This is a genomic window from Pseudomonas sp. fls2-241-R2A-110, from assembly GCF_030209165.1.
GTDB lineage: Bacteria > Pseudomonadota > Gammaproteobacteria > Pseudomonadales > Pseudomonadaceae > Aquipseudomonas.
This window is the reverse complement of sequence record NZ_JARVSN010000021.1, coordinates 57672-113918: the sequence shown is the minus strand read 5'-3', so window position 1 is coordinate 113918 and position 56247 is coordinate 57672. Positions and strand designations below refer to the sequence as shown.

55 protein-coding genes and 1 tRNA gene (2 of these 56 running past the window's edge) are annotated in these 56247 nt (G+C 59.1%); 23 read left to right on the top strand and 33 right to left on the bottom strand.

Annotated features, from left to right (window positions below; genetic code table 11):
- Both tauC and tauD read left to right on the top strand, forming a co-directional pair.
- On the top strand, nt 1-389 hold the final stretch of the coding sequence (tauC, locus tag QRN31_RS17510; protein WP_259157370.1) for a taurine ABC transporter permease TauC. The gene continues 445 nt to the left of window position 1, outside the view; the window shows 389 of its 834 coding nt (coding positions 446-834); its start codon lies off the left edge, out of view; the stop codon is at nt 387-389.
- 133 nt (nt 390-522) lie between these two features.
- Nucleotides 523-1365, top strand: a complete 843-nt coding sequence (tauD, locus tag QRN31_RS17505; protein WP_285433389.1) for a taurine dioxygenase — start codon at nt 523-525, stop codon at nt 1363-1365.
- 125 nt (nt 1366-1490) lie between these two features.
- Here the strand turns inward: tauD and mgrA are convergent, their stop codons facing one another.
- The 3 genes from mgrA to QRN31_RS17490 form a co-directional block, all read right to left on the bottom strand.
- Nucleotides 1491-2528, bottom strand: coding sequence for an L-glyceraldehyde 3-phosphate reductase (mgrA, locus tag QRN31_RS17500; protein ID WP_285433388.1), 1038 nt, complete (start codon nt 2526-2528; stop codon nt 1491-1493).
- 160 nt (nt 2529-2688) lie between these two features.
- Nucleotides 2689-3090 carry a type II toxin-antitoxin system HicB family antitoxin gene (locus QRN31_RS17495; RefSeq protein ID WP_007903104.1) on the bottom strand — a complete coding sequence of 134 codons (402 nt, stop codon included), beginning with the start codon at nt 3088-3090 and terminating at the stop codon, nt 2689-2691.
- 104 nt (nt 3091-3194) lie between these two features.
- Entirely contained in the window at nt 3195-4085 is an 891-nt protein-coding gene (locus tag QRN31_RS17490; RefSeq protein WP_285433386.1) for a LysR family transcriptional regulator, read from the bottom strand.
- A gap of 129 nt (nt 4086-4214) precedes the next feature.
- Between QRN31_RS17490 and QRN31_RS17485 the strand changes: the two genes are divergently transcribed.
- Entirely contained in the window at nt 4215-4949 is a 735-nt protein-coding gene (locus tag QRN31_RS17485; protein ID WP_285433385.1) for an SDR family oxidoreductase, read from the top strand.
- Nucleotides 4950-5109: 160 nt separating this feature from the next.
- Nucleotides 5110-5370, top strand: coding sequence for a hypothetical protein (locus QRN31_RS17480; protein WP_222589317.1), 261 nt, complete (start codon nt 5110-5112; stop codon nt 5368-5370).
- Nucleotides 5371-5387: 17 nt separating this feature from the next.
- Here the strand turns inward: QRN31_RS17480 and betT are convergent, their stop codons facing one another.
- Both betT and epsC read right to left on the bottom strand, forming a co-directional pair.
- The gene (gene betT, locus QRN31_RS17475) at nt 5388-7343 is read right to left on the bottom strand and encodes a choline transporter BetT (protein WP_285433645.1); all 1956 of its coding nucleotides are present in this window, start codon (nt 7341-7343) and stop codon (nt 5388-5390) included.
- A gap of 398 nt (nt 7344-7741) precedes the next feature.
- Nucleotides 7742-8668 carry a serine O-acetyltransferase EpsC gene (gene epsC / locus QRN31_RS17470; RefSeq protein WP_285433383.1) on the bottom strand — a complete coding sequence of 309 codons (927 nt, stop codon included), beginning with the start codon at nt 8666-8668 and terminating at the stop codon, nt 7742-7744.
- A gap of 190 nt (nt 8669-8858) precedes the next feature.
- Between epsC and QRN31_RS17465 the strand changes: the two genes are divergently transcribed.
- The 13 genes from QRN31_RS17465 to QRN31_RS17405 all read left to right on the top strand — a co-directional run bounded on the left by QRN31_RS17465 (nt 8859) and on the right by QRN31_RS17405 (nt 22036).
- On the top strand, nt 8859-9851 hold the full coding sequence (locus QRN31_RS17465) for a D-cysteine desulfhydrase (RefSeq protein WP_285433381.1): 993 nt from the start codon (nt 8859-8861) through the stop codon (nt 9849-9851).
- A gap of 297 nt (nt 9852-10148) precedes the next feature.
- A complete protein-coding gene (gene tcyJ, locus QRN31_RS17460; protein ID WP_285433380.1) occupies nt 10149-10949 on the top strand; it encodes a cystine ABC transporter substrate-binding protein in 801 nt (266 codons plus the stop codon).
- Nucleotides 10949-11614, top strand: a complete 666-nt coding sequence (gene tcyL, locus QRN31_RS17455; RefSeq protein ID WP_285433378.1) for a cystine ABC transporter permease — start codon at nt 10949-10951, stop codon at nt 11612-11614. The genes tcyJ and tcyL overlap by 1 nt, the downstream gene beginning before the upstream one ends.
- Nucleotides 11615-11617: 3 nt before the next feature.
- The gene (tcyN, locus tag QRN31_RS17450; protein WP_285433377.1) at nt 11618-12373 is read left to right on the top strand and encodes an L-cystine ABC transporter ATP-binding protein TcyN; all 756 of its coding nucleotides are present in this window, start codon (nt 11618-11620) and stop codon (nt 12371-12373) included.
- A 488-nt stretch (nt 12374-12861) separates the two neighbouring features.
- Nucleotides 12862-13626: a hypothetical protein gene (locus QRN31_RS17445; protein ID WP_285433375.1), complete on the top strand. Its 765-nt coding sequence runs from the start codon at nt 12862-12864 to the stop codon at nt 13624-13626.
- A gap of 334 nt (nt 13627-13960) precedes the next feature.
- Nucleotides 13961-15202 carry an SfnB family sulfur acquisition oxidoreductase gene (locus QRN31_RS17440; protein ID WP_285433373.1) on the top strand — a complete coding sequence of 414 codons (1242 nt, stop codon included), beginning with the start codon at nt 13961-13963 and terminating at the stop codon, nt 15200-15202.
- A 23-nt stretch (nt 15203-15225) separates the two neighbouring features.
- The gene (locus QRN31_RS17435) at nt 15226-16431 is read left to right on the top strand and encodes an SfnB family sulfur acquisition oxidoreductase (RefSeq protein ID WP_285433371.1); all 1206 of its coding nucleotides are present in this window, start codon (nt 15226-15228) and stop codon (nt 16429-16431) included.
- A complete protein-coding gene (locus QRN31_RS17430; RefSeq protein ID WP_285433643.1) occupies nt 16428-17786 on the top strand; it encodes an LLM class flavin-dependent oxidoreductase in 1359 nt (452 codons plus the stop codon). The genes QRN31_RS17435 and QRN31_RS17430 overlap by 4 nt, the downstream gene beginning before the upstream one ends.
- A 129-nt stretch (nt 17787-17915) precedes the next feature.
- A complete protein-coding gene (locus QRN31_RS17425) occupies nt 17916-18725 on the top strand; it encodes a MetQ/NlpA family ABC transporter substrate-binding protein (RefSeq protein ID WP_285433370.1) in 810 nt (269 codons plus the stop codon).
- A gap of 2 nt (nt 18726-18727) precedes the next feature.
- A complete protein-coding gene (locus tag QRN31_RS17420) occupies nt 18728-19849 on the top strand; it encodes a methionine ABC transporter ATP-binding protein (RefSeq protein WP_285433368.1) in 1122 nt (373 codons plus the stop codon).
- Nucleotides 19839-20483, top strand: a complete 645-nt coding sequence (locus QRN31_RS17415; RefSeq protein ID WP_222589306.1) for a methionine ABC transporter permease — start codon at nt 19839-19841, stop codon at nt 20481-20483. Before QRN31_RS17420 ends, QRN31_RS17415 begins: the two co-directional genes overlap by 11 nt.
- Nucleotides 20484-20855: 372 nt before the next feature.
- Nucleotides 20856-21212 (top strand): DUF6124 family protein, encoded by a 357-nt coding sequence (locus QRN31_RS17410; protein WP_285433366.1) that lies wholly within the window; start codon nt 20856-20858, stop codon nt 21210-21212.
- 197 nt (nt 21213-21409) lie between these two features.
- A complete protein-coding gene (locus QRN31_RS17405) occupies nt 21410-22036 on the top strand; it encodes a class I SAM-dependent methyltransferase (RefSeq protein WP_285433365.1) in 627 nt (208 codons plus the stop codon).
- A gap of 119 nt (nt 22037-22155) precedes the next feature.
- On the opposite strand, the gene QRN31_RS17400 is transcribed toward QRN31_RS17405, so the two are convergent.
- From QRN31_RS17400 to QRN31_RS17390, 3 genes are read right to left on the bottom strand one after another with little or no spacing between them, the layout of a single operon-like run.
- Nucleotides 22156-25209, bottom strand: coding sequence for an efflux RND transporter permease subunit (locus QRN31_RS17400; protein WP_285433363.1), 3054 nt, complete (start codon nt 25207-25209; stop codon nt 22156-22158).
- Nucleotides 25206-26273, bottom strand: coding sequence for an efflux RND transporter periplasmic adaptor subunit (locus QRN31_RS17395; RefSeq protein ID WP_285433362.1), 1068 nt, complete (start codon nt 26271-26273; stop codon nt 25206-25208). Before QRN31_RS17395 ends, QRN31_RS17400 begins: the two co-directional genes overlap by 4 nt.
- Entirely contained in the window at nt 26270-27373 is a 1104-nt protein-coding gene (locus QRN31_RS17390; RefSeq protein ID WP_285433360.1) for an efflux RND transporter periplasmic adaptor subunit, read from the bottom strand. Before QRN31_RS17390 ends, QRN31_RS17395 begins: the two co-directional genes overlap by 4 nt.
- Nucleotides 27374-27519: 146 nt before the next feature.
- On the opposite strand from QRN31_RS17390, the gene QRN31_RS17385 reads away from it, so the two are divergent.
- On the top strand, nt 27520-28716 hold the full coding sequence (locus QRN31_RS17385; protein ID WP_285433359.1) for an AAA family ATPase: 1197 nt from the start codon (nt 27520-27522) through the stop codon (nt 28714-28716).
- Between the two features lie 135 nt (nt 28717-28851).
- On the opposite strand, the gene QRN31_RS17380 is transcribed toward QRN31_RS17385, so the two are convergent.
- The 8 genes from QRN31_RS17380 to QRN31_RS17345 all read right to left on the bottom strand — a co-directional run bounded on the left by QRN31_RS17380 (nt 28852) and on the right by QRN31_RS17345 (nt 36334).
- A complete protein-coding gene (locus QRN31_RS17380) occupies nt 28852-29718 on the bottom strand; it encodes a transporter substrate-binding domain-containing protein (protein WP_285433358.1) in 867 nt (288 codons plus the stop codon).
- Complete coding sequence (locus QRN31_RS17375) at nt 29715-30497, bottom strand: amino acid ABC transporter ATP-binding protein (RefSeq protein ID WP_285433357.1); 783 nt, start codon at nt 30495-30497, stop codon at nt 29715-29717. Before QRN31_RS17375 ends, QRN31_RS17380 begins: the two co-directional genes overlap by 4 nt.
- On the bottom strand, nt 30494-31153 hold the full coding sequence (locus QRN31_RS17370) for an amino acid ABC transporter permease (RefSeq protein ID WP_223415282.1): 660 nt from the start codon (nt 31151-31153) through the stop codon (nt 30494-30496). Before QRN31_RS17370 ends, QRN31_RS17375 begins: the two co-directional genes overlap by 4 nt.
- Complete coding sequence (locus tag QRN31_RS17365; protein ID WP_259157409.1) at nt 31134-31799, bottom strand: amino acid ABC transporter permease; 666 nt, start codon at nt 31797-31799, stop codon at nt 31134-31136. Before QRN31_RS17365 ends, QRN31_RS17370 begins: the two co-directional genes overlap by 20 nt.
- Nucleotides 31800-32343: 544 nt before the next feature.
- Nucleotides 32344-33126 (bottom strand): MetQ/NlpA family ABC transporter substrate-binding protein, encoded by a 783-nt coding sequence (locus tag QRN31_RS17360; RefSeq protein ID WP_027922262.1) that lies wholly within the window; start codon nt 33124-33126, stop codon nt 32344-32346.
- A gap of 163 nt (nt 33127-33289) precedes the next feature.
- Nucleotides 33290-34222 carry a sigma 54-interacting transcriptional regulator gene (locus tag QRN31_RS17355; protein ID WP_285433352.1) on the bottom strand — a complete coding sequence of 311 codons (933 nt, stop codon included), beginning with the start codon at nt 34220-34222 and terminating at the stop codon, nt 33290-33292.
- A gap of 55 nt (nt 34223-34277) precedes the next feature.
- Nucleotides 34278-34859 (bottom strand): alpha/beta hydrolase, encoded by a 582-nt coding sequence (locus tag QRN31_RS17350; protein WP_285433350.1) that lies wholly within the window; start codon nt 34857-34859, stop codon nt 34278-34280.
- A 401-nt stretch (nt 34860-35260) separates the two neighbouring features.
- A complete protein-coding gene (locus QRN31_RS17345; protein WP_285433349.1) occupies nt 35261-36334 on the bottom strand; it encodes a fatty acid desaturase in 1074 nt (357 codons plus the stop codon).
- A 100-nt stretch (nt 36335-36434) separates the two neighbouring features.
- Between QRN31_RS17345 and QRN31_RS17340 the strand changes: the two genes are divergently transcribed.
- Nucleotides 36435-37439, top strand: a complete 1005-nt coding sequence (locus tag QRN31_RS17340; RefSeq protein ID WP_285433348.1) for an AraC family transcriptional regulator — start codon at nt 36435-36437, stop codon at nt 37437-37439.
- Here the strand turns inward: QRN31_RS17340 and QRN31_RS17335 are convergent, their stop codons facing one another.
- The 4 genes from QRN31_RS17335 to QRN31_RS17320 form a co-directional block, all read right to left on the bottom strand.
- Complete coding sequence (locus QRN31_RS17335) at nt 37440-38669, bottom strand: type II toxin-antitoxin system HipA family toxin (RefSeq protein WP_285433347.1); 1230 nt, start codon at nt 38667-38669, stop codon at nt 37440-37442.
- A complete protein-coding gene (locus QRN31_RS17330) occupies nt 38662-38910 on the bottom strand; it encodes a helix-turn-helix domain-containing protein (protein ID WP_285433345.1) in 249 nt (82 codons plus the stop codon). Before QRN31_RS17330 ends, QRN31_RS17335 begins: the two co-directional genes overlap by 8 nt.
- Before the next feature lie 111 nt (nt 38911-39021).
- Nucleotides 39022-39387, bottom strand: coding sequence for a response regulator (locus QRN31_RS17325; protein ID WP_285433343.1), 366 nt, complete (start codon nt 39385-39387; stop codon nt 39022-39024).
- Nucleotides 39388-39464: 77 nt separating this feature from the next.
- Nucleotides 39465-40151, bottom strand: coding sequence for a Crp/Fnr family transcriptional regulator (locus tag QRN31_RS17320; protein ID WP_285433342.1), 687 nt, complete (start codon nt 40149-40151; stop codon nt 39465-39467).
- 84 nt (nt 40152-40235) lie between these two features.
- Between QRN31_RS17320 and QRN31_RS17315 the strand changes: the two genes are divergently transcribed.
- A complete protein-coding gene (locus QRN31_RS17315) occupies nt 40236-40754 on the top strand; it encodes an Mpo1 family 2-hydroxy fatty acid dioxygenase (RefSeq protein ID WP_285433340.1) in 519 nt (172 codons plus the stop codon).
- Between the two features lie 125 nt (nt 40755-40879).
- Here QRN31_RS17315 and QRN31_RS17310 read toward each other — a convergent pair whose 3' ends face one another.
- The 6 genes from QRN31_RS17310 to dibA all read right to left on the bottom strand — a co-directional run bounded on the left by QRN31_RS17310 (nt 40880) and on the right by dibA (nt 47015).
- A complete protein-coding gene (locus tag QRN31_RS17310; protein WP_285433339.1) occupies nt 40880-41869 on the bottom strand; it encodes a sulfate/molybdate ABC transporter ATP-binding protein in 990 nt (329 codons plus the stop codon).
- A 3-nt stretch (nt 41870-41872) separates the two neighbouring features.
- Nucleotides 41873-42745 (bottom strand): sulfate ABC transporter permease subunit CysW, encoded by an 873-nt coding sequence (gene cysW, locus QRN31_RS17305; RefSeq protein ID WP_046031356.1) that lies wholly within the window; start codon nt 42743-42745, stop codon nt 41873-41875.
- Nucleotides 42746-42758: 13 nt separating this feature from the next.
- Complete coding sequence (cysT, locus tag QRN31_RS17300; protein WP_208670587.1) at nt 42759-43577, bottom strand: sulfate ABC transporter permease subunit CysT; 819 nt, start codon at nt 43575-43577, stop codon at nt 42759-42761.
- Between the two features lie 70 nt (nt 43578-43647).
- Nucleotides 43648-44661: a sulfate ABC transporter substrate-binding protein gene (locus QRN31_RS17295; protein WP_285433338.1), complete on the bottom strand. Its 1014-nt coding sequence runs from the start codon at nt 44659-44661 to the stop codon at nt 43648-43650.
- A gap of 70 nt (nt 44662-44731) precedes the next feature.
- Nucleotides 44732-44914, bottom strand: a complete 183-nt coding sequence (oscA, locus tag QRN31_RS17290) for a sulfur starvation response protein OscA (protein ID WP_007945260.1) — start codon at nt 44912-44914, stop codon at nt 44732-44734.
- Between the two features lie 181 nt (nt 44915-45095).
- The gene (dibA, locus tag QRN31_RS17285; protein ID WP_285433337.1) at nt 45096-47015 is read right to left on the bottom strand and encodes a phosphodiesterase DibA; all 1920 of its coding nucleotides are present in this window, start codon (nt 47013-47015) and stop codon (nt 45096-45098) included.
- A 147-nt stretch (nt 47016-47162) separates the two neighbouring features.
- Between dibA and desA the strand changes: the two genes are divergently transcribed.
- Nucleotides 47163-48347 (top strand): delta-9 fatty acid desaturase DesA, encoded by a 1185-nt coding sequence (gene desA, locus QRN31_RS17280; protein ID WP_285433336.1) that lies wholly within the window; start codon nt 47163-47165, stop codon nt 48345-48347.
- A 150-nt stretch (nt 48348-48497) separates the two neighbouring features.
- Nucleotides 48498-49487 carry a GGDEF domain-containing protein gene (locus QRN31_RS17275; protein ID WP_285433335.1) on the top strand — a complete coding sequence of 330 codons (990 nt, stop codon included), beginning with the start codon at nt 48498-48500 and terminating at the stop codon, nt 49485-49487.
- A gap of 135 nt (nt 49488-49622) precedes the next feature.
- On the opposite strand, the gene QRN31_RS17270 is transcribed toward QRN31_RS17275, so the two are convergent.
- From QRN31_RS17270 to gabD, 3 genes are all read right to left on the bottom strand, one after another.
- Complete coding sequence (locus QRN31_RS17270) at nt 49623-50834, bottom strand: response regulator (RefSeq protein WP_285433334.1); 1212 nt, start codon at nt 50832-50834, stop codon at nt 49623-49625.
- 137 nt (nt 50835-50971) lie between these two features.
- Nucleotides 50972-52249, bottom strand: coding sequence for a 4-aminobutyrate--2-oxoglutarate transaminase (gene gabT, locus QRN31_RS17265; protein ID WP_090177104.1), 1278 nt, complete (start codon nt 52247-52249; stop codon nt 50972-50974).
- Nucleotides 52250-52447: 198 nt separating this feature from the next.
- Complete coding sequence (gene gabD, locus QRN31_RS17260; RefSeq protein ID WP_285433333.1) at nt 52448-53890, bottom strand: NADP-dependent succinate-semialdehyde dehydrogenase; 1443 nt, start codon at nt 53888-53890, stop codon at nt 52448-52450.
- Between the two features lie 349 nt (nt 53891-54239).
- On the opposite strand from gabD, the gene QRN31_RS17255 reads away from it, so the two are divergent.
- Nucleotides 54240-54316: transfer RNA gene (locus QRN31_RS17255), tRNA-Arg, on the top strand.
- Nucleotides 54317-54413: 97 nt separating this feature from the next.
- Here the strand turns inward: QRN31_RS17255 and QRN31_RS17250 are convergent.
- The 4 genes in view from QRN31_RS17250 to QRN31_RS17235 are tightly spaced (at most 20 nt apart) and all read right to left on the bottom strand, a layout consistent with a single transcriptional unit that may run on beyond the window.
- Nucleotides 54414-54680 carry a hypothetical protein gene (locus tag QRN31_RS17250; protein ID WP_285433332.1) on the bottom strand — a complete coding sequence of 89 codons (267 nt, stop codon included), beginning with the start codon at nt 54678-54680 and terminating at the stop codon, nt 54414-54416.
- 20 nt (nt 54681-54700) lie between these two features.
- The gene (locus tag QRN31_RS17245) at nt 54701-55321 is read right to left on the bottom strand and encodes a hypothetical protein (RefSeq protein WP_285433331.1); all 621 of its coding nucleotides are present in this window, start codon (nt 55319-55321) and stop codon (nt 54701-54703) included.
- Complete coding sequence (locus QRN31_RS17240; RefSeq protein WP_285433330.1) at nt 55318-55884, bottom strand: RNA polymerase sigma factor; 567 nt, start codon at nt 55882-55884, stop codon at nt 55318-55320. The genes QRN31_RS17245 and QRN31_RS17240 overlap by 4 nt, the downstream gene beginning before the upstream one ends.
- A gap of 1 nt (nt 55885) precedes the next feature.
- Nucleotides 55886-56247, bottom strand: partial view of a vWA domain-containing protein gene (locus QRN31_RS17235; protein ID WP_285433329.1) — the final stretch only. It continues 1339 nt past the right edge of the window; only the last 362 of its 1701 coding nucleotides appear in the window; its start codon lies beyond the right edge, outside the window; its stop codon occupies nt 55886-55888.

Sequence of the window (56247 nt, the reverse complement as noted above, 5' to 3'; positions counted from 1 at the left end):
TGCTGATCTACCTGGCGATCTTTGCGCCGATTGCCATCGCGACCGCGACCGGCGTACGCACCGTCGACCCGGCGAAACTGCGTGCAGCGCAGTCGCTGGGCGCAACTCGGGCGCAGCTGATTCGTCATGTGATTCTGCCGAGCGCCTTGCCGGACATTTTGACCGGCGTGCGTATTGGTCTGGGCGTAGGTTGGTCGACCTTGGTCGCCGCCGAGCTGATCGCCGCCACCAGCGGTTTGGGCTTCATGGTGCAGTCGGCCGCGCAGTTCCTGGTCACCGATGTGGTGGTGCTGGGGATTCTGGTCATCGCCCTGATCGCCTTCGCCATGGAAATGGGCCTGCGCGCGCTGCAACGCAAACTGGTGCCGTGGCACGGCCAGGCTCACTAAATAACCTGTGGGAGCGGGCTTGCTCGCGAAGAGGTCGTGTCAGTCGACTTAGATGTTGAATGCTTGACCGCCTTCGCGAGCAAGCCCGCTCCCACAATAAACGCTCGGCCCCCCGAATTCGAAGAGAAAGACCATGAGCAACCTGACCATCGTCCCCCTCAGCACGGCTCTCGGCGCGCAAATCAGTGGCGTCGACGTCAGCCAGCCACTGAACCTGGAGCAGCGCGACGCCATCGAGCAGGCCCTGCTCAAACATCAAGTGCTGTTCTTCCGTGACCAGCCGATCAAGCCGCAGCAACAGGCGCGATTCGCTGCCTATTTCGGCGACCTGCACATCCATCCGATCTACCCCAACGTGCCGGAACAGCCCGAAGTGCTGATCCTCGACACCGCCGTCACCGATGTGCGCGACAACGCGATCTGGCACACCGACGTGACCTTCCTGCCCACCCCGGCCATGGGCGCAGTGCTCAGCGCCAAGCTGCTGCCGGAGTTTGGTGGCGACACACTGTGGGCCAGCGGGATTGCGGCGTATGAAGCGTTGTCGGCGCCGATGAAGCGCTTGCTTGAAGGCCTGACCGCGACCCACGATTTCACCCGCTCGTTCCCGCTGGAGCGTTATGGCAATACGCCTGAAGCCTTGGCCCAATGGGAAGAAGCACGCCGCAAGAATCCGCCGCTGTCGCACCCGGTGATTCGCACGCACCCGGTGAGCGGACGTCGGTCATTGTTCGTCAATGAAGGTTTCACAGCGAAGATCAACGAGCTGTCGGAGACCGAAAGCGAGGCGATTTTGAAATTTTTGTTTGCCCACACTACACGTCCAGAATTCACCGTTCGCTGGCGCTGGCAGAAGGACGACATCGCGTTCTGGGATAACCGCGTGACACAGCATTACGCCGTGGATGATTACCGGCCGGCACGGCGGGTGATGCAGCGGGCGACGGTGCTGGGGGATGCGCCGTTTTTCCGATAAGTTGATCACCAGATCGTTCCGACGCTCCGCGTGGGAATGCGGCCATGGACGCTCCGCGTCCACTGTGACGCGGAGCGTCACGGGAGGCATTCCCACGCGGAGCGTCGGAACGATCAGTGAGGGGGTTATTCAGCCGTCGAAGGCTTTTCCCAAAGATTGATCCCGCCTTCTTGGGCAAACCGGTCAATCTCCGCCAGTTCCTCTGCGCTAAAGCTCAAATTCTTCAACGCCCCGACGTTCTCGATAATCTGCTCCGGCCGGCTCGCCCCGATCAGCGCCGAGGTCACGCGCGGATCGCGCAGGGTCCACGCCAACGCCAGTTGCGCCAGGCTCTGACCGCGACGCTTGGCGATTTCATTGAGCCCACGCACATGGGCAATGTTGGCTTCGGACAGATGAGATTCCTGCAGCGAACCACCGCCCGGACGATTGACCCGCGCATCCTTAGGAATGCCATTGAGGTATTTATCGGTCAACAGCCCCTGCGCCAATGGCGTGAAAGCAATCACACCAGCGCCCACTTCGTCGGTGACTTCCAGCAGATCCTTCTCAATCCAGCGATTGAGCAGGTTGTACGCCGGCTGGTGAATCAGCAACGGCACTTTCCACTCTTTCAACAGTGCCGCCATCTCACGGGTTTTCACCCCGGAATACGACGAGATACCGATGTACAGCGCCTTGCCCTGCTGCACCGCAGTCGCCAGTGCGCTGGCGGTTTCTTCCAGCGGAGTGTCCGGGTCGAAACGGTGCGAATAGAAAATATCCACGTAGTCCAGGCCCAGGCGCTGCAGGCTCTGATCCAGGCTGGCCAGCACGTATTTACGTGAGCCGCCGCCCTGCCCGTAAGGACCGGGCCACATGTCCCAACCGGCCTTGCTGGAGATGATCAACTCGTCGCGATACTGCTTGAAATCCTCACGCAGCAAACGACCAAAATTGATCTCGGCGCTGCCGTACGGAGGACCGTAATTGTTGGCCAGGTCAAAATGGTTGATGCCCAGATCGAACGCCGTGCGCAACAGCGAGCGCTGAGTATCGATCGGCGTGCTGTCGCCGAAGTTGTGCCACAAGCCCAGCGACAGCGCCGGCAGCACCAGACCGCTGCGGCCTACGCGGCGGTATGGGATGGAGTCATAGCGGTTTTCGGCAGCGGTGTAAGTCATCGAATCCTCTCTTGTCTGTCTTGAAATAGGTATCGGCTGCTTCGCAAGTTGCCCAGCATACGCCCAGACAAACGCCGATAAACCTCGGACTCGAGAAAATGCTGAAACGTTTCACAGATTTAAATCTGACCCGTTGATAACACTGCCATCCATTGCGCGCTTACGCTGACAACTCACGCAACGCGGCAGCCGCCAAAAAGCCGGACCTTGAGCTGTATCGCTGATCTCGTCTGACCGTCTGGTCGATACGCTCGAGCAACTGCTCAGGAAGCGTGGCATTGAAGCGTACTGACTTGCCGAAATAAGGCGTGATATCAAACTCGACAACACCCCATACTCCTCCGGCGTAATCAGGATTGTCCAGATGAGCATCTATCTCTCGCACTTGGGGCAGCGGATCACCATCGGCGACCAGGCCTTCGTAATGCAAAGCCAACGCTTCTTTTACGTTTTCAAATGCCTGAGCCACAGTAGCGCCCGCAGAGAAGCATCCCGGCACGTCCGGGATAATCACTCCATACTCTGAGTCGGCATCCTTGTGCAGAACGACCGGGAATTTCATTTCAGTGAGCCCTTTCTGTTACTAGGTTCGTGCGCCGCACTATAGGCAAAAACACGACATCAATATCCCCAATACACATCCTGAAACTGATCGAACAACCATGTTTAGCTTGCCCCCACAAACACCTCCCCCAACCAATCCACAAACACCCGAACCCGTGGCGACATGTGTCGGTTGTGGGGGTACAGCACTGATACCGGCATCGTCGGTGGCGGTGTGTCGGTGAGGATTTCCTGCACCAGCCCTTGGGCAATTTGCGTCTCCATTCGGTAATGCGGGCACTGGATCAAGCCAAGCCCGGCAATGGCCGATGCGGCGTAAATTTCCGCGCCGAACACTGAAAGCGCACCTTCGATGGCGACTTCTTTCAGCTGGCCGTCGACCATGAACTCAAACGGAAACTGCTTGGCGGTGGTGCGCGAGACGTAGTTCACGGCGCGGTGATGCTTCAGGTCGTCGAGGCATTTCGGTTCGCCATATTTGCGCAGATAGGCAGGGCTGGCGCAGGTGATTTGGCGCAGGTTGGCGATGCGTTTGCCGATCAGCGCCGAATCACTCAGCGTGCCGGCGCGCAGTACACAATCAACGCCTTCGGCGATCAGGTCGACGAAACGGTCGGTCTCACTGATGGACAGTTCGATGTCCGGGTAACGCGCCATGAACTGCGGTAATGCCGGAATCACGAAATGCCTGGCCAGCGTGCCGTGCAGGTCGACACGTAACCGGCCTTTGGGGGCGCAGCCACGAAACGCCAACTCAGCCTCTTCCAGCTCCGCCAGCAACTGCACGCAACGCAGGTAGTACGCCTCGCCATCCAACGTCGGGCGCACCTTGCGCGTACTACGCTCCAGCAACCGAGTGCCGAGCCAGGCTTCGAATTGATTGAGCGTGTGGGTCAGGGTCGCCCGTGGCAGGTTCAGGTCTTCGGCCGCCAGGGTGAAGCTGCTGCGCTCATAGATCCGCACAAAAACTTTCATCGCTTTGACTTGATCCACGTTCGGCTCCTGGCGCGCGATTGTTGGCGATTATTGAACAGTCAAGGCAACTCTCGTGCATTTATCGGCTTGAGTAAACATGTGAATCTGGCTTCACACCGAACATCTCCCTCATCAGGAATCAACGCCATGACTACTCAGAAAGTTGCCATCGTGACCGGCGCCTCCCGCGGCATCGGCGCGGTGATCGCCAGACAACTGGCCAGCGAAGGCTTCGCCGTCGCCATCAACTATGCAAGCAGCGCCAGCGAAGCCTCCAAGCTCGTGGTGGAGTTGCGGCAGGCCGGGCATCAAGCCATAGCGGTCAAGGCTGACGTGGCCAATGCCGATGACGTGCGCCGGATGTTCGACGAGACCGAAACACAACTGGGCAAGGTCGATGTGCTGATCAACAACGCCGGCATTCTCAAAGTGATGCCCTTGGCGCAGCACACCGATGAACTGTTCGACCAGACCTTCAACATCCACGCTCGGGGTACTTTCAATACCTTGCGTGAAGCGGCGACGCGGTTGAACAGCGGTGGGCGGATCGTCAATTTTTCCAGCAGCACGGTCGGCATGAACCTGCCGGGTTACGCGGTGTACATCGCCAGCAAAGCGGCGGTGGAATCGCTGACCCAGGTGTTCGCCAAGGAAATGCGCGGGCGCAACATCACCGTCAACGCCGTCGCGCCCGGGCCGGTGGCGACCGAGTTGTTTTTGCACGGCAAGAGCGAAGAGCAGATCCAGAATTTCGCCAAGATGCCTCCGCTGGAGCGTCTGGGTCAGCCAGAGGATATTGCTCGCGTGGTGTCCTTTTTGGTTGGGCCGGATTCGGCTTGGGTCAATGGACAGATTCTGCGGGCTAATGGTGGATTGGTTTAAGCTGATTTGCAGTCGGGCCAGACGCCTTCGCGGGCAAGCCCGCTCCCACAGGGGTCGCCGGTGAACACAAACATTATGTTCACTGACGATCACTGTGGGAGCGGGCTTGCCCGCGAAGGCGGTCTTGAGGGCAGCACACATCTAAAGGACGGAATGCATCATGCACACCACGATCATCATCACTTTCGGCCTGATTCTCCTGGCGCTGATGCTGTTCATCGGCGAGAAAATCGGCTTCAGCCGCCAGACCCTGGCCTACAGCTTTGTGGCGCTGTGGCTGGCGCTGACGCTGATCAACGGCGCGGTCGGCATGGTCCATACCGGCCAACCGTTGAGTACGGAACTGGTGGTCGGCAGCGCCGTGTTCGGTGTACCGGTGGCGGCGCTGGTGCTGTTCATGGTCCTCAGCACTGAGGCGTGAGTGCCACCGGCACTCGATCAACGTACCAAGTGCAAGAACTGCAAATGCCGTTCGTACTGGTCAAGGATGTCGTTGATGATCTGCTCCTTGGTGTAGCCCACCAGATCGTAATCCTGACTGCCCTCGCTCAAATGCACTTCAGCCCGGTAATAACGACGGTTGTTGAGCTCCTTGGAGCCCATGCCGGCACGGGCAAACGACGGTGTGAAGTAACCACGCATCTGCGCCTGATAGATAAACGGATGCTCCTCGCCGTGACCGATTTCCAGGCTGACGTTGTCGTTGGCCGCGTCCGGTTGAGTGACCACGTTCAAACCCTTCTCGACGAACACCGCCGAGACTTCTTCAATGGCCGGACGCACCGTCGTATCGAGGAAGCGATAGACCTCATCGCGAGACGGGAAATGCACCGCCTGAGTCAAGCGCTGGCGCCAGCCGCCACGCCGCGAGCCGGACACCGGCGCCAGGGAATGCAGTTGCGCGATCTGCTTCTGCGATTCCAGGTAAAACGCCTTGTGCAGCCCCCACATCATCAGCAGCAAAATCAACGAGAACGGCAACGACGTCAGCACCACCGCTGACTTCAGCGCATCGATGCTGCCGGAAAACAGCAGCGCACTGGTCACCAGCGCGGTCATCACGCCCCAGAACACCCGCAACCATTTCGGCCCGTCTTCGTCAGGATTTCCACCTTTGGCGGACAGCGTCGACAGCACCACTGTGCCGGAGTCGGCGGAGGTGACGAAGAACACGAAGCTGATGAACACCGTGACCGCGATGACGGTTTTGCTCCACGGGTAGGTTTCCAGCAGCAGGTAAAGCGTCATCGACGGGTTATCGATGGCCGACATACCGAGCGCAGTCATGCCGTGGTTGAGCACCTGGTCGATGGCGCTGTTGCCGAAGATCGACATCCACGCCAGGGTGAAACCGAGCGGAATCAACAGCACGCCAAAGACGAATTCGCGGATGGTCCGGCCACGGGAAATCCGTGCGATGAACAGGCCCACGAACGGCGACCACGCAATCCACCAGGCCCAATAAAACACCGTCCAACCGCCGAGCCAATCACTCGGTTTGTCGTAGGCGTAAAGATCGAAACTCTTCATCGGCAAAGCGCCGAGGTAGTCGCCGATGTTCTGGATCAAGGTGTTGAGCAGGTGCTGAGTCGGGCCGGCGAACAACACGAACAGCAGCAGCGCGCAGGCCAGCAGCATGTTGATGTCGGACATCACCCGCACGCCTTTGTCGACGCCGGATACCGCGACGATGATCGCCGCGCCCATCATCAGCGTAATCAGGCCGACCTGAATCCAGTGGGTGTGAGCAATGCCGAACAGGTAGTCCAGCCCTGAGTTGAGGTGCAACACGCCAAAGCCCATGTCGGCACCGAGGCCGAACACAGTGGCGATGATGCCGAAGCCGTCCACCGCGTAACCAATGGGGCCGTTGATGCGTTTGCCAATCAGGGGATAGAGCGCCGAGCGCAGGGCCAGCGGCAAGTTGTGACGGTAGGCGAAGTAGGCCAGCGCCATGCCGACGAAGGCGAACACGCCCCAGCCATGCAGGCCCCAGTGCAGAAACAGAATCTGCATCGCCTGACGCGCCGCATCCGCTGTGCCGGCCTCGCCTTGCGGCGGTTGAGCCAAGTGCGTCAGCGGTTCGGACACACAAAAGAAGAACAGCGTGATGCTGATCCCGGCGGCGAACAGCATGCCGGCCCAGGACAGGTAGCTGAACTCGGGCTCGTCGTGGTCGGCACCGAGCTTGATCTTGCCGTAGCCGGACAAGGCGGTGACCACCACGAAGACCAGATACAGCGTCATCGCGAGCATGTAATACCAGCCGACCGTATTGGCCGCCCAGTTTTGCGCTTGCAGAAGCCAGGCGCCGGCCTGTTCAGGCATGGCGATTACAACGATGCCAAACAGCAGGATGAACGTTGCCGCGAAGTAAAATACCGGCGGATTCATGCGGACCTGGCCGCTGGCGGGGGTGGGCGATGCACTCATGAAAGGTGCACCTCAAGGGGGTGAATCAGGGCAATCAATAACGGACTCGGCAAAAGCAAGCCTCCTGTTGTGAGCGGGCAGCAAACCGGCGGTTTAACTTGAATGAGCGTTCAAGTTAAACATGAATAGGGTGCTAAGGACTAATCGCAAGGCTCGGCGGTACGTTTTGTACGCTAGCCCAAGGAGGGGTTTGAGGCAGGGTTATCGCGATCGTTCCCTCGCTCTGCGTGGGAATGCAGCCCGTGACGCTCTGCGTCACATCGGCGCCTGACAAGGCATCGGCGGCGGCTCTGGAACGCGGAGCGTCCCTTGAGGCGTTCCCACGCGGGAGCGTGGGAACGATCAGTCAGGTGAAAGGCCTACTTCTGCGTCCCGTCATCATGCTGCAGATTCGCCTGCGTCAGGTTGCACCCCGGCGGCACGCTACGGGTCAGCCAGACGTTGCCGCCAATGGTCGAGCCCTTGCCGATGGTGATGCGCCCCAGAATCGTCGCACCGGCATAAATCACCACGTCATCTTCGACAATCGGATGCCGCGGGTGGCCCTTCTGCAACTGCCCGTCTTCATCCGATGGGAAACGCTTGGCGCCCAGCGTCACGGCCTGATAAATCCGCACCCGCTCACCAATGATCGCCGTCTCGCCGATCACCACGCCCGTCCCGTGATCGATGAAGAAGCTGCGGCCGATCTGCGCACCCGGGTGGATGTCGATCCCCGTGGCCGAGTGCGCGATTTCTGCACTGATCCGCGCCAGCAACGGCAACCCCGCGCGGTACAAATGGTGGGCCAGGCGATGGTGAATCACCGCCAGAATCCCGGGATAGCACAGCAGCACTTCATCGACGCTACGAGCTGCCGGGTCGCCGTGATAGGCCGCCAGCACGTCGGTGTCCAGCAAACTGCGCAAGCCAGGAAGCGCGAGGGCGAAGTCCTGAATGATCTGAATGGTCTTGGCCTCGACCTCAGTGTCGACCTGGGCACTGTGGCGCGCCGCGTAACGCAGTTCGAGCCGTGCCTGGGCCAGCAACACATTCAATGCGACGTCCAACGTGTGCCCGACGTAGAAGTCTTCACTCTCCTCACGCAAATCCACCGGACCAAGACGCATCGGAAATAGCGCACCGCACAATGCTTCGAGAATTTCAGCCATGGCCGCTCGGGAAGGCAATTCGCGACCGCCCTGCTCGCCGCTGGCGCGGCCGTTTTGTGCGCGCCACTGGTCGCGCGCTGTGCGCAGTTGGCTGACGATGGTCTGCAATTGCCAATGGCTGGAACGCTCGCTCACGGTTGAAACTCCTCATGGGCGGCCGGACTGTCTGGCCGCGCTGACGGCGATTACTTTACGGCAAGGTCCGGAAGCCGAATTAAGAACCGATTATGCTGTGGTCAGCACTTTTGGATATAAGTGATTGGCAGTTGCCCACGCTTGGGGGCGTGCCTATAGTCCTGAGACCTTTCTCCGCCAGTATGGAACCATGATCAAACAACAGCTCGACCGTTTTGACCGCCTCGATTTGCTCGGCCACCCGACCCCTCTGGAAAAACTCGAACGCCTCTCGACCTGGCTGGGCCGCGACGTGTACGTCAAACGCGACGACCTGACGCCGCTGGCAATGGGCGGCAACAAGCTGCGCAAACTCGAATACCTGGCGGCCGATGCCCTGGCCCAGGGCGCCGACACCTTGATCACCGCCGGCGCGCTGCAGTCCAATCATGTACGCCAGACCGCCGCCATTGCCGCCAAGCTCGGCCTGGGTTGTGTAGCGCTGCTGGAAAACCCGTTGGGCACCGACGACTCCAACTATGTCGGCAACGGCAATCGGCTGTTGCTGGACCTGTTCGATACGAAGGTCGAGCTGGTGGAAAACCTCGACAACGCCGACGAGCAATTGCAGGCCCTGGCCGACCGTCTGCGCAACAACGGCAAGAAGCCGTACCTGGTGCCGATTGGTGGCTCCAACGCATTGGGCGCTTTGGGTTATGTGCGCGCCGGGCTGGAACTGGCCGAACAGATCAAGGACACCGGCCTGTCATTCGCGGCCGTAGTGCTGGCTTCAGGCAGCGCCGGCACACACAGTGGCCTGGCGCTGGCGTTGAGTGAAGCACTGCCGGATTTGCCAGTGATTGGCGTCACGGTTTCTCGTAGCGATGAAGATCAGCGGCCGAAAGTCCAAGGCTTGGCTGAACGCACGGCTGAGCTTTTGGGTGTGAGCTTGCCGACCCGTTTCAAAATTGAATTGTGGGATGAGTATTTCGGCCCGCGCTACGGCGAACCGAATGCCGGGACGTTGTCAGCGGTGAAACTGTTGGCAAGTCAGGAAGGTCTGTTGCTGGACCCGGTGTATACCGGCAAGGCCATGGCTGGGTTGCTCGACGGTATCGGTCGTCAGCGCTTCAACGAAGGCCCGATCATCTTCTTGCACACCGGTGGCGCGCCGGCGTTGTTTGCCTACAAGGATTTTCTATAGTGATCGTTCCCACGCTCTGCGTGGAAATGCCTCTAGGACGCTCCGCGTCCAGTGACGCGGAGCGTCACGGGCTGCATTCCCACGCAGGAGCGTGGGAATGATCGCTTAGCTCCAAAAAGAATAACAAATACAATATTTATTATTTTCCTATCTAAAAGCGCCATCATATAGTCACGCCGCAGACGAATTTGCAGCGAGACGCATACGTTGCTTTAGGGCAGGATATTGCAGTCGTCCAAATCCCGATTTTGCCAACATTCCTAAAAGCGTCTTCATAAGAAAACACAGGGGCTTGTCATGAATTTTTCCGCACTACGTCGAAATCTGCTGGTCGGTTCGCTGGGCCTGGCGCTGAGCGCCGGCCTGCTGGGTCAAGCGGTTGCCGGTGAGCAGCTGCAAAAAATCAAGGACGCAGGCGTGATCAACGTCGGTCTGGAAGGCACTTATCCACCGTTCAGTTTCGTCGACGCCGACGGCAAACTGGCCGGCTTCGAAGTCGAGCTCTCCGAAGCCCTGGCCAAAAAGTTGGGCGTTAAAGCCAAGATTCAGCCAACCAAGTGGGACGGCATCCTCGCCGCTCTGGAATCCAAGCGCCTGGACGTAGTGATCAACCAGGTCACCATCTCCGAAGAGCGCAAGAAGAAGTATGACTTCTCCGAGCCGTACACCATCTCCGGGATTCAGGCGCTGGTGCTGAAGGACAAGGAAGCCGCGCTGAATATCAAGACCGCCGCTGACCTGTCTGGCAAGAAAGTCGGTGTGGGCCTTGGCACCAACTACGAACAGTGGGTTCGAGCCAATGTGCCGGGTGCTGACGTGCGCACCTACGATGATGATCCGACCAAGTTCGCTGACCTGAACAATGGCCGTACCGACGCAATCCTGATCGACCGCCTGGCTGCGCTTGAGTACGCCAAGAAAGCACCGAAAACCGTTGCTGCCGGTCAAGCGTTCTCCCGTCAGGAGTCCGGCATTGCTCTGCGCAAAGGTGAGCCGGAACTACTGGCCGCCGTGAACAAGGCCCTCGACGAGCTGCGTGCCGACGGCACACTGGCCAAGATCTCGGAAAAATACTTCCAAGCTGACGTCACCAAATAATGGAAGCAGCTTTCCAACTCGCACTGGATTCCGCGCCCTTCTTGCTCAAGGGCGCGTACTACACAGTGATCCTCAGCCTCGGCGGGATGTTCTTCGGCCTGGTGATGGGTTTCGGCCTGGCGCTGATGCGCCTGTCGCGCTTCAAGCTCGTGAGCTGGATCGCCCGGATCTACGTGTCGTTCTTTCGCGGCACGCCGTTGCTGGTGCAACTGTTCGTGATCTATTACGGCTTGCCGCAATTGGGTATCGAACTTGATCCGCTGCCGGCGGCCCTGATCGGCTTCTCGCTGAACATGGCTGCCTACGCCTGCGAAATCCTGCGTGCCGCAATCAGCTCCATCGAGCGTGGCCAGTGGGAAGCCGCCGCCAGTATCGGCATGACCCGCGCGCAGACCCTGCGCCGGGCCATCATCCCGCAAGCGATGCGCACGGCATTGCCGCCGCTGGGCAACAGCTTCATTTCGCTGGTCAAGGACACGGCGCTGGCCGCCACCATTCAGGTGCCGGAACTGTTCCGTCAGGCGCAGTTGATTACCGCCCGCACCTTTGAAGTGTTCACCATGTATCTTGCCGCCGCGCTGATCTACTGGATTCTGGCTACAGTGCTGTCGCACTTGCAGAACACCTTGGAAGCGCGGGTCAATCGGCACGACCAGGAGTCCTGACCCATGATTGTCGTGGAAAAACTGACAAAGCAGTTCAAGGGTCAAGTCGTGCTTAACGGCATCGATTTGCAGGTGAAGGAAGGCGAGGTCGTGGCGATCATCGGGCCTAGCGGCTCGGGCAAAACCACCTTCCTGCGCTGCCTGAATTTTCTGGAAGAGCCCACGAGCGGCCGGATCAAGGTCGGTGACATCGAGATCGATGGCAGCCGTCCACTGAATCAGCAGCAGGGCCTGGTGCGACGCTTGCGTCAGCACGTGGGCTTCGTGTTCCAGAACTTCAACCTGTTCCCGCATCGCACCGCCCTGGAAAACGTCATCGAAGGCCCGATCATCGTGAAGAAGATCCCGCACGCCGAAGCCGTTGCCCTCGGTAAAAAGCTCCTGGCCCGAGTGGGTCTGGCGGGCAAGGAAGACGCTTACCCGCGACGCCTTTCCGGTGGCCAGCAACAGCGTGTGGCGATTGCCCGCGCACTGGCGATGGAACCGGAAGTGATTCTGTTCGACGAACCCACTTCTGCGCTCGATCCCGAGCTGGTAGGGGAAGTGCTGTCGACCATTCGCAGTCTGGCCGAAGAGAAACGCACCATGGTCATTGTCACCCACGAAATGGGCTTTGCCCGGGACGTGGCGAACCGTGTGGTGTTTTTCGACAAAGGTGTGATCGTCGAGCAAGGCGAAGCCAAGGCGCTGTTTGCCAATCCGAAAGAAGAGCGCACGAAGCAGTTCCTCAGCAAGTTTCTGAATAACGCTCACTCTTGAACAACTGCCTCACTACTTGTTAACTTCCATGGATGGAAGTGACAACTACCCCCTCCGCCAACTCCCCTCTTTCGTACTCCCCCACTGGCACTTTAAATAACCCTTCAACTCTTTGTGCGGTACATATATATGTCCTGCAACAAAATCACTTCGCCTAAAATCTGCCAGAACCCACGCAATTCAACGGACGACCGTTGGCGAGCAACAGCGCGACAACCCTCACAAACACAAGGTATGTTCGACAGAACGGTGCAGCTTATTAACTTCAACACGTAGGAAACTTCTGAATAACAGTTAATCAACAACTTAACTAGCCAGCTCTATTGACACCTCTTCAAGCGCACTCTTATCTAGTTGCCAGCAGGCGCCAACCTTTGCACTCAATCATTATTTAACTTGAAAATAATGAGCTGTTTTGTTGCTGGGTAATGCTCGCCTTTTGATCTTTCAGAAACGGAACTTCGCTGCAAGGCTTCAAGGAGAAACCCATGACAAGCACCTCGAATACATCCGGACTTGCGGCCCCTACCCTGGCGCAATCACACAAGGCCGGCATCAATGTCACCTCGGCCGCCTATCTGCTGGTCGACGTGGCGCCCTACCCCGGCATGGACGACGGAGACCTGATCGAACTGTTCTGGGACCGCTGCTACGTGGCCTCCCGGGTACTCACCGCCGAGGATGTCGGCAAAGCCATCAGTCTGCGTGTACCGCAGAGCTTCATCGCCAATGGCGTCTCACGCATCCACTACCGCGTCATGCAGGTCGGCCAAGGGCCGGCGGTGTCGCTTGCCGCTCAGGTAGAGATCAAGCTCGATTGCCCGGGCGGTCAGTCGCTCACCCTGTGTGGTCACGAAAACCAGCATTTGGCGCCTGTGGGCCTTCCCGAAACCATTCGCCGCCAGGGGGTCAACCCGAACCAGATCAAGCGCGGCGTTCCACTGACCATCGAGCCTTACCTGAACATGGCCACCGACGACGAAATCACCCTGCGCTGGGGCGATGCGCGCATGGATTTGCCACGGATCAAGGCTGGCGATGTGGGCCAGCCCATTCAGGTCTGGGTGCCGCCGGCGATCATTCTCGAAGCCGGCGAAGACCTTCGGCTGGAAGTGACGTATTGCATCCTCGATCGGGTCGGCAACAACTCCGGTTGGGCGCCGCCGCGCAGGCTGAGGATCGGCTGCGCCAATCCCTATTTGAAGGTTCGGCCCAAGGAAATATTCATGGCCGCCGAACCTCGCAAGAAGTGAAAACACTGCCCACCCTGTGGGAGCGAGCTTGCTCGCGATGAGACCGTGTCAGTCAGCATCAATGTTGCCTGACACACCGCTTTCGCGAGCAAGCTCGCTCCCACAGTGTTCGCGCTCAGCCTATTGAAGCCCCTTCTATACATATTCCAAAAAGTTAGTTTATTTAATTTTTATACACGCCTAGGGTATATACACCGGACCACCGGACATTCTTGTTTTTCGTTCGCCGCACAGAGAGCGGCGACCCCATGAGATGTGAGGTAGGTATGGTCCGGAACACAATCACCCCAGTGCAGATCGCCAGGGCATTGCGTGCAGCCAAGGAGCGGCACTGATGTCCAGTCTGGCAGATGCAATCGTTCAGAGTGATCTGGACATCGCCCCGTTGTTGTTACCAGCGCAGGTTTTGCGCAACGACGCACAAGCCATCAAGGCCGCCCATGAGCTGGCGCAAGTCGCCCGCCTGCAAGCCGCCAAACGTGACCGCCAGCGCAAGTTGCCGTGGTCGGAAATCGAACAATTCACCCGCAGCGGATTAGGCAGCATCGCCATCCCGCGCGAGTACGGTGGCCCGCAGGTTTCATTCGTCACACTGGCCGAAGTCTTCGCGATCATTTCTGCGGCGGACCCGGCGCTGGGACAGATCCCGCAGAACCAGTTCGGCATTCTCAATCTGGTGCTGGGCAGTGCCACCGAGGCGCAGAAAAAACAGCTGTTCAAAAGCGTGCTCGAAGGCTGGCGCATTGGCAATGCCGGGCCGGAACGGGGCACCAAAAACACCCTGGAGCTCAAGGCACGCATCACCGCTGACGGTGATGGATTCGTGATCAACGGCCAGAAGTTTTACTCCACTGGCGCCCTGTTCGCCCACTGGGTGGCGGTCAAGGCACTGAACGATGACGGCAAGCAAGTGCTAGCCTTTGTCCGTCGCGGCACGCCGGGACTGCGCATCGTTGATGACTGGTCGGGCTTCGGTCAGCGCACCACCGCCAGCGGCACGATTCTACTCAACAACGTGCGCGTCGATGCCGAGTTGGTGGTGGATAACTGGAAGATCAACGATCAACCAAACACTCAAGGTGCCGTGTCACAGCTGATCCAAGCGGCCATCGACGCCGGCATCGCCCGCGGCGCCATCGACGACGCCATCGAATTCGTGAAAACCCGCGCCCGGCCGTGGATCGACGCCAATGTCGAACGGGCCAGCGATGACCTGTATGTGATCGCTGATATCGGCAAACTGAAAATCGAACTGCACGCCGCCGAAGCGCTGTTGCGCAAGGCCGGGCAAGTACTCGATCAGATCAACGCAGTGCCTCTCACCGCCGAGTCCGCGGCTCGCGCCTCGATTGCCGTGGCCGAGGCCAAAGTGCTGAGCACCGAGATCTCGCTGCTGGCCAGTGAAAAACTCTTCGAATTGGCCGGCAGCCGCGCCACCCTCGCCGAATTCAACCTCGACCGTCACTGGCGCAACGCCCGCGTGCACACGCTGCACGACCCCGTTCGCTGGAAATATCACGCGGTCGGCACTTACCGCTTGAACGGCACGCTCCCGGCTCGTCATTCCTGGATTTAACGACCAGATCTCTGGAGAAACACATGACTTTTTCTCACCACGTCGCGGTCATAACCAGCGATGAGCAAGCCCTGATTGTCGCCAGCGACCTGGCCGAAGACTTCAAGCGTGACAGCGCTCTGCGTGACCGCGAACGCCGTTTGCCGCACCCGGAGCTCGACGTGTTTTCCCGTTCGGGTCTTTGGGGCATCAGCGTGCCCAAGGCGTACGGCGGTGCCGGAGTATCCAACGTCACGCTGGCCAAAGTGATCGCCCTGATCGCCCAGGCTGACGGCTCGCTTGGGCAAATCCCGCAGAACCATTTCTACGCCCTCGAAGTGCTGCGTGTGAACGGCAGCGAAGAGCAGAAAAAACGGCTCTACGCCGAAGTCTTGGCCGGTCAGCGCTTCGGCAATGCCTTGGCTGAACTGGACACCAAAACCGCCCACGACCGGATCACCCGCCTGACCCCTGATTTGCATGGAGAGAGTGCTGGCTACCGCATCAACGGCCGCAAGTTCTACGCCACCGGCGCGATTTACGCGCAACGCATCCCGACTTCGGTGGTGGATGAAAACGGCGTGCAGCAACTGGCGTTCGTGCCTCGCGACAGCAAAGGCCTGACGGTCATCGACGACTGGAGCGGTTTTGGCCAGCGCACCACCGGCAGCGGTTCGGTGGTGTTCGAAGACGTCTACGTCGCCGCCGAAGACGTGATCCCGTTTCAAACCGCCTTCGAGCGTCCGACCCCGGTCGGCCCGTTGGCGCAGATCCTTCATGCCGCCATCGACACCGGCATCGCCCGCGCCGCTTATGAAGATGCGCTGCATTTCGTGCGCACCAAAACCCGGCCGTGGATCGACGCTACGCACGAAAAAGCCACCGACGACCCGCTGACCCTCAAGAGCTTCGGCCACTTGAGCATTCGCCTGCACGCCGCTGAAGCCTTGCTGGAACGCTCCGGCGAATTCCTCGACAAGGCTCAGGCCGAGACCAACGCCGAGACGGTCGCCGCCGCCTCGATTGCCGTCGCCGAAGCCCGTGCCCTGAGCACCGAAATCTCCCTCGCCGCCGGCAGCACGCTGTTTGAACTGGCCGGCAGCCAGGCAACGTTGATCGAACACGGCCTGGATCGCCACTGGCGCAACGCACGGGTGCACACGCTGCATGACCCGGTGCGCTGGAAGTATCACGCCGTCGGCAATTACTACCTTAACGATGAAAACCCTCCGTTGCGAGGCACCATCTGATGGCCGCGAAAAAGAAGATCCTGCTCAACGCGTTCAACATGAACTGCATCGGGCACATCAACCATGGCCTGTGGACGCATCCAAGGGACACCTCCACTCAATACAAGACAATTGAATACTGGACCGAACTGGCGCAGTTGCTGGAGCGCGGGCTGTTCGACGGTTTGTTTATCGCCGACATCGTCGGCGTGTACGACGTCTACCAGAACTCTGTGGATGTGCCGCTCAAAGAATCGATCCAGCTGCCGGTCAACGATCCACTGCTGCTCGTTTCCGCGATGGCCGCGGTCACCAAAAACCTTGGTTTCGGCTTGACCGCCAACCTGACCTACGAACCGCCGTATCTGTTCGCCCGGCGCATGTCGACGCTCGATCATTTGAGCCGTGGTCGGGTCGGCTGGAACATCGTCACCGGCTACCTCGACAGCGCCGCCAAGGCCATGGGCCTGAGTGAACAAGTCGAGCACGACCGGCGTTACGACCAGGCCGATGAATACCTGGAGGTGCTCTACAAACTCTGGGAAGGCAGTTGGGAAAACGGCGCGGTACTCAATGACCCGCAGCAACGGATCTACGCCCAACCCGAGAAAGTGCACAAGGTCGAACACAAGGGCGAGTTCTATCAGGTCGAGGGTTATCACCTCTGCGAACCGTCGCCGCAACGCACGCCGGTGCTGTTCCAGGCCGGCAGTTCGGATCGCGGTTTACTGTTCGCCGGGCGTCATGCCGAATGCGTGTTCATCAGTGGCCAGAACAAACCATCGACCAAGGTTCAGGTGGACAAGGTTCGCGCCAGCGCCGTCGAGGCCGGGCGCAATCCTGAGGACATCAAGGTCTTCATGGGGCTGAACGTGATTGTCGGCGCCACTGAAGAGCTGGCCTGGGCCAAGCATGCCGAGTACCTGAGCTATGCCAGCGCCGAGGCCGGCGTCGCGCATTTTTCGGCGTCGACCGGTATCGATTTTTCCGAATACGAGATCGACGAACCGATCCAGTACGTGAAGAGCAACGCGATCCAGTCAGCCACCAAGAACCTGCAAAACAACGACTGGACCCGGCGCAAATTGCTTGAGCAACACGCCCTCGGTGGCCGCTACATCACCGTCGTCGGTTCGCCTGAGCAAGTGGCTGACGAACTCGAATCATGGATCGCTGAAACCGGGCTCGATGGCTTCAACCTGACACGGATTGTCACGCCGGAAAGCTATGTGGATTTCATTGAGCTGGTGATTCCGGAGTTGCAGCGTCGTGGCTCGTACAAGACGGCTTATGACACGGGCAGCCTGCGGGAAAAGCTGTTTCATGCAGAGGCGCATTTGCCTGAGCAACATACTGGATCAGCGTTTCGACGCTAAAAGCATCGCGAGCAAGCTCGCTCCCACATTGGATCTCGGGTGTTCACACTTCACCCTGTGGGAGCGAGCTTGCTCGCGATGAGGCCCGACCAAACACCACACAACTATGCACTGACTGGAAGCCTCATCATGACCAAGAACTACTTCTCTCACCCAGTCAAAGCACTGGCCCTGGCCCTCGGCCTCTTCAGCTCCGTCACCTTCGCCGCCGACGCGCCGCTGAAAGTGGGCACCACCGCCGCTTTCGCCATCCCGCTGGAAGCCGCCGTCGAAGAAGCCAAGAAACAAGGCCTGCAAGTTGACCTGGTGGAATTCAGCGACTGGATCGCCCCCAACGTCAGCCTTGCGGCCGGCGACATCGACGTGAATTACTTCCAACACGTCCCGTTCCTGGAAAACGCCAAAGCCGCCGCCGGTTTTGACCTGGTGCCGTTCGCCCCCGGGATCATCAACAACGTCGGCCTCTACTCGAAGAAATACAAAAGCTTCGACGAACTGCCAGAAGGTGCCAGCGTCGCCATCGCCAACGACCCGATCAACAGCGGGCGCGGCCTTCAACTGTTGGCCAAGGCGGGCCTGATCACCCTCAAACCGGGTGTCGGCTACAAAGCCACCGAAGAAGACATCATCGCCAACCCGAAGAAAATCAAAATCCTTCAGGTTGAAGCCGTGCAACTGGTGCGCGCCTATGACGACGCCGATCTGGTCCAGGGTTACCCGGCCTACATTCGTCTATCGAAGACCTTCGATGCCGGTTCTGCCCTGCTGTTCGACGGCCTCGATCACAAGGAATACGTCATCCAGTTCGTGATACAGCCGAAGAGCAAAACCGACCCGCGCCTGATCAAGTTCGTTGATATCTACCAGCACTCGCCTGCCGTTCGTGCAGCGCTGGACAAGGCCCACGGCAAGCTCTACCAAGCCGGTTGGGAAAGCTGAGGATGACGGCAGCCACCCAACGGCGACTGGAGATTCCAGAGCCTCATAAAGCTGCACAGACCGAACTGCACCCGGACCTCAATCGCGCCCACGTGCGCTTTATCGGCCTGGGTAAAACCTACAATGGCCAGCAAGGTCCGGTGGCGGCACTGCACGGCATCGACCTGGCGATCCAGCGCGGTGAAGTGTTCGGCATCATCGGCCGCAGTGGCGCCGGCAAGTCGTCGCTGATCCGCACCATCAACCGCCTCGAACAGCCGAGCACCGGTCGGGTGCTGATCGATCAAGTGGACATCGGCGAGTTCGATGAGGATCGCCTGGTGGCGCTGCGCCGACGGATCGGCATGATCTTCCAGCACTTCAATTTGATGTCGGCCAAGACGGTTTGGCAGAACGTCGAGTTGCCGCTGAAAGTCGCCGGCGTGCCCAAGGAAAAACGCGAGCAAAAGGTCCGTGAATTGCTCGAACTGGTCGGGCTGCAAGGCAAGCACAAGGCCTATCCGGCGCAGCTCTCCGGTGGGCAGAAACAACGTGTCGGCATCGCCCGCGCGTTGGTGCACGACCCGGCGATTCTGTTGTGCGACGAAGCCACTTCCGCGCTGGACCCGGAGACCACGCAATCGATCCTCGGCCTGCTGCGCGAGATCAATCAGCGCCTGGGGTTGACCATCGTGTTGATCACTCACGAGATGGCCGTGATTCGCGATATCTGCGACCGCGTCGTGGTGCTGGAACATGGTCGAATCGTCGAGCAAGGGCCGGTCTGGGAGGTCTTCGGCAATCCGCAACATGAGGTCAGCAAGACCTTGCTCGCGCCGTTGCAACATGGCTTGCCGGAAGAACTGCAAAGCCGCTTGCGCCCTCAGCCACAGTCCTCGGACGCCGCCGTGGTGCTGCGCCTGCAGTTCACCGGCAGCGCGAGTGATGAACCGGATCTGGCGGCGCTGTTTTCCGCACTCGGCGGTCGTGTGCGCTTGCTGCAAGGTGGCGTGGAACGGATTCAGGGCCATGCACTGGGGCAACTGCTGCTGGCAGTGACCGGCTCGTCCCACGGCGCAGAGGAACTGCGCCAGCGCGCCAGCGATTGGGCGCAACAGGTGGAGGTGCTCGGTTATGTGGTTTGATCGCTTGCTGCAAGGTTTCATCGACACGTTTTTGATGGTCGGTGTGTCGTCGCTGATTGCGCTGCTGGCGGGCATACCGTTGGCGGTGATCCTGGTCACCAGCTCCAAGGGCGGGATCTATGAAGCACCGGGGCTGAACCGTGCATTGGGCGCGTTCGTGAACCTGTTTCGCTCGATTCCGTTTTTGATCCTGATGGTGGCGCTGATTCCGTTCACCCGACTGATCGTCGGCACCACGTATGGCGTCTGGGCCGCCGTGGTGCCACTGACGATCGCGGCGACGCCATTCTTTGCGCGCATTGCCGAAGTCAGTTTGCGCGAGGTCGATCACGGGTTGATCGAAGCGGCGCAGGCAATGGGTTGCCGGCGCTGGCACATTGTCTGGCATGTGTTGTTGCCAGAGGCACTGCCGGGGATTGTCGGCGGCTTCACTATCACGTTGGTGACGATGATCAACTCGTCGGCCATGGCTGGGGCGATTGGGGCCGGTGGGCTTGGGGACATCGCGTACCGGTATGGTTATCAGCGATTTGATAGCCAGATCATGCTGACGGTGATTGTGCTGCTGGTGGTGTTGGTGGCGGTGATTCAGTTGGGCGGGGATCGCTTGGCGCGGGGGTTGAACAAGCGCTAAGTGGGGTGTCTGCCTTCAGGAGCGGGGAACATTTCCCACAGGAAAATCAGCGCGCCTACAGGCTTGATCCCTTCCACTTGCAGGACATTTCCTAGATCATTCCGCTCGCTTGCGCCTGCCAATTTCGGTGGCTAGTCTCGGTCCGTCACTGCTCATCAGTGATCGGGTTTAGTCGCTCGGAACACACCAGGCGCACAGCGCCACCTCTTGTCAGGTGTTTTATCACCTGAAATTTATGGTGGCTGTGCGCAGGGCACCCTCGGGTGCGCCGGTATTTCCTGGTGACCGGTCGACTAACCTGCGTGCAGCCGCCACCCCTGTTCGTTTAGTCGCGATATCGGTTGGCTCCAACTAATACCAGGAGTTTTACCAATGAAAAGATCCGTCCCCGATCCGCCTCCCGAAACATCCACCCAAGGCAATCCCACCGACGATCCGCCAAGAGACCGTTCTGCCCTTTATCGTGCAATCGATTTCTACCTCACCGGAGAACAGCCATCAGCGCCCGACGAGCTGCGGTTCTACAACGTCAGTGAAGACGTGAGTTTTGAAGACACCCAACTCTATGTTGCGGATCTACTGCGTTGTGCCTCGGTCACCGCGTATCAGTGTGGCGATCACCTCAAAGGGGCGGATCGGGCCATGGTGTTCTCGGTTTGGCATTTGCTGGAGATCGCCAAGGCCATGGTTGATCGATCCATTGATTGTTTGGGGATGAAGCGGGCCTGAGTCTGGCCTGAGTCTTCAGTCGCCAGTGTTACCGCTTTCGCGAGCAAGCTCGCTCCCACATTGGATCTGTACCGTACACAAGATTTGTGTTCGCTGGAGATCAACTGTGGGAGCGGGCTTGCTCGCGAATGGCTGCGAAGCAGACCCATGTGTGATGGCGTATATTCGGCAAATCCCCATTGCCTGCGCAGCCGACCATGAAACAGACACCCGCCGACCTCGAGCAGATCACCTCCACCACCCTGGGCCATTACAACTCGGTGGCCGAAGGTTTTCGCGAAGGGACTCGCGATCATGATGTCAGCCAGAACATCGATGCCCTGCTGCGGAATATTCAGGGCGAGCCGCCATTCGACATTCTCGATTTTGGCTGTGGCCCGGGCCGTGATTTGAAAACGTTCACACGCATGGGCCACACCGCCGTCGGGCTGGATGGTTCAGAGAAGTTTGCGCAAATGGCGCGTGAAGACAGCGGTTGCGAGGTGTGGCAGCAGGACTTTCTGAAACTGGATCTACCGGCTGAGCGCTTCGACGGGATATTTGCCAATGCGGTGCTGTTTCACATCCCGCGCCAGGAATTGCCTCGGGTGTTGAAGGAGTTGCGCGGGGCGTTGAAACCCGGTGGCGTGTTGTTCAGTTCCAATCCGCGTGGCGAGAATCAGGAAGGCTGGAACGGGCCGCGGTATGGGGCGTATCACGACTTGGCGGCATGGCAGCAATTGCTGACCGAAGCCGGGTTTGTCGAGCTGGAACATTACTACCGGCCGGCAGGACTGCCGCGCGAGCAGCAGCCTTGGCTGGCTAGCGTCTGGCGCAAGCCCTAGACATGATCGTTCCCACGCTCTGCGTGGGAATGCCTCAAGGGACGCTCCGCGTCCAGTGACGCGGAGCATCACGGGCTACATTCCCACGCAGAGCGTGGGAACGATCATTAGCGCTCGCTTTACCGCAGCTCTTTCTTCGGTTCGCGGATTTTGTACCAGGCCACATAAAGCGCCGGCAAAAACAGCAGCGTCAGCAAGGTGGCGATGATGATCCCGCCGATCATCGCGTACGCCATCGGCCCCCAGAACACTTCCCGGGCAATCGGGATCATCCCCAGGCTCGCCGCCGCAGCGGTCAACAGGATCGGTCGACGACGATGTTCCGTGGCCTTCGCCACGGCATCCCACGGTAAATAGCCTTCCTTCTCCAGCGCGTCGATCTGAGTCACCAGAATCACCGAGTTGCGGATGATGATGCCGATCAGCGCCAGAATCCCCAGGATCGCCACGAAGCCCATCGGCGTTCCCGTCGGAACCAACGCCAGCACCACGCCGATCAACCCGAGGGGCGCGACACTCGCCACCAGGAACAGCTTCTGCACGCTGTGCAACTGGATCATCAGGAAGGTCGCCATCAGGAACAACATCAACGGCACCACCTTGGCAATCGGCCCTTGAGCCTTGCCGCTTTCCTCTACCGTACCGCCGGTGGCAACCGAGTAACCCACCGGCAAACTGGCGGCGAATTTGTCGATGTCCGGCTTGAGCTGTTTCACCAGGTCGGTCGGCTGTATCTCGTCGCGCATCGCGGCCTTGACCGTGATGGTCGGCTTGCGGTCGCGGCGCCAGACCAGCGGCTGCTCCAGGTCATAGCGCACGGTGGCAAACGCCAGTAGCGGTATGGAGGTGCCGCCCGGTGTCACGATCTGCAAGTTCTGCAGGGTTTCCGGTGTGCCGCGTTCCGCGTCTTCAGCACGGCCCACGACGTTGATCAGGTAGATATCATCATCAACCTGGGTGATCGGCGCCCCGACAACGATGCTGTTCATCAGGTTGGCCACGTCTTCCGACGACAGCCCCAACTGCCGCGCCTTGTCTTGGGCGATGTCGATACGCAGGACTTTGCCCGGCTCGTTCCAGTCGTAAATGATCTCGCCAATGTGCGGGTTTTTGTCCAGTACGGTGGCCAGGGCGATCGCCTGCTTGCGCACCTGATCGATGTCCTTGCCGCTGACCCGGTATTGAATCGGACGGCCGACCGGCGGGCCCATTTCCAGCGCCTGGACGTAGCTGCCGATGCCGACGAAATCTTTGCGCAATCGTTCACGCAAGCGCTGACTGAGCGCGATGCGCGACTCCAGGTCTTTGCTGACGATGACCAGTTGCGCGTAGTACGGGTTCTGCAGTTGCTGGTCGAGCGGCAGGTAGAAACGAATCGCACCCTCGCCGATGTACGTGCTCCAGCGCACGATGTCCGGATCGTCCTTGAGCGTTGCTTCAAGTTTGTCCACCGCCTTGCGGGTTTCGCCGATGGAGGCGTTTTGCGGCAGGTTCAAGTCGACGAGGATTTCCGGGCGGTCCGAGGACGGGAAGAACTGGTTTTGCACGAACTGCATGCAAAATACCGACGCCAGGAACAGCGCAATGGTGATGCCGATGGCCCACCAGCGATTGCGCATCGCCCACAGCATGCCGTAATTGAACGCACGACCGATGCGCCCAGGCTCGGCGTCATGGGGTTTCACATTGGCGCTGAGGATGTGCACGCCGATCACCGGGGCGAACAGCACCGCGACAATCCACGACACCAGCATCGCCACGGCAATCACCGCGAACAGGGTGAAGGTGTACTCACCGGCCGAACTGGCATTGAGGCCAATCGGCACGAAACCGGCGACGGTCACCAGCGTGCCGGTGAGCATCGGGAACGCGGTCGAGGTGTAGGCGAACGTCGCCGCCTGCTCCTTGGTCTCGCCCATTTCCAGGCGCGTGACCATCATCTCCACCGTGATCATCGCATCGTCCACCAGCAAGCCGAGGGCGATGATCAGCGCACCCAGGGAAATCCGTTGCATGGTGATGCCGCTGTATTCCATGAAGACGAATACCATCGCCAGCACCAGCGGGATCGAGCACGCCACCACCAGTCCGGCGCGCACGCCGAGGCTGACGAAACTGACGATCAGCACGATCACTACCGCTTCGAACAACGCACTGGTAAAACCGCCGACGGCTTTTTCCACCACTTCGGCCTGGTCGGACACGGTGTGTACGCCGACGCCCACGGGCAAGTCTGCGGTCAGGTCGGTCATGCGCTGGTGCAATGCCTTGCCGAACACCTGGATGTTACCGCCCTTCTTCATCGCAATGGCGAGGCCGATGGCCGGGTGACCGTTGAAGCGAAACTCCGGTGTCGCCGGGTCAACGTAACCACGGCTGATGTCAGCGATGTCGGCCAAACGGTAGAAGCGATCATTGAGGCGCAAGTTGACGTTGGCCAAGTCCTTCTCGGATTCGAACTGCCCCGAGGTGCGCACCGAAATACGCTCCGGCCCCGCTTCGATCACCCCGGCCGGCGTCACCGCGTTCTGGCCTTGCAGGCTCTGCACCACCTGGCGCTGATCGATGCCCAGCGCCGCCAGTTTGCGGGTGGAGAAATTCAGGTAGAGGACTTCGTCCTGCTCACCAATCATCTCGACCTTGCCCAACCCCGGCACTTCACGAATTTCAGCGCGCACTTGTTCCACGTAATCGCGCAACTGACGCATCGACAAGCCGTCAGCGGTAAAGGCGTACACCGAACCAAACACGTCACCGAACTCGTCGTTGAACCCCGGCCCTTGCAGGCCTTGAGGGAAGTCGCCGCGAATGTCGTTGATCTTCTTGCGCACCTGATACCAGATCTCCGGAATGTCCTTGGCACTGGTGGTGTCGCGCAGGTTGACGAACACTGTGGATTCGCCGGGACGGGTGTAGCTTTTCACGTAGTCGAGAGAGTCGAGTTCTTCGAGTTTTTTCTCGATGCGGTCAGTGACCTGCTTGAGTGTTTCTTCCTGGGTCGCGCCAGGCCAGCGGGTCTGGATCACCATGGTTTTGATGGTGAAGGACGGGTCTTCCTCGCGCCCCAGGTTCATGTAGGAGAACACGCCCATCAACAGCGCGACGAACATCAAATACCAGACAAACGACTGATGCTTGAGGGCCCATTCGGATAAGTTGAAACTCCCTTTCATTGCGGGCTGTCCTCGTCGATTTTCACTTTTTGCCCGGATTTCAGGCTGTTCACACCGGCACTGACGACCCGCTCGCCGGACTTCACACCATCGGCCAGGATCATCGTCGAGTCAGTGCGGCTGATCAGGTTGACGTCACGTGGGGCCACGGTCTGAGCCTGCGCATCGATGACCCAGATGCGGGTTTTGCCATCCACTTCCTGCAGCGCGCTCAAGGGCAGCTCGATCCGCGGTTTGATCGCCGAGCTGAGGGTCACGCTGATCGCGGTGCCCAGGCGAAAGCCCGGTGGTGTTTCAGCCAGGGTCAGGCGGGCGCGACGGGTACGGGTCGCGCTTTGGGCCTGGGGTTCGATTTCGCGAATGGTCGCCGTCGTGGTGATGCTTGGGTCCAGTTGCGCCGCGACCTGGAACACCACGTCAGCCGGTAACTGATCGACCAGGGTATCGGGCAGGTCGATCACGGCTTCCTTGATGTCCGGTTGCGCCAGGGTCACCACTTGTTGGCCTGCGCTGACAACTTGCCCGGCTTCGGCATTCCACGCGGTGACGATAGCTTTGTGGTCGGCGTGCAGTTCGACGTAGTTGAGTTGATCCTTGGCCTGATCGACCGCAGCTTTCGCCTGATCGAGAGAAGCCTGGGTGGTCTTCAAGTCAGTCTGTGCGACGTCGAGTTGCGCCTGGGCGCCCACGCCGCGATCGAACAACTCTTGCTGCCGGCGGGCATTGGCCTGGGCGTTGATAAATTGGGCCTGGACACTGGCCAGATTGCCTTGCGCGGAACGCAGCTGGTTCTGCTGATCGGTAGGGTCGAGGGTAGCGAGCAATGCTCCCCTGTCGACTTCGGCACCGACATCGACCTGACGGCTGGCAATGCGTCCCGGCACACGGAAGCCGACGTTGCTTTCATAACGAGCCTGGATGCTGCCGGCGAAGCGGCCGAGATTTTCTTCGTCCAGCGCCTCGACCTTGATCGACAACACCGGGCGCACAGGTTCCGGCGGGGGTTCTTTTTTCGAGCAGGCGACCAGCATCACCGCGGTGCAGACCAATAACAGGCGCTTCATGGCTGGGCTTCCACGGCTAAATCCTTATAAGTATTTTCGGCGATCTCAACTTTCACGCCGGGGTGCAGCAACTGGCCGCCCGCGATAATGACTTTCTCGCCGCCGTCCAGGCCGGCGCTGATGATCACTTTGCCGGTCAGGTAGCGTCCGACCGTGACGGTGTGCAATTGCGCCTTGCCCTCACCGTCGACCAGCCAGACAGCCGGTTCGCTGATATTTTTGGTCAGCGCCGACCAGGGCAGTTCAACCGCCGCCTTGCCCGGCAACTTGGCCGTGGCGCTGACCACCGAGCCCAGTTGCATGCCTTCGGGCAGGCTGCTCAGGCTGACTTTGACCTGCACCGTGCCGGTCTGGGCCGAGACGGCCGGAGTCACTTCGCGCACGGTGCCGGTGGTTTGGATCGCCGGGTTGTCGAGCAGGCTGACCGCCAGGGTTTTGCCTTCAGGCCGTTCCGTCAGCAGTGACTCGTAGACGTTGAACACCGCGTCGCGCTCGCCATCGCGCGCCAGGCTGAAAATCGGCACCGTCGCCTGCACCACCTGACCGACCTCGGCCTGACGCGCTGTAATCACGCCCGGCGCGTCGGCAATCAGCGCGGTGTAGCTGAGTTGTTCGCGCGCGTTGGCCAGTTGCGCCTGCGCGGCCGTGAGCGCGCTCTGACTGCTGCGCAATGCCGCTTGCGCGGAGTCGTATTCGCTTTGGCTGGTGTAGCCCTTGGGCAGGAGCTTTTGCTGGCGAACGAAGGCGGCGGAGGTCTGTGTGACCCGCGCTTGCTCGGCGACCACCTGAGCCTGGGCTGAGTTGACGTTGGTCTGCAGGTCTTTGGGATCGAGTTTGGCCAGCACTTGTCTGGCCGAAACCCGGTCACCGACATCGACCATGCGCTGCACGATCTTGCCGCCCACGCGGAACGACAGTTCGGTCTGGACGCGGGCTTGAACATCACCGGTGAGTGTCACCGAGGCGGCGTAATCTGCTGCTTTAACCTGTTGGACGAAGACCCTTGGGCGCTCCTTCTCAACGGGCTTTTTATCGCCGCACGCAGTCAGCAAGACCAGAAGGCTCAGGCCAACCACTGTTTTCAATCCGGGACCAGCCATGCAAACTCCTTTGCGTTGTACGGACGTGCCAATGGCGATACGACTGTGAGCTTAGAACAGGGTTCCACGGGCGCACTTGCGATCTTTATACTCCCTCTCGATCGTTCCCATGCTCTCGTGGTAACGATCAGAGACAGGAAGCTCTTATGCTCAAAACCCTCGCGGTGGCCAATTACCGCTCGATCAACAAATTGGTGATTCCGCTGGGCCGGTTGAACCTGATCACCGGCCCCAACGGCAGCGGCAAATCCAACCTCTACCGCGCGTTGCGCCTGCTGGCGGAAACCGCCCAGGGTGGAGTGGTCAATGCCTTGGCGCGCGAGGGTGGGCTGGACTCGACGTTCTGGGCCGGACCGGCAAACATCACCCGGCGCATGCGAAACGGCGAGGTGCCGATCGAAGCGACCGTGCGTCACGGTGCCAAACGCCTGCGCCTGGGCTTTGCCGGTGAAGACTTCGGTTACTCGATCAGCCTCGGGTTACCCGAATCCAATGGCCATTTCATGTTACCCGGACACAGTTCGCCCATTGCGTCGCGTTTCAGCCTCGACCCGCAAATCAAGCGTGAATGCCTTTGGGCCGGAGCATTCTATCGTCCAGCGAGCCTGCTGGTGGATCGCGACGGCCCGATGATTCGCACCCGAGCCAGCCGCAACTGGGAAGTGCAGGCGCAACACACGCCGAATTTCGACAGCCTGTTCGATCAGGTCGGCAGCCTGCGGACCTCGCCGGAGGTTCTGGAGATGCGCGAGTTCATCCGCCGCTGGCGCTTCTACGATCACTTTCGCAGCGACGCCGATGCACCGGTGCGTCAACCACAACTGGGCACCCGCACGCCGGTTTTGCATCACGACGGCAGGGATCTGGCGGCGGCGTTACAGACCATTATCGAAATTGGCGACCCCGAAGCACTGTGGGCCGCCATCAGCGACGCCTTTCCCGGTGCGCGATTGAACATCGCGCCATTGCCGGGCGGACGATTTGCGATTGAGTTTTTTCAGGAAGGATTATTGCGGCCATTGTCCGCGGCCGAGTTGTCAGACGGAACACTGCGATATTTGTTGCTGGTGGCGGCACTGCTGACGCCTCGGCCACCGACGCTGATGGTGCTGAACGAGCCGGAAACCAGTTTGCACCCGGACCTGCTGCCCGCGTTGGCGCGATTGATTATCCGCGTCTCTGAGCAATGCCAGGTGTGGGTCGTGTCGCATGCGCGGCGGCTGATTTCAGCGTTGCAGGAAGATCCCGAATGCAATTGCATTGTGCTGGAGAAAACGTTGGGCCAGACCGGGATTGTCGGGCAGCGGATGCTGGATGAACCCGCCTGGTATTGGCCGGATTGATCAGTGCCTGAAATACCGCATTCGCGGGCAAGCCCGCTCCCGCATTCAGACCGCGTCCGCCGAGACAACTCGGTCTACTGTGGGAGCGAGCTTGCTCGCGATGACGGCCGAGAGAGCACCGCAAAGGTCAGTGCATCACCCCTGCCACTTCCCACCCTCGACAATCACGCTTTCAGGCTTGGTGTCATCGCTCAGCTCTTTGCGCACGTATTGGTCATACAGCTTGAGTAAATACTTCTCTTCGCCCAGCTTCGCCAACTCGGTATTCACCCAGTCACGCAATTCGATATTGCCCTTCTTCACCGCCGGCGCAATCGGTGCTTCAGCACCCAGCGTCTGGGTCAGAACGCGGTAGCCCGGGTTCTGCTTGGCCCAGCTGAACAGCACCAGATTGTCCTGCGCATAGGCATCACCTCGACCATTGGCCAAGGCTTGCAGCGACTCTGAGTTTTTTTCGAACTTCAGCAGCTTCCAGTCCGGGTGGTTCTTGGTCAGCCAGATATCCGCCGTGGTGCCTGTGGTCACGATGGTGGTGCGAGTCGCCAGGTCATCGAGGTTTTTCACCGAACTCGATTGAGGCACCAACGCCTGCACCGCCACCTTGAGGTTCGGGTTGGTGAACTCCACGGCTTCCTTGCGCTCCGGGGTGACCGTCATGTTGGCCAGGATCAGATCGACCTTGTCGCTTTGCAGGAATGGAATCCGGCTGGCAGGTTCCACCGCGACGAATTCGACTTTGTTCTCGTCGCCCAGCAGGTCCTTGGCGAATTGACGGCCAATGTCAGTATCGAACCCCACATAACGCCCGGCCTCATTGACGAACCCGAACGGCGGCTTGTCGGTGAAGACGCCGACGATCAGCTTGTCCCGCGCCTTGATTTTTTCCAGGTAGCTGGCGCTGGTGGTCGCAGCTTTGGCAGGCGCTTCGGTTTTGTTGCAGCCGGCCAGCAACGCGAGGCCGAGCAGCGGGAGTAGCAGCAGTGAAGCCTTGGCAGTTTTCATAGCAGTTCCAGTTCCTTTGTTTGAGTCGTTTTGGGTAGTGCGGCGACGTAGGAGAACTTCTCCAGGAACTGCTGCGCTCGTGCGGTTTGCGGGTTCGTAAAGAAAATCTCGGGAGGGTTTTGTTCGAGGATTCGCCCGGCATCCATGAACACAATCCGGTCAGCCACGGCGCGGGCAAACGCCATTTCGTGGGTGACGATCAGCAGGGTCATGCCCTCGCGGGCCAGACCTTGAATGACTTCCAGCACTTCCTTGACCATTTCCGGGTCGAGGGCGGCGGTGACTTCATCGAAGAGCATGACCTTGGGGTTCATGCACAGCGAACGGACGATGGCGATGCGTTGCTGCTGGCCACCGGAGAGCTGACGCGGGAAGGCGTCGCGCTTATCCAGAAGACCCACGCGCGCCAGCAAGGCTTCAGCCTGATCCCGGGCTTCACGGCGGTCGCGCTTTTGCACTTTGACCGGGCCGAGCAACAGGTTGTCGAGCACGCTCATGTGCGGGAACAGGTGATAACTCTGGAACACCATGCCGATCTGTTGTCTCACTTCGCGCCAGTCAGTGCCCTTGTCCAGCAACTCGCGGCCGGCAAAATTCAAGCTGCCGCTGTGGGCGACTTCAAGACCGTTAAGGCAACGCAACAAGGTGCTTTTACCGCAGCCGCTGGGCCCGAGAATAACGATGACTTCACCCGAATTCACCTTAAGGTCGATGCCATCGAGCACCTGCTGCTCGCCGAAAAACTTGTTGAAACCCTTGAACTCGATCAATGCGCTCATGCTTGCGTCCAGCGCCGCTCCAGCACGCGCGAGGCGGCTGACAGCGGGTAGCAGATGAAAAAGAAAAACAGGAACAGTGCGCCGTAGATCAGCACTGATTCGTAGGTGCGTTCGATGATTTGCTGGCCGACCTTGATCACGTCCACTACACCGATCAGCACGGCCAGGGAGCTGGTCTTGATGATCCGCGTGTAGACGTTGATGGTCGGCGGCGTCATGCGCTTCAGCGCCTGAGGCAGCAGCACGTAGCCGTAGAGTTGCGGACCGTTCAGGCCAATCGACAACCCGGCCTCACGCTGCCCGCGTGGCAACGAATGCAACGCGCCGCGCACCACTTCGCCCACCTCGCTGGCGCCCCACAACGACAGCACCAGCACCGCGCACCAGAAACTCGGAATGCTCAGGCCGAAAAAAATCGGCAGGCCAAAAAACAGCAGGTACAACCACACCAGTACCGGGATCGCCCGGAACAATTCCAGGTAGACCCGCAGGATCGCGTTCAGCCATTTCGAATTCAGCGTGCGCAACACGCCGTAGAGCACACCGCCGACGGTACTGATGGCGATGCTCAGGAAAGAGATCGACAGGGTTTGCGCCGCGCCCTTGCCCAGTTGCGGCAACGACACCCACAGCAACTCAAGACCCGAACTGGCCATGCTGGAGCCTCCTTTCCAGGCGGCTGAGCAGCAGCGACAGCGGCAAAAACAGCAGCACGCAAATCAGCGTCAGCACGGCGAGCATTTCGTAGGTTTTGTAATAGAGCGCGATGTAGCTTTTGGTGGTGTAGAGAATCTCTGGCACCGCCACGGCGGAGACCACCGTGGTTTCCTTGAGCAGGAAAATGAAATTGGCAAACAGCGACGGCAAGCTGAGTATCCCGGCTTGCGGCAGGATCACGTAGCGCAGCAATTGTCCGTGCGAGAGGCCGATGGAGCGACCGGATTCGAGTTGTGCCTGGGGCACGGCGTCCACGCCGGCACGCAGCACCTCAGTGAGGTAAGCCCCACCGAGGAAGGTCATGGTGATGATCGCCGCCGCAAAGCCCGAAACCTTGATACCCAGCGCTGGCAAAGCGAAGTAGACGAAGAACAGTTGAATGAGCAGTGGTGTGTTGCGCGCCAGCTCTACATAGAGCCCGACCAGCCGTTGCAAGTAGGGCGTGCGAAACACCAGGATCGTTGCATTGATCAGAGCCACCAGCAGCGAAGTGCCGATGGCGATAAAGCCGACCTGGAGCGTCACGCCCACGGCGCTGAGAAACGCCGGCAGGGTGCTGAGGATAAAAGCGTAATCGAAGTTCATTGAACATCCTGGACGTCGCAGGGTAAGCGACGGTGGTGCAGTCCATGGGCAGTGGATAACGACCCGGCAGACATCGACTTTAAAGGTATAAAAAGAAGAATTTAAATACCGTTAAAGCATATTGATATCACGCAAAAAACTACCTGCGGATTTGCCGAGGTTGGGGAAGACGACTATTTTCCTTTGCGCTGTAGGAGGGATCTTTTTTTCAAAAAGCCCCTCCAAGGACGCACAGCTTTTGGCCAGACTCCCCCGGCCGAACTATCACAAGGAAGAGAACATGGCAGACGTAAAAGTGCCGCAGCGGCTGGATCCGCAGGAAATCGTGAAGTTGTTGGTGGCGTTACGCCGGGCGTTGAAGGCCAGGGCGGCCTAGGAGATGTGGATCGTTCCCACGCTCTGCGTGGGAATGCAGCCCGTGACGCTCCGCGTCACTGGACGCGGAGCGTCCCTTGAGGCATTCCCACGCAGAGCGTGGGAACGATCACGCCGACGCTATACCAGCCATCGGCGTTCGAAACCTTGAAGGGGTTTACCTCGTGAATCAGAACGCCGGCAGTACCGCGCCGCTGTACTTCTTCTCGATGAAGGCTTTCACTTCCGGGCTGGTCAAGGCTTTGGCCAGTTTCTGGATGGCAACGCTGTCCTTGTTGTCCGGACGGGCCACCAGGAAGTTCACGTAAGGCGAATCGGCACCTTCGATCACCAGCGCATCTTTAGCCGGGTTCAGACCGGCTTCCAGCGCGTAGTTGGTGTTGATCATGTCCAGGTCAACCTGGTCCAGAACGCGCGGCAGCATGGCCGATTCGAGTTCCTTGAACTTGAAGTTGTGCGGGTTCTTGGCGATGTCTTTCGGGGTAGCCAAGGCGTTTTTCGGGTCTTTCAACTCGATCAGGCCAGCCTTCTGCAACAGAATCAGGGCACGGCCGCTGTTGCTGCCTTCGTTCGGGATGGCAATGGTCGCGCCGTCCTTCAGCTCAGCCAGGGTTTTGACTTTCTTGGAGTAGCCACCGAACGGTTCGACGTGGACGCCGATCACGGTCACCAGATTAGTGCCTTTGCCTTCGTTGAAGCTTTTCAGGTACGGCAGGGTCTGGAAGTAGTTGGCGTCCAGACGCTTCTGGTCGACCTGTACGTTCGGCTGAACGTAGTCGGTGAACACTTTGATTTCCAGGTCCACGCCTTCTTTGGCGAGGGTTGGCTTGATCAGTTCCAGAATCTCGGCGTGTGGAATCGGGGTCGCCGCAACCACCAGTTTCTCGCCAGCCTGGGCCAGGCCCGCGGTCAGGGCAGCCGCCAGTGCGGTGAACAACAGAACCTTTTTCATGCAGTGTCCTTATCGAAAATCACGGTCGTCATCGACGACGGCTTGTTTAGTACGAGTGCCAGTGAAGTGCTATCGCTGGCGTGAAGCGGACAATACCGGGATTTTTTATTCCCGAACAATATCTTTTATTCACCTTCATATTCCATTTTGTTCATACAGACCGCTATAGCGTCTGCGTCAGGCTTTCCAGCAAACGCTTGAGTTCGGAACGCTCGGCAGCCGTGCCGTTTTTGATCGCATGGGCCACTTGCTGCTCGATCTGCAGCAACGACACAGGCGCCTCTGGCAGATTCAAATGCTCAGGCAAAATCTCATCGCCGGTGCTGACCAGCAGCGCAAAGTGAATGACGTTTTCCAGCTCCCGGGTGTTGCCCGGCCAACTGTGTCGCTCCAGCACAAGCTGCGCCGCTTCGCTGATCAGCGGCACCGGCAGATCAAGGCGCTGGCTGTAGATGCCGAGGAAATATTCGGACAACGAAAGAATATCGCCGACCCGATCACGCAGCGCCGGCAGTTCGAGTTGTCCTTCGCTGAGGTAGTGATAAAGCCGCTCATGAAATTTTCCGGCGGCCACTGCTTGCGCCAGGTCGATGCTGGTGGCGGCCACCAAGCGCACGTCGACCGGGCTCGGTTGATGAGCGCCAACGCGGGTCACCTCGTGGTTTTCCAGCGCAGCCAGCAACTTGATCTGGATCGGCAACGGCAGGTCGCCGATTTCATCCAGGTACAGGGTTCCACCGTTGGCCGAGCCGAACCAGCCTGCGCGGCTACTGGCCGAACCGGTGTAACTGCCGGCGGCGTAACCGAACAGTTCAGCGTCGGCGTAGGTCGGGCTGATCGCGCCGCAATTCACCGAGACAAATAGCCCGCCTCGATCACTGGCGCGATGAATGTGTCGCGCCAGCAATTCTTTACCACTGCCGGTTTCGCCACGGATCAATACCGAAATCGAGCGCGGTGCCAGTTGCTCCAGTTCCTGGCGCAACTGGCGAGAACGTGGATCGACAAACACCAGGGCCTTGGCGCGGATGCTCAGCGGGCTTTTTTCGGCGTCGGGAAAGGTCAGCAATGGCTGGCCGAAGGTTTCAAAACTCATGGCAGACTCCCGCCCAACACCGCCGGGAGACGGGGGCGTTTAACAATAAAAAAGTTTAAGCACGTCGCAGGGCGTGGTGTTCCATTCGGTTTTGCAGGCGATAGAGATAGGCAAATCCCTGCTCCCAGCGCTGATGGCCGGACTTCACATTGATGTGACCAGCACCTGACAAAATTCCCGCCTCGGCGCCCCAGTTGCGGGCAAGCTCAAGGGCTCGGGCGGCACTCACGGCGCTGTCGTTGTCGGAGCTGACGACCTGACTCGGGAAAGGCAGTAAGTGGTTCGGAATCGGTGCGAAGTTACGCAGCGCCGGCGAGCAGGCCGGGCGCTCGACATCCGCCGGCGCGACCAGCAAGGCACCGCGCACCTGACGCAAAAAGTGCAGCGGCGCAGTGGCAGCCCAATGGGCGACGGTAATGCAGCCCAGGCTATGGGCGATCAAGATCACGGGTGTGCTGTCGGCGGCAATCGCCTCGGCCAGCGCGGCGACCCAGTCTTCACGACGCGGCGTCAGCCAATCGGCTTGCTCCACCCGCGCGCTGTTCGGCAGGCTGTTCTGCCAATGGCTTTGCCAATGATCTTCTGGCGATCCTTGCCAGCCCGGCACAATCAGGTAGCGAATTGATTCGTTGCGCATGGGGGAACTCTCCTGCTGCGTGTCTGTTCCTGGTCGAGTATAGGGAGGAGAGTTATATTCGTTAAGGAATAAGAAGCTATTTATTAAGACCCACATCGAATAACAGAATCACTGCCACGACGGTTTGTGTTTGCGTGGAATAAAAAAAGGGGCCGCACCCTGCCAAGGAGACGGCCCCGGAAACTCAAAATGTGTGAGCGCTGTTCAACAGCCCTGAGACCCATGATTGGTGAAACCAGTTATCTAACAAAGGAATATTTAATTACTTTATTAGACCTTAATTGCATATACCAATCATCCTCAACAGACGCCGAACCCTCGCTGCTTGCGTCACAACGTAGCGTCGTTTTGGGTCAATTTGATGACCGACGTTTTCGCCTTTGAGTTTCCGCAGTTCTTGCTCAGACCTGAGCAGCACGAACCTGCCTGGATTCTGTTGCATCCTTACGCACAAATCGGTTCGCCCGTGTAAACGTCCCGAAATCATTAAACCGAACCCCCATCTCGCGCATCACCTTGTGGGCCACTGGCACGGTCATCTGGCGGATGTAAAACGGCTCCTTCACCACAAAATGGTGAATCCCGTGGCTGCTGCCGAAGTTGAAGCAGAACGCCTGCATAGGCCACATCCACCAGGGGTTCAGCACTTGGGTTTGCTGGATCACATTGCCCGGCTCCACATCACCGTAGTAATGCATGTTCGAGCTGACAAAGTGCAGGCAGAACGTGCGCAATACGTTCGGTCCGATAATCACCACCGCCGCGATATCGATCACCTGCATCACCGACAGCGTGGTCGCCGACCATTCAATTGGTGCCCCCAACAAATGGGCGATGCCATTGGCCGCATGGAAACCGAGAAACACGTACCACGCGCCCCAATGCACCAGCGCCAGCGGCGCGTAGACCTTCAACGTGCGCTTGATGATGCTGAATTTATGCGTCCAGGTTTTGGCCCGCAGCATGCGGATAAACGCCGACATCACGTTGTCGCCCACCATCAGCAACCGCGCAAAACCCCAAGGTTCGCCATTGGTGATCGCGCGTTCTTCCATGTCGGTTTCGGTGCCGGAAACCTTGTGATGATTAAGGTGCAGGTGGCGGCGAATCCACGGATTGATCGTGCTCGGCCGCGCCAGCCATACCAGGCCCATCATCAGGTTGTGCGGCACGCGTTGCTTGCGAAAGTACATGCTGTGAATCAGGTCGTGTTCCAGCTCGTGGGTCAGCGAGGCGAAAAACGCGTTGAGCAACAGGCACGCCCACCAAGCCATGTGCCCGGTGATGTAGAGCGCCGCCGAGCCAATCATTGCGATCAGCGCGAAGGCCAGAATGCCGGCGCCCAAGGCGTCCTGATGGTTGAGAATCGGGTAACGCTTGCGCAGCTCGACCCCTCTGGCCAGCACCACTTCGCGAATATGTGCTGATCGTTGAGCTGCATTCAGTCGCTGGGGACTTGCAGAAGTACGGTCCATGCTTCCATCCTCTGGTTATTGATGTTCGCATCCTGCCTTGTGAACCCTCGCAAGGCGGTAGCCGTGAACGCCAACCTGTTGACCGGAAGCGCCAATCAGCATGACTGAACCGACCTCCCTCGCCAGCTGGACCCGCGCCTTGCGCAAGCAACTCGATGCGCTGGGCCTCGACAGCACCGCCCTGTGCCACCAGGCGGGGCTCGACCCGCAATTGATGGACGACCCGAACGCCCGTTACCCGTTGTCCGGCACCACGCGCCTGTGGGAAATCGCCGTGCAGGTCAGCGGCGACCCGGCGATCGGCCTGCGGGTATCTCGCTTTGTCAGTCCGACGACGTTTCACGCACTCGGCTATGCGCTGGTGGCCAGCGGCAGTCTGCGGGAAGTGTTCGAACGCATCGTGCGTTATCACCAGGTGGTCAGTGATGCATTGGAGCTGGAACTGACGCGCGCCGAAGATCGCTACCGCTTCCGCCTGAAAATCCCGGTCGGCAACCCGGCCCCGGCGTTCGAAGCCATCGACGCCTTCACGGCTATCTATGTGCGCACCTGCCGCAATCGCTTGGGGCGCGATTACGCACCACTGGCGGTTTACCTGCGCCGTCCCGAACCTGCCGATCCGCATCAGTGGCACAAAGTGTTCCGCTCCCCGGTGTATTTCGCCGCAGACGAGGACCGACTGGAGTTCTCACTTGTGGACTTCGAGAGCCACCTGGACGATGCCAACCCGGAACTGGCCGAACACAATGAAGCGGTGCTCAAGCGCACCCTGGCGCAACTCAAACCACTGACCTGGGAACGTAAAGTCCGCGACGCCATAGAAGAGCAATTGCCCGAAGGCGAACCCTCGGCGGAACGCATCGCCCAGGCCCTGCACCTGAGTTTGCGCAGCCTGCAACGGCACCTGGCCGACGAAGGTTGTCGCTTCGACACGCTGCTCAATGAGAGTCGCGAAAACCTGGCGCTGCTGCACCTGCGCGATCCGCAATGCTCGTTGAGTGAGATCAGTTATTTACTGGGATTTGCCGATACCAGCAGCTTCAATCGCGCCTTCAAGCGCTGGACCGGGATGACGCCGGGGCAGTTTCGGGATGGGTTGCGGTGATCAGGTTTTGATGAGGCTACGCTCAATACCTGATGTCCACTGTTCCAGCATCGCGTCACCAACCTCGGCAAAGGCACGATGTGCCTTGATGTAATCAGTCATTTCACCCATCGCCACATCCATCCCATGAGCGACCTGTTGCAGCAGTTCATTGCAGCGCCCTTCCGTCAGGTTGCAGGCCGAACGACCAAATCGCATCAGCATTTTGTACTTGGGCCATGCCTTCGACCCACCTAACAGCAATGCCATGCTGTCGGACTTGATGTAAACCGATGTCGTGACGATGTCGTAGGCCGGTGCGAGGCGGATCTGCGCATCAAGAGCGCAATGCTCGTACAGCACGCCGAAGTTCTTGAGGTGTGCGTCGCCATTCTTCAAACCGGATGAAAGTGCGACGATCTTGAAAAAAGATTCAAGCGCCTGGTTGAGCAACGGCGGGGAAACGAATTCCTTGATTTGCTTCGCAGCACCTTCGTACGAGCCATCGTATTTGGCCTTCGATGGCCAGGCATTGAGGACACAAAAATCCTCGAACCCCAGATAACCTTTGTCGTACAGATCGAAACGCTCGACGACCAGAAATTTGCCGTGCTCGCTGAGTTCAAATTTCGGCACTTCAAGTCCGCAATGCAACGCGGCTCGCATGCAGAAATATTCGTTGGCCGCGAGTTCGGGGTATTCCTCCGGACGAAACGATTTGACCAGGTGTGTCGCGCCTCGATGGGTCAACCGGTCGACAGTTGTCGCATTGTCCCGGACAAGCACTTTCGGCTGTACGCCTGAAACACCCGAATACTGGCCATAGGTGTGCAGCAGATCATCGAACAAACCCTGTGCACCGTCATGCACCAGAAGATCCGCGAGGCTGGTTTCCGGGGGCCGGTCATTCGAATCTTCCGCGTTCGCAATGCCTACTCGTCCAAGCTGATATGGGCCGACAATCGCCAGCATCGCGAAATCATCGAAGCCCCTGACTGCTTTACTGAAACGACGAACCAACTCATCGCGCAGAGCGCCTTCCGGCAGGTTCATTTCAAAAATCGGGTGTATGCCGTGGTCCCACGTATAACTCTCAAGTCGCACCGGCATGGTCAACGAGACCGCGTTTTGCTCCTGCGCATTTTCGGCGTAGGCAAAGACCGAATCGCCGCGAGGCTGACCCCGACCGAGGGCGCCGACTGCGATTCCGGAAACACTGATGTGCAGCCTTTCTCTCTCTGGATCAGCCATGGAAGTTGACCTGCTTCAGAGAGTCCAGCGTTGGACGCTTCGACTGACGGGGCACGGCAGTGAGCTCATACCCGAAACCATTGAGGATCGCCTCAATCTTGCGCAAACCGATTTCGGAGATGGTGTTGTTCTCGATGCCTGAAATCGTCGAACGGCTCATACCGTACTGTTTTGCCAATTCCTGTTGAGAAAGCTTTCGCTCTTTACGTAAGGACCGGATGAGTCTGCCAAGGTTTTCCATCGCCCAACCTGCATTGTATGCCGTGCAATTTTCCACAAATCGTGGATATGCATTGTATTTAGTGCAGATCAATGAGTATGTCCAGCTCATTTTTTAACCAGACTTAAGAAACTACCGTCCCCGATCTCGCCGCAACAACTTGCGCACCCGTGCCACCAACTCACTCACGGCAAACGGCTTGAGCAGGTAATCATCCTCATGCAATTCCAACCCGCGCAGGCGATCTTCGATGCCGTCCTTGGTGGTCAGGAACAGCACCGGCGTGTCGCCGAGCTTGCGGATCTGTTGCTGCAGCTGCCAGCCGTTAAGCCCCGGCAGCATCACGTCGAGGATGATCAGTGCGTATTCGCCGGACTCAATGTAGCGGCGGCCGTCCATGCCGTTGAGCGCCACGTCTACCGCATAACTTGCTTCGTTCAGGCCGTTGGCCAAGCGTTTGGCCATTTCGGGTTCGTCTTCCACTAACAGGACACGCATGGCACACCTCGATTATTCAGGAGTACAGGCTAGGCGCGTTCGGGCCGATTGCCCATCACAAACTTCAATACATGCCGCTAGATGGTGACCAGGGCCCGCAAACGCTCAGCGTCCAGAATCTCGATTTCGCCATAGCCCAAACCGATAATCCCCTGCCCCTGCAAGTCCTTGAGGATCTGGTTGGTGGTCTGGCGCGACAGCGAGAGCATCGACGCCAACTGCTCCTGGGGCAGTTGCAGTACACGGCGTGGCGGGTCGATTTCGCCGTATCCTCCGGCGATCATCAGCAAGCGATGCGCCAGTCGGGTCGGGGCAGGCATCAGGCTCAGCTGTTCGAGGTTGATAAAGGTCAGGCGCAGTTTGTGGCTCATCAGCAATGCCAATTGCCGCCAGTACACCGGTTGTTCGTCGAGCAGCTTGAGCAAGGCCGCCTGCGGGATGTGCAGCAGGGTGCATTGGCCAACGGCGAAGGCATCGTGGGTGCGCGGCTGGTTGTCGAACAGACAGATTTCACCGAACCAGTGCGGCGGTTCCACCAGGCTCAGCAGCGCTTCCTTGCCCTGCTCGCTGACGGCACCGATGCGTATGCATCCTTCGAGCACCGCATACAACCCGCACGGCGGATCGCCGCGCTTGAACAACAGTTGCCCCATCGACAGGCGCCGAACCCTGGCCGCTGCCAGCAAACTATCCTGTAAGGAAACAGGGAGATGACTGAACCAATGCCCCGTCATCAGGCGCGAACGCCAGGCCTGCATATCCATGGAATCTCCTAAAGATTGTCGCCTGCCTGACAGAGCGAGAACAGAACACGGGGCATGATCAATCACCCTACAGGAGGAATAACAATGAAAAGCCTCGTTGACCATCTCAGTCAATACGCCGCGTACCATCGCGACCCACGCAACATTGCCAGCCACTTTATCGGCATTCCGCTGATCGTGGTGGCGGTGGCGGTGTTGCTGTCCCGTCCACAATGGGCCGGGGGCTGGCTTTCGCCGGCGGCGCTGACGGCATTGGCGTCAGCCTGGTTTTACCTGCGCCTGGAACTGCGCCTCGGGATATTGATGACCGTTTTGCTCGGCCTGTGCGTTTGGGCGGGACAGGTTCTCGCGCAGCAAAGCACGCTGGTGTGGCTGGCGAGCGGCATCGGGATGTTTGTGGTGGGCTGGGCAATCCAGTTTGTCGGTCACCACTATGAAGGGCGCAAACCGGCGTTCGTCGATGACGTGACCGGGTTGATTGTCGGGCCGTTGTTCGTGGCGGTCGAGCTGGCGTTTTTGCTGGGATTGCGCAGGGATCTGAAAGAGCAGATCGAGGCGCGAGTGGGTGGGGTGCGGGTCAATCCGAATCGCGCTGCAGCGTAGATCGCGATGCTTGATCGTTCCCACGCTCTGCGTGGGAATGCCTCAAGGGACGCTCTGCGTCCAGTGATGCAGAGCGTCACGGTATGCATTCCCACGCAGAGCGTGGGAACGATCAGCCGGAAGGGTCAGATATTGGCGAGTTTTTGCCAGACCTTGGGCTTGAAGAACAGCGTCTCGCCTTTCGCCAGACCGATCAGGCTGTCGTGGTCCTTCACCACTTCAGCTTCGATCAGTTCGCTCTGGCCTTCGACCTTCAATGTCACCCGCGTCGTCGCGCCCAGCGGACGGATATCACGCACTTCGGCCGCATGGTGATCCTCCAGTTCATGGCGCGACAGCGACACTTCGTGCGGGCGGAACAGCACGTGGTTGTCTTCACCCAGATGCAGCCGGTTCGAGTCACCCAGGAAGTGATAAACGAAATCGCTGGCCGGGTTTTCGTAGACATCGCCCGGTGAGCCGATCTGTTCGATCACACCTTTGTTCATCACCACAATCCGGTCGGCCACTTCCATGGCTTCTTCCTGGTCGTGGGTCACGAATACAGAGGTCAGGTTGATGTCTTCGTGCAACCGCGCCAGCCAGCGACGCAGCTCCTTGCGCACCTTGGCATCGAGGGCGCCGAAAGGTTCGTCGAGCAGCAAGACTTTCGGTTCCACCGCCAAGGCACGCGCCAGGGCGATACGCTGGCGCTGACCGCCGGAGAGTTGTTCCGGGTAGCGATCCGACAGCCAATCGAGCTGCACCATGTTGAGCAGTTCATGAACTTTCACCGCGATCTGGCTTTCGCTAGGCCGCTGGTTTTTCGGCTTCATGCGCAGGCCGAATGCGACGTTGTCGAACACCGTCATATGGCGGAACAACGCATAGTGCTGGAACACGAAGCCGACGTTGCGATCACGCACGTCGTGACCAGAAACGTCTTCACCGTGGAAAACGATGCTGCCCTGATCCGGCGTTTCCAGGCCGGCGATGATCCGCAGCAGCGTGGTCTTGCCGCAACCGGACGGGCCGAGCAGCGCCACGAGTTCGCCGCTTTGAATGTCCAGGCTGATGTTGTTTAGCGCCTTGAACGCGTTGAAATTCTTGCTGACGTTACGCACTTCGATCGACATGAATTATTCCTCCGCGGCGCTGGCGCGCAGGCGGTTAATACGGTTTTCGCTCCACTGCTTGAGCAGCAGGATGAAGAGCGCCAGGATCAGCAACAGGCTCGCCACAGCGAACGCGGCCACGTGGTTGTATTCGTTGTAGAGGATCTCGACGTGCAGCGGCAAGGTGTTGGTCACCCCGCGAATGTGCCCGGAAACCACTGACACCGCACCGAACTCACCCATCGCCCGCGCAGTACACAGCACCACGCCATAGATCAGGCCCCATTTGATATTGGGCACGGTAACGTGCCAGAACATCTGCCAACCATTGGCACCCAGCAGGCGCGCGGCCTCTTCTTCCTGCGTGCCTTGTTCCTGCATCAACGGGATCAGCTCGCGGGCCACGAATGGCACGGTGACAAAAATCGTCGCCAGCACGATGCCCGGCAACGCGAAGACAATCTGGATGTCGTGATCCTGCAACCACGGGCCGAACAAGCCCTGGGCGCCGAACATCAGCACGTAGACCAGACCGGCAATAACCGGCGAGACCGAGAACGGCAGGTCGATCAGCGTCACCAGCATGCTTTTGCCACGGAACGAGTACTTGCTCACGCACCACGCCGCGCTGACGCCAAACACCAGGTTGAGCGGCACCGAAATCAGCACGGCGATCACCGTGAGTTTCAGGGCCGACAAAGCGTCCGGCTCAAAGATCGCGGTGAAAAACGCGCCCAAGCCAAGCTTCAGGCCCTGGGACACCACGATGAACAGCGGCAATAACAAAAACAGCGCAAAAATCAGCCAGCCGAGGCCGATCAGGATTCGCCGCGAAGTGGCACTGCCACGGCGGGCGGCGTTGGCCGAGGAAGCGGCCGCAATAGACGATTGGGACATTGTTCGCGCCTCCTTATGGGGTTTCGATGCGGCGTTGCAGCAAGTTGATCAGCAGCAACAGGACGAAGGAAACCACCAGCATCAGTACACCAATGGAGGTGGCGCCGGTGTAATCGTACTGGTCGAGCTTGACCATGATCAGCAGCGGCAGGATCTCGGTTTTCATCGGCATGTTGCCGGCGATGAAAATCACCGAACCGTACTCGCCGACCCCACGGGCAAAGGCCAACGCGAACCCGGTGAGCCAGGCCGGAAGCAGTGCCGGCACCAGGATATGGCGGAAGACCTGCAACGGTTTTGCACCCAGGCACGCGGCCGCTTCTTCCACTTCTCGGGGGATATCGGCCAATACTGGCTGTACGGTACGTACTACGAATGGAAGCGTCACAAAAGTGAGGGCAAGGGTGATGCCGAGGGGGGTATACGCAATCTTGAAACCCAGGTCCGCTGCGAACTGACCGACCAAACCGGTGGGGGTGTACAGCGCGGTCAGCGCGATACCCGCCACGGCAGTGGGCAATGCGAAGGGCAAGTCGATCATCGCGTCGATGATCTTGCGACCGGGGAATGTGTAACGCACCAGCACCCACGCCAGCAGCGTGCCGATGATGCCGTTGATGATCGCGGCATAGAGCGCGGTGCCGAAGCTCAGCTTCAACGCCGCCAGCACCCGTGGTGCCGAGATAATCGCCCAGAACTGTTCCCAGGTGAGTTGAGCGGCATGCACGAACATCGCCGCCAGTGGAATGAGCACAATCAGGCTGAGGTACACCAAGGTGTAGCCCAGCGTCAGCCCGAAGCCGGGTATGACGGGGGAGATACGACGCGACATAAAAGTCCTTGGTTGAGAACGCGCAAAGCCCCGACGGTTGAATCGGGGCTCGTTGATGGCTTATTTCAGGTTACTGAGCCTGATAAATCTGATCGAACACACCACCGTCGTTGAAGAATTTCGGCTGCGCGGTTTTCCACCCGCCAAAGTCCTTGTCGATGGTCACCAGGTCCAGTGTCGGGAACTGCTTGCTGTACTTGGCGGCCACGTCCTTGTCACGTGGACGATAGAAGTTTTTCGCCGCAATTTCCTGGCCTGCCGGGCTGTAGAGGTGCTTGAGGTACGCGTCAGCGATCTCGGTGTTGCCTTTTTTCTCGGCGTTTTTATCGACCAAGGCGACCGGAGGTTCGGCCAGGATCGACAGCGAAGGCACGACGATTTCGAACTTGTCGGCGCCGCCGTCTTCTTTCAACGCCAGGAACGCTTCGTTTTCCCAGGCCAGCAACACGTCGCCCTGACCGTTGTTGACGAAGGTGATGGTCGAGCCGCGAGCGCCGGTGTCCAGCACAGGCACGTGCTTGAACAGGGTTTGCACGTATTCCTTGGCTTTGGCTTCGTTACCGCCGTTGGCTTTCAGGCCATAAGCCCAGGCCGCGAGGAAGTTCCAGCGCGCACCGCCCGAGGTTTTCGGATTTGGGGTGATGACCGACACGTCGTTCTTGACCAGGTCGCCCCAGTCCTTGATGCCTTTAGGGTTGCCCTTGCGCACCAGGAACACGATGGTCGAGGTATAAGGTGTGCTCGCCTCGGGAAGACGCTTCTGCCAGTCGACCGGCAGGGTTTTGCCGAGTTTGGCGATTTCGTCGATGTCACCTGCCAGGGCCAGCGTCACTACGTCGGCGCGCAGGCCGTCGATCACCGCCCGGCCTTGCTTGCCCGAGCCACCGTGGGATTGCTGGACTTTCACCGTGTCGCCGGCGTGATCTTTCTGCCAGAACTTGGCGAATTCGGCGTTGTAATCCTGGTACAGCTCACGGGTCGGGTCATACGACACGTTGAGCAATTCGTAATCCTTGGCAACCGCGGAACCAGCAAAAAGGGCACTGGCCAAGGCGGCCAAAGCGAATTGACGAATCGACGACATGGTGAAAGCTCCTGGAGTTCTGATTGTGTTGGCTTTTTTTATGGTGTGCTGGAATCGGGCTGCCGGTGGTTTAGCTCGGTTTGTTGCTCGGATTCTGCAAGCGGAATTTCTCTTTGCGTTCGATCTGGACTACCTGTGCGTTGTGCACGGTAATTTCCACGGCGCCAAAGCGCAGATCGCGCAGTGCGCTCTGGATCTCACGCAAGATGGTGGCTTCGTCTTGACCGTCAACGCTACGTAGGGATGCGCTCATAGTGCTGCTCCTTCAACTGAGAGATTGCCTGGCAGTGAGGCCACTGCTTGCGGCGTAGGAGCAATAGTAGAGACGCACAGATATTCTTAAAAAGACTATTTAAGAATGTTTATATAACCAAAAACGATTTTCTGGCCGAGCAAGGGCTTGCGAGCGATTAGCTTCTTGAAAATCAAACGGCTTAGCGAATTTGCGGCGCGTGAGCCCAATCCAGTTGTTGGTCCGGCACCGGACGCCCGAACCAGTAGCCCTGCCCCAGATTGCAGTCCTGTTCGAGCAGGAAGCGCGCTTGCTCGATCTGCTCGATCCCCTCGGCATGCACCTGCATCCCCATGCTTCGCGCCAGCGCGATAATCACTCGCACGATAGCCACATCATCCTCATCCCACGGCAAACCGGCTACGAAGCCCTGATCGATCTTGAGCTTCTGCACCGGTAAACGCTTGAGTCGCAGCAACGACGAATAGCCCGTGCCGAAATCATCGATGGCCAACCGCACACCGAGCTCGCGCAAGCGATGCATCTGCTCCAGGGCCACTTCAGGATCGTCCATCACTGCGCTTTCGGTGACTTCCAACTCCAGATACGCCGGATCCAGCCCGGTCTCGCGCAGCACCTGGGCCACCTGTTGATACAACTCACGACGGGCAAACAAACGGGATGAAACATTCACCGCGACAAATGACAAAGCCACACCCTCGGCTTGCCAGCGGCACATCTGCTCACAAGCCTGGCGCATGACCCAGGCATCGATCGCGGCAATCAGTCCCGTGCGCTCGGCAATGGGAATGAACTCTGCCGGCGACACCAGCCCGCGCTGCGGATGTTGCCAGCGAACCAGTGCCTCGACGCCGATCAGGCGACTGGACTTGAGGTCGTGCACAGGCTGGTAGTAAACCCGCAGCTCCTGCTGCTCAAGGGCGCGGCGCAGCTCGAAACCGATTTCCACTCGCTGCTGGGCATGCGCGGTCAACTCTTCGGTGTACAAGGCGTAACCATCGCGGCCCGCGCTCTTGGCCTTGAACAGCGCCGAATCGGCGTTGCGCAGTAGCTGTTCGGCGCTCAAGGCGTCACTGGGAAACAGACTGATGCCAATGCTGGCGTTGATAAAGAGCCGATGACCCTCGATATGAAGCGGCTCACGCAGGTCATCAATGATTCGTTGGGCCAGCGACCCGGCGTGCACCAGCTGCGGACAACTCTCGGCGAGCACGGCGAACTCGTCCCCGCCCAGGCGCGCCAGGGTAATGCCCGGGTCGAGCAGGGCTTTCAAGCGTTCGGCCACAGCCTTGAGTAATTGGTCACCGATCGTGTGCCCGAGGCCGTCGTTGATCATCTTGAAGTGATCCAGATCGATCAGTAGCAACGCACAACCGCGTTTGTGCAGTTGCGCTGACGCCAGCGCCTGCTCGGCGCGGTCGGTGAAAAGCAAACGGTTCGGCAGCGCGGTCAGCGGATCGTGGTTGGCCAGGTGCTTGAGTTCATGTTCGGAATTCTTGATCGCACTGATGTCCGAAAACACCGCAACGTATTGGCTGAGCTGGCGCTGCTCGTCGCGAATGACGCGGATAGTCTGCCATTGCGGGTAGATCTCGCCGCTTTTGCGACGGTTCCAGATTTCCCCGCTCCACTCACCGGTACCGTCCAGGGTGGTAAACATCTCCTGGTAGAACGCTGGCGGATGATGACCGGACTTGAACATGTTCGGGCGCTGGCCCAGCACTTCTTCGCGCTGATAACCGGTAATTTCCATGAACGCCCGGTTCACGTGGACGATCAGGCCTTTGCTGTCAGTGACGAGCACGCCTTCACGGGTGCAATCAAACACCGCGGCGGCCTGACGCAAACGTTCTCGGTCTTCACTGCGCTCGCGCAATTTGGCGCCGATCCCCAGGCACCGGAACAAACGCGCTCGGGCGATGAAGATCAGGCCGGCACTGAACGCCACCCAGAGGTAACCGTTGATCAGTTGCCATCGCAGTAACTCAGTGGAGTTATCGAAGAAACTGTTCAATAGATGGCCGCTAAACTGGAGCCAGATGATGGAAAGCACCAGGTAAAGCAGCGCTGCACGCAAGGCATCGCGATATGTGGCAGACATTCGACTGTCCATGTCCCTACAAAATGGTTGGAATTATAGGTCAAAGAAACATCCAGCCACTCTTATCTGAAAGGGCGACTGGTTTTATCTGTGGGCTTAGTGATAATGCAACGGCTGTTTTTTTCTTTATCGAGGGCCCTACAGCCTATGTGGTACGAAGGTTTTCTTGGCTTGTCGCCCTGGTCACTGGTGGCAGTCACCCTGCTGATGACCCATGTCACGATTGTCGGCGTCACGGTCTATCTGCATCGTTATTCAGCCCATCGCTCGCTTGAGCTCAATGCTGGCCTGAAACATTTCTTCCGCTTCTGGCTGTGGCTGACCACGGCGCAGAACACCCGCGAGTGGACGGCTATCCACCGCAAGCATCACGCCAAATGCGAAACCGTCGATGACCCGCACAGTCCGGTCATCAAGGGCCTGTCCACGGTTCTGCGCAAAGGTGCCGAACTGTACCGCGCCGAAGCGGAAAACCCGGAGACCCTGCGCATCTACGGCAAGAACTGTCCCGAAGACTGGATCGAACGCAAGCTTTACAGCCGCTTCCCGCTGCTGGGCGTGGGGATCATGGCGCTCATCGACCTCATGCTGTTCGGCACCATCGGCATCACCATCTGGGCGATCCAGATGATGTGGATCCCGGTGTGGGCCGCCGGTGTGGTCAACGGTCTGGGTCATGCCATCGGCTACCGCAACTTCGAATGCCGCGACGCGGCGACCAATCTGGTGCCATGGGGCATCCTGATCGGCGGCGAAGAACTGCATAACAATCATCACACCTATCCTAATTCGGCAAAATTGTCGGTGAAGAAGTGGGAATTCGACCTCGGCTGGGCCTGGATCCAGGTATTCAGTTTCTTCCGTCTGGCCAAGGTCCAGCGGGTTGCGCCGATTGCCCACCGTGTGGAGGGTAAAGGCAACCTGGACATGGACACTGCCATGGCTATCCTCAACAACCGTTTCCAGATCATGGCCCAGTACCGCAAGCTGGTCATCGCGCCGCTGGTCAAGCAAGAACTGGAAAAGGTCGATCATTCGGTCCGCCACCAGTTCCACCGCGCCAAGCGCCTGCTTTCGCGGGAAACCAGCCTGCTGGATGAAAAACACCACCTGCGCATCCAGACCATGCTCGAGCACAGTCAGGCGCTGAAGGTAATTTACGAGAAACGCCTGGCCTTGCAGCAGATCTGGGTCAAGACCAGCTCAAATGGTCACGACATGCTGGCGGCCATCAAGGACTGGGTTCACGAAGCTGAAGCCAGCGGGATTCAGTCCCTGCGCGACTTCGCCGACCAGTTGAAGACCTACTCCCTGCGCCCCGCCGCTGTCTGACGCCGTTGATCGGTGCGCCCCGTTCGCGGGCGCACCCTCAGGAACTTCGTTCCAAATCCCCTATCTCAAGGACACTTCGCCACCCCCGGCGGGCTTCGTTGTAGCCGCGTTCGAACCTCGAGCGGCCCATGCCCTTTGAGATTTGTCCCAATGGTCCCTAAAAACCTGCACGACTCATCGCTCACACAATCACCCGACACCGCGCAAACCCTGATGGCGCTGATGCATGCCCAGGGCGAAGTCGCCCGACTGAGCGAGCGCGAACAGCTGTTCAGCTCACTGCTGGTGAGCGTCAACGCGGTGCTTTGGGCCTTCAATTGGGAAACTCGCCAGGTGCTCTATGTCAGCCCGGCCTATGAGCGCCTTTTCGGCCGTTCCGCTGGCCTGTTGCTGTCCGATTACAACCAATGGCGAGACAGTATTTACCCCGATGATCTTGAGTACGCCGAGCGCAGCCTGGCCGAAGTGCTGGAGAAAGGGGCTGTTGAAGACCGCGAGTACCGCATCATTGCCGCCGACGGCCAGGTGCGCTGGATCAGCGACAAGTGCTTCATCAATCGCCAGGCCGAACCGGGCCAACCGGTGATCATCGTCGGCATCGCCGAGGACATCACCGAAAAGAAACGAATGGAGGCGGAATTGCAGCGACTGGCCACCACCGATGCGCTGACTGAAAGCAGCAACCGACGCCACTTCTTCGAATGCGCTCAGCGCGAGTTTGCGCAAGCGTGCAAGCAAGGCGCGCCGATGGCGTTCCTGCTGCTCGACATCGATGATTTCAAAGCAGTGAACGACACCTACGGCCATCAAACTGGCGACATCGTGCTGCAACGAATCGCCGAGAGTGGTCGCGCCGCATTACGCCGGGGAGATCTGTTCGGGCGAATCGGTGGGGAAGAGTTCGCCGCTGTCTTCCCAGGCTGCGCCCCCGACATGGCCATGCAAGTGGCCGAACGCCTGCAGCGGATGATTCAACAGTTGAGCTTCAGTCATGACGACAAGACGTTCGGTATCACCGTCAGCCAGGGCCTGACCAGCCTGACCGCGGAAGACCAAAGCCTGGACGGCCTTTACGCCCGTGCGGATGCCGCGATGTATGAAGCCAAGCGCCAGGGCAAGAACCGCATCATCTCAGGCTAATTCCAACCTCAGGCGAAACACAAAACCAATGTGGGAGCGAGCTTGCTCGCGATGAGGGAGTCATATCCAACATTGATGTTGGCTGATAGTCCGCTATCGCGAGCAAGCTCGCTCCCACAGGGTTTTGTGTAGTGCTTATTTGCGCAAGCGCATCAGCTCCGGCAGCCCGATCTTGAGCAGCCGCGCCGTTCGGCTCTTGGCCAAGGCCTCGATGCCCTCATGCTCAGTCAGACGCGCCAATTGCGCCGCCATGTTCATCACCAAGGCTTCGCGGGAGTAAACCCCGCCACCGAGCTGGTAGACCGCTGCAATCAGCTCTCGCAACTCCAGCGGCAGACGCCAGCGCGTGCGCAAGGCCGAACCGTACGCTGCGCCGAACTCGGCCAGGGCGTCTCCAACCTCCTCCCACTCATCCAGCTCACCGCCGGCCTGCTTCCATTCCTGCAAACACCTCAACAGCGCGAGATCGCCGAGGCAGTGCAATATGCCCGCGCAATAACAACGTTCCTGATCCAGATCCAGCAAGCGCGCCAGCGTCCGGGCGTACTCAGCGGTGTGCAGCGACAGGTCCCAATAACGCTCGGCATAGTCGGCCAGCAACGGATCGCTGAGCCGGGCGCTGCGTTTGAGCGCCAGCCCCAGTATCAGGTTCATGCTTTGCGCGGTGCCCAACCGGTGCAACGCCTGGCCCAAGGTCTGGACCGGATCGCCAAGGTGCTGCGCCGCGCTGTTGGCTGCCGCGATCAGCACAGCAGTGATCTGCGGGTCGGTACGGATTTCGCCTTCCAGGCGGTTGAGGTCCAGGCCGCCGGGATTGAGGCTGCGATCGACCGCCACCTGCACGTCGGTCATCAGCGGCGCACCCTCTGCCAGTTCACGACGACGCTCCAGGTACACCGACAAGGTCATGCCTGGCGCCAGCGTTTGCACCTCACAGGCCACCTGTTCTCCAGCATTCACCAGCAAATCCTGCAGGCGATGGGTCAGGCTTTCCATGTTCAGGGGTTTGGTCAGGTACGCCGCGGGCGCCAGGGGCAGTGCTTCACGCACGCTCGCGCTGTCGCTGCGACTGCTCATCAGAATGAAGGGCAGCGGCGGATTGCGCTTGCGCTGGCGCACGTTGCGCAAAACATTCAGGCCATCGATGCCAGGCAGCTCCCAATCGACGATCACCAGGTCGTAGGGATTGTCCGCCAGGAGGCGCAACGCTTCCTGGCCATCGGCGCACAGGTCCAACCGTGCGTCGCAGCGCACATTCAACAACACGTGCTTGAGCAGGTCGCGAGACCAGGGATCGGCCTCGGCAATCAGCACACGCGGTACAGCCGGTAAAACCACAGCGGTCATCTGCACGCTCCCTTTGCGATGCTTGTACCTTAGTCGAAGCGGGTCATTGAAACGAGGCATCTATTTTGAAGGACAAAAAAACCCGCCGAAGCGGGTTTTTTGTCGATCAGCTCACATTTTCATGCAAGCACTTTAGATCAAAGCTCCGAGAAGCACTCTTCAATGATGGCCAGACCTTTGTCCAATTGCTCGTCCGGCGAAGTCAGCGGTACCAGGACGCGCAGAACGTTGCCGTAAGTGCCGCAGGACAGCAGGATCAGACCCTTGTCACGCGCCTTGGCGACAACAGCGGCTACCGCTGGAGCGTTCGGCTTGTGGCTGTCGCCGTCAACAAACAGCTCGACCGCGATCATCGCGCCCAGGGCACGGACTTCACCGATCACCGGGTACTTGGCCTGAATGGCTTTGAGGCCAGTCACCAGACGCTCGCCAACAGCCTTGCAGCGGTCCAGCAGGTGCTCTTCTTCGAACACTTCCATCACGGCCAGGGCCGCGGCGCAAGCAATCGGGCTACCGGCGTAGGTGCCGCCCAAGCCGCCTGGAGCAATGGCGTCCATGTATTCGGCTTTACCGCACACACCGGCCAACGGGAAGCCGCCAGCGATGGATTTGGCGAAGGTGGTCAGGTCGGCAGCAACGCCCATCTGTTCCATGGCGAAGAAAGTGCCGGTACGGCCAGCGCCGGTCTGAACTTCGTCAGCGATCAACAGGATGCCGTGCTGGTCGCACAGGGCGCGCAGACGCTTCATGAACTCTTTAGGAGCGACGTAGAAACCACCTTCGCCCTGAACTGGCTCGATGATGATGGCAGCGATGTCACGCGGCTCGGCGTCGTTCTTGAAGATGCGTTCGATGCTGGCGATCGAATCGTCGATGCTCACACCGTGCAGCTCGTTCGGGTACAGCGCGCGGAAGATGCCGCCTGGCATCAGGCCCATGCCGGCCGAGTAAGGCACGACTTTACCGGTCAGGCCCAGAGTCATCATGGTGCGACCGTGGTAAGCGCCGGTGAACGCGATCACGCCGGCACGGCCAGTGGCGGCACGAGCGATCTTCACGGCGTTTTCAACGGCTTCGGAACCGGTGGTCACCAGCAGGGTTTTCTTGGCGAAATCACCTGGCACCTTGGCGTTGATTTTTTCGCACACTTCTACGTACGGTTCGTAAGCCAGTACCTGGAAGCAAGTGTGGGTCAGCTTGTTCAGCTGCTCGGTCACGGCGGCGATGATTTTCGGGTGCACGTGGCCGGTGTTCAGCACAGCGATACCGCCGGCGAAGTCGATGAACTCGCGACCTTCAACGTCGGTCACGGTGGCGTTCTTCGCGGACTCGGCGAAGATCGGGTGAATCTGGCCAACACCGCGTGGTACAGCGGCTTCGCGGCGTTTCATCAGGGATGCGTTAGTCTTGCTCATAAAGTCCTCATTCACCGCTCATCGGGCGGCGTGGTTCAAGGAAAATGCGGCGGGGAGGCAACTACGGCAGCATGCGATGATCGACTGCCATAGCGTTCCCGGCCACAGAGAAAATTCCATTTGAAGCACGCAAAGGGACAGCGCTCTCGTGCCCTTTGCGTTTAAAGCAATGCCTTGCCGGGTTCTTGTCTTGCGAGCTTAGATGCCCAGGCAGAGGTATTTGATTTCCAGGTAATCTTCGATGCCGTACTTGGAGCCTTCACGGCCCAGGCCCGACGCCTTGATGCCGCCGAACGGCGCGACTTCGTTGGAGATCAACCCGGTGTTGACGCCGACCATGCCGTATTCCAGGGCTTCAGCCACACGGAACACACGGCCCAGGTCGCGAGCATAGAAGTACGACGCCAGACCGAACTCGGTGTCGTTGGACATCGCGATCACTTCGGCTTCGTCTTTGAAGCGGAACAGCGGCGCCAATGGACCGAAGGTTTCTTCCTTGGCCACGGCTGCGTTCTTCGGCACGTTGGTCAGGATGGTCGGTTCGAAGAAGTTGCCTTCCATGACCTTGCCACCGGCCAGCACGGTTGCGCCTTTGCTGATCGCGTCAGCAATGTGCTCTTGAACCTTGGCCACGGCTTTTTCGTCGATCAGCGGGCCAGTGGTGGTGCCTTCTTCCAGACCGTTACCGATCTTGAGTTTGGCCACGGCCACTTTCAGCTTCTCGGCGAACGCGTCGTAGACCGAATCCTGAATGTACAGACGGTTGGCGCAGACGCAGGTCTGGCCGTTGTTGCGGTACTTGGAAATGATCGCGCCTTCGACGGCCTTATCCAGGTCCGCGTCGTCGAACACGATGAACGGCGCGTTGCCGCCCAGTTCCAGGGAAACCTTTTTGATGTCCTTGGCGCATTCAGCCATCAGCTGACGACCGATTTCGGTCGAGCCAGTGAAGGACAATTTACGCACGATCGGGTTGCTGGTCAGCTCGCTGCCGATGTCGCCGGCGCTGCCGGACACTACGCTGAACACACCATTCGGGATACCGGCACGCTGGGCCAGTTCAGCCAGGGCGAACGCGGAGAACGGGGTTTGCGAAGCAGGCTTGAGCACCATGGTGCAACCGGCGGCCAGAGCCGGGCCGGCTTTACGGGTGATCATTGCAGCCGGGAAGTTCCACGGGGTGATTGCAGCGGTCACGCCGATTGGCTGCTTGATCACGATCAAGCGCTTGTCTGGCTGGTGACCCGGAATCACATCACCGTAGACGCGCTTGGCTTCTTCGGCGAACCACTCGATAAAGGAAGCGGCGTAAACGATCTCGCCCTTGGCTTCGGCCAATGGCTTGCCTTGTTCCATGGTCATCAGACGAGCGAGGTCGTCCTGGTTTTCGATGATCAGTTCGAACCAGCGACGCAGCTTGTTCGCACGGTCCTTGGCGGTCAGTGCACGCCAGGCCGGCAGCGCTTTGTCAGCGGCTTCGATTGCACGGCGGGTTTCGGCAGCGCCCATTTTCGGCACAGTGCCCAGAATTTCGCCCGTTGCCGGGTTGTTGACCTTGATCGTCTGACCATTGTCCGCATCGACCCAAGCGCCATCGATAAAGGCTTGCTGGCGGAACAACTGGGTGTCTTTAAGCTGCATGTCGGCTTTCCTTAACAGCACCGCGACCAGCGCGGAGCGAATTATGATTGTAGAAAGGCGCCTCAAAGGCTGCCGTCAGGGAAATCATTCACCGGGCTGAAGCACATAAATAGCGCACTGATTGAAACTCGTGCGGTTCAGCACCCAGACAAGAGCGTTTGAAATCTCAAACGAATCCTAGGATCAAAGGGGGTAAAGGACAATAGCCTGTTCGAAAAAAAGAACGAAAACGCCGCATTTGCCCAATTTTTCTGATCAACGTAGCAAACGGTTGTTACGGTTGCGAAAACCACAGTCGATTCAGCAGCATGGACGCCCGCAGTGCATATGAGTATCATGGCGCCCGCTTGCACCAGTAGCTCAGCTGGATAGAGTACTGCCCTCCGAAGGCAGGGGTCGTGGGTTCGAATCCCGCCTGGTGCACCATACGTCGTAAATGAAAAAGCCTCAGATCTTAGGGTCTGGGGCTTTTTTATGGGTGTTGTCTCTGAACAGGGCAACTGGATTTGGGTCCAGTTCTGGTTTATTCCGTCGTCCAATCAAACTCGTCGTACTCATCATCCTCTTCGTCCTCGACCTCTTCCTCATCAAGGACGTCTTCCTCAAGCTCCTCCTTTTCCTGCTGAGCAAGAAGAAACTCCTTACGACTCTCGGTAATTGCCCGCCTCATATCCTCCCCTTTCACAGGGCAGTTGAGCATTTGGGCGATGCGATCGATTTTTTTCGCCACGGCTTCCTCCAACGCATCGGCTATGGCCCGATAGTGCGCGCTTTCGGGCCTTGTTGCCAAATGGACGACCGCTTTGCGTCTCAGTTTTTCTGCAATGCCTTGAGTCTGGCCGTGAGATTTTCCTTGGGAAAGCGTTTGTGCAATGTCGCCATCAGGTCAGTGGCCGCTTGAGTCTGACCCGCTTTTTGCAGGCGGATCACTTCCCTTAATTGATCGTCGATAAACTTTGCCGGCGCCATCACCGGGGGCTTGCTGACCTTTGCTTCGTCAGCCATTTCAGCGCTGATCGATTCGGTCTGCGCGGGGGCGGCAAAATCGGCCATTGGCGCGGCAGGCGCTGGCGCAGACATCGCGCCAGCGGGCGCCGCGAGCGAGCGCGCCACCTGCGCAGACTCCTTCTTGGTAACCGGGGCCGATGCTTTGGGTGCGGGTGCGAAGTCATAGCTTGGCGCTTGCTCTGGCGTGCGTTGCACCAGCGCTAGCATCAGTGCGACACCCACGAGGCTGGCGAACGCGACTTGCCAACGAGGTTTCTGGCAAGCCTTGACCCAGCGCTGCCACAGGCTCGGTTTCGGCGCAGGGGTTTCTCGGTGTGCGGCGGCCAGAATGAACGCATCAAGGTGCGCCGGAGGCTCATCGCGGCTGTGTTCACGAAAATGCTGCAGCACTTTGTCTTCCGGTGTTTTGCGGGCGTCAGTCATGTCAGTACCTCCTCGGCCAGCAGCCGACGCAGTTTTTGCTGGGCGTAGCGCAAGCGGCTTTTCACCGTTTCCAGCGGTGTTTCGGTGAGGGTGGCGATCTGGGGGAAATCGAGATCGCTGTGGGCGCGTAGCAGGAACACTTCGCGCTGGTCGGCGGGCAGGTTTTGCAGGGCGGCTTCAAGGCGCTGACTGTCGCGGCTCAAGCTCAACAGCTGCTCCGGATCGGTCGCCTCATAAATCACGGCGTGGGTCTGTTCGTCATAGCTGTCGTGCAAGGGGTTGTGAATGCCATGTTTGCGCCAGTGATCGATCAACCGATTGCGGGCAATCTGGTAGAGCCACGTACGAAAATTCGCCCGGCCCTGTGGCTGACTGGTGCTGCGGATCAGGCTCAGCCAGGTGTCCTGGTACACCTCTTCGGCCAGTTCGGGTTTACCGCTGAGGCCGAGAAGGAATCGATAAAGCCCCTGGCGGTGACGGGCGTACAAAATCTCGAACGCCGGCCCGTCGCCCGCACGATAGCGGGCCAGCAGTGATTCGTCGCTCGGTTCAAGCGCAGACATGTCAGTTGTAGCCTCCCTTCAGCGGCTCAATGTTGGAGGCCGTTGTGGTGCGCAGGCTTTGCGCCAACTCCACCAGTTGCACGAACTCCGCCCGCAGACCGAATCGGTCGTCACCCCGCGCACCGCGCGCCAGGGCTTCGGTGTCCTTCAGACTGAAATCACCGGTATAACGTCCATCCTTCAATTGTTGGGAAAACGCTGCCACGGCCGCCGCAAATCGCAGGTCATCACTGGCTTTTCCAACCGAATCACCCGCAATCGGCCGCTCGATCAAGCGACTATTCCCACCTTCCGGTAACTGATAACGCACGCGCAACATCGCCAACTCTCCAGCATTCCCGGAAACAACCGACTCCGACTGGC

Bases quoted from the DNA above. Each gene is read 5' to 3' on its own strand.
- betT (WP_285433645.1), bottom strand. From the start codon at position 7,343: ATGAATCCGCCGGTATTTTACTTCGCGGCAACGTTCATCCTGCTGTTT.
- QRN31_RS17335 (WP_285433347.1), bottom strand. From the start codon at position 38,669: ATGGCTGATCCAGAGAGAGAAAGGCTGCACATCAGTGTTTCCGGAATC.
- gabT (WP_090177104.1), bottom strand. From the start codon at position 52,249: ATGAGCAAGACTAACGCATCCCTGATGAAACGCCGCGAAGCCGCTGTA.
- QRN31_RS17330 (WP_285433345.1), bottom strand. From the start codon at position 38,910: ATGGAAAACCTTGGCAGACTCATCCGGTCCTTACGTAAAGAGCGAAAG.
- QRN31_RS17245 (WP_285433331.1), bottom strand. From the start codon at position 55,321: ATGACTGACGCCCGCAAAACACCGGAAGACAAAGTGCTGCAGCATTTT.
- QRN31_RS17240 (WP_285433330.1), bottom strand. From the start codon at position 55,884: ATGTCTGCGCTTGAACCGAGCGACGAATCACTGCTGGCCCGCTATCGT.
- QRN31_RS17400 (WP_285433363.1), bottom strand. From the start codon at position 25,209: ATGAAAGGGAGTTTCAACTTATCCGAATGGGCCCTCAAGCATCAGTCG.
- QRN31_RS17440 (WP_285433373.1), top strand. From the start codon at position 13,961: ATGTCCAGTCTGGCAGATGCAATCGTTCAGAGTGATCTGGACATCGCC.
- QRN31_RS17370 (WP_223415282.1), bottom strand. From the start codon at position 31,153: ATGGCCAGTTCGGGTCTTGAGTTGCTGTGGGTGTCGTTGCCGCAACTG.
- QRN31_RS17395 (WP_285433362.1), bottom strand. From the start codon at position 26,273: ATGAAGCGCCTGTTATTGGTCTGCACCGCGGTGATGCTGGTCGCCTGC.
- QRN31_RS17485 (WP_285433385.1), top strand. From the start codon at position 4,215: ATGACTACTCAGAAAGTTGCCATCGTGACCGGCGCCTCCCGCGGCATC.
- tcyJ (WP_285433380.1), top strand. From the start codon at position 10,149: ATGAATTTTTCCGCACTACGTCGAAATCTGCTGGTCGGTTCGCTGGGC.
- desA (WP_285433336.1), top strand. From the start codon at position 47,163: ATGTGGTACGAAGGTTTTCTTGGCTTGTCGCCCTGGTCACTGGTGGCA.
- QRN31_RS17375 (WP_285433357.1), bottom strand. From the start codon at position 30,497: ATGAGCGCATTGATCGAGTTCAAGGGTTTCAACAAGTTTTTCGGCGAG.
- QRN31_RS17310 (WP_285433339.1), bottom strand. From the start codon at position 41,869: ATGTCGATCGAAGTGCGTAACGTCAGCAAGAATTTCAACGCGTTCAAG.
- QRN31_RS17435 (WP_285433371.1), top strand. From the start codon at position 15,226: ATGACTTTTTCTCACCACGTCGCGGTCATAACCAGCGATGAGCAAGCC.
- QRN31_RS17360 (WP_027922262.1), bottom strand. From the start codon at position 33,126: ATGAAAAAGGTTCTGTTGTTCACCGCACTGGCGGCTGCCCTGACCGCG.
- tcyL (WP_285433378.1), top strand. From the start codon at position 10,949: ATGGAAGCAGCTTTCCAACTCGCACTGGATTCCGCGCCCTTCTTGCTC.
- QRN31_RS17480 (WP_222589317.1), top strand. From the start codon at position 5,110: ATGCACACCACGATCATCATCACTTTCGGCCTGATTCTCCTGGCGCTG.
- QRN31_RS17465 (WP_285433381.1), top strand. From the start codon at position 8,859: ATGATCAAACAACAGCTCGACCGTTTTGACCGCCTCGATTTGCTCGGC.
- QRN31_RS17385 (WP_285433359.1), top strand. From the start codon at position 27,520: ATGCTCAAAACCCTCGCGGTGGCCAATTACCGCTCGATCAACAAATTG.
- QRN31_RS17275 (WP_285433335.1), top strand. From the start codon at position 48,498: ATGGTCCCTAAAAACCTGCACGACTCATCGCTCACACAATCACCCGAC.
- QRN31_RS17420 (WP_285433368.1), top strand. From the start codon at position 18,728: ATGACGGCAGCCACCCAACGGCGACTGGAGATTCCAGAGCCTCATAAA.
- dibA (WP_285433337.1), bottom strand. From the start codon at position 47,015: ATGTCTGCCACATATCGCGATGCCTTGCGTGCAGCGCTGCTTTACCTG.
- cysW (WP_046031356.1), bottom strand. From the start codon at position 42,745: ATGTCCCAATCGTCTATTGCGGCCGCTTCCTCGGCCAACGCCGCCCGC.
- QRN31_RS17415 (WP_222589306.1), top strand. From the start codon at position 19,839: ATGTGGTTTGATCGCTTGCTGCAAGGTTTCATCGACACGTTTTTGATG.
- QRN31_RS17410 (WP_285433366.1), top strand. From the start codon at position 20,856: ATGAAAAGATCCGTCCCCGATCCGCCTCCCGAAACATCCACCCAAGGC.
- tauD (WP_285433389.1), top strand. From the start codon at position 523: ATGAGCAACCTGACCATCGTCCCCCTCAGCACGGCTCTCGGCGCGCAA.
- QRN31_RS17380 (WP_285433358.1), bottom strand. From the start codon at position 29,718: ATGAAAACTGCCAAGGCTTCACTGCTGCTACTCCCGCTGCTCGGCCTC.
- QRN31_RS17295 (WP_285433338.1), bottom strand. From the start codon at position 44,661: ATGTCGTCGATTCGTCAATTCGCTTTGGCCGCCTTGGCCAGTGCCCTT.
- oscA (WP_007945260.1), bottom strand. From the start codon at position 44,914: ATGAGCGCATCCCTACGTAGCGTTGACGGTCAAGACGAAGCCACCATC.
- QRN31_RS17340 (WP_285433348.1), top strand. From the start codon at position 36,435: ATGACTGAACCGACCTCCCTCGCCAGCTGGACCCGCGCCTTGCGCAAG.
- QRN31_RS17405 (WP_285433365.1), top strand. From the start codon at position 21,410: ATGAAACAGACACCCGCCGACCTCGAGCAGATCACCTCCACCACCCTG.
- QRN31_RS17425 (WP_285433370.1), top strand. From the start codon at position 17,916: ATGACCAAGAACTACTTCTCTCACCCAGTCAAAGCACTGGCCCTGGCC.
- QRN31_RS17325 (WP_285433343.1), bottom strand. From the start codon at position 39,387: ATGCGTGTCCTGTTAGTGGAAGACGAACCCGAAATGGCCAAACGCTTG.
- QRN31_RS17320 (WP_285433342.1), bottom strand. From the start codon at position 40,151: ATGGATATGCAGGCCTGGCGTTCGCGCCTGATGACGGGGCATTGGTTC.
- QRN31_RS17365 (WP_259157409.1), bottom strand. From the start codon at position 31,799: ATGAACTTCGATTACGCTTTTATCCTCAGCACCCTGCCGGCGTTTCTC.
- mgrA (WP_285433388.1), bottom strand. From the start codon at position 2,528: ATGACTTACACCGCTGCCGAAAACCGCTATGACTCCATCCCATACCGC.
- cysT (WP_208670587.1), bottom strand. From the start codon at position 43,577: ATGTCGCGTCGTATCTCCCCCGTCATACCCGGCTTCGGGCTGACGCTG.
- QRN31_RS17345 (WP_285433349.1), bottom strand. From the start codon at position 36,334: ATGGACCGTACTTCTGCAAGTCCCCAGCGACTGAATGCAGCTCAACGA.
- QRN31_RS17350 (WP_285433350.1), bottom strand. From the start codon at position 34,859: ATGCGCAACGAATCAATTCGCTACCTGATTGTGCCGGGCTGGCAAGGA.
- tcyN (WP_285433377.1), top strand. From the start codon at position 11,618: ATGATTGTCGTGGAAAAACTGACAAAGCAGTTCAAGGGTCAAGTCGTG.
- QRN31_RS17315 (WP_285433340.1), top strand. From the start codon at position 40,236: ATGAAAAGCCTCGTTGACCATCTCAGTCAATACGCCGCGTACCATCGC.
- QRN31_RS17355 (WP_285433352.1), bottom strand. From the start codon at position 34,222: ATGAGTTTTGAAACCTTCGGCCAGCCATTGCTGACCTTTCCCGACGCC.
- QRN31_RS17445 (WP_285433375.1), top strand. From the start codon at position 12,862: ATGACAAGCACCTCGAATACATCCGGACTTGCGGCCCCTACCCTGGCG.
- QRN31_RS17390 (WP_285433360.1), bottom strand. From the start codon at position 27,373: ATGGCTGGTCCCGGATTGAAAACAGTGGTTGGCCTGAGCCTTCTGGTC.
- QRN31_RS17495 (WP_007903104.1), bottom strand. From the start codon at position 3,090: ATGAAATTCCCGGTCGTTCTGCACAAGGATGCCGACTCAGAGTATGGA.
- gabD (WP_285433333.1), bottom strand. From the start codon at position 53,890: ATGCAGCTTAAAGACACCCAGTTGTTCCGCCAGCAAGCCTTTATCGAT.
- QRN31_RS17270 (WP_285433334.1), bottom strand. From the start codon at position 50,834: ATGACCGCTGTGGTTTTACCGGCTGTACCGCGTGTGCTGATTGCCGAG.